This window comes from Paenibacillus sedimenti (genome assembly GCF_014534655.1).
Lineage (GTDB): Bacteria > Bacillota > Bacilli > Paenibacillales > NBRC-103111 > Paenibacillus_E > Paenibacillus_E sedimenti.
Genome location: NZ_JACVVD010000022.1, coordinates 1 through 55,992, shown reverse-complemented (window position 1 = coordinate 55,992; position 55,992 = coordinate 1). Strand labels below are relative to the sequence as shown.

Genomic DNA, 55,992 nt, shown 5'->3' with positions numbered 1-55,992 from the left:
ATCAGATTACACTCGGACAGTCTGAGGAAGAGATTATCGATAATCTCTATAGCGTTGCTCGACAAATCATTGAGCATGAGCGCGCTGCCAGACATAAGCTGATGCAAGAGTCTCGGATGAGAATCATCGATCGCGTGAATCGTTCTCTTGGCATTTTGTCGTATGCCGGCATTATGGATTCTAAGGAAGCCGCGCAGCGGTTGTCGGATGTCAGATTAGGCATCGACCTTGGTATCATTAACAATGTATCGGCTAATGTGCTTAATGAACTGCTCGTCATGACGCAGCCAGGATTTCTTCAACAATATGCAGGTGAGAAATTAACGGCCGAAGACCGTGACATTCGCAGGGCGGAGCTGATTCGTGAAAGGTTTGGCCGCTTTTAGCAAGTAAAATAGATTCATCCTTTAGGATTTCCATAGATATACTACTTTTGGAGGTGTTCTCTATGATGTTTGGAAGATTTACGGAACGTGCACAAAAAGTTCTCTCTCTTGCACAAGAGGAGGCCGTTCGTTTAGGGCACAATAATATCGGAACTGAGCATATTTTACTCGGACTCATCCGTGAGGGCGAAGGTATTGCCGCTAAAGCGCTTATCGCTCTGGGCTTGGGGCTTGAGAAGATTCAAGATGAAGTGGAATCCTTGATTGGCAGAGGCCAAGAACAGCCGACCAACATCGCCTACACGCCAAGAGCTAAGAAAGTCATTGAGCTTTCCATGGATGAAGCGAGAAAACTGGGCCATACGTATGTGGGCACTGAGCATATCCTGCTCGGACTGATCCGTGAAGGCGAAGGGGTTGCAGCACGCGTGCTCAACAACTTGGGTGTCAGCTTGAACAAGGCTCGTCAGCAAGTGCTTCAACTTCTAGGCAGCAGTGAGACGGTTTCTCCAAGCCATGGAACTAATCCGAATGTGAACACGCCTACACTGGATGGTTTGGCAAGAGATCTCACGGCGTTCGCCAAAGAGGGTCATCTTGATCCGGTGATTGGACGCAGTAAAGAAATCGAGCGTGTGATTCAGGTATTGAGCCGCCGCACGAAAAATAACCCTGTTCTCATTGGGGAACCGGGCGTTGGTAAAACGGCGATTGCTGAAGGTCTCGCTCAAAAAATCATTAATAATGAAATTCCTGAAACATTGAAGGATAAAAGAGTAATGACCCTCGATATGGGATCCGTCGTTGCGGGCACCAAATATCGCGGTGAGTTCGAAGATCGGCTCAAAAAAATCATGGACGAAATTCGCCAAGCTGGCAACATCGTGCTCTTTATCGATGAGTTGCATACTTTGATCGGTGCTGGCGGAGCAGAAGGTGCGATTGACGCATCGAACATCCTGAAGCCGGCACTCGCGAGGGGCGAGCTGCAATGCATCGGGGCTACAACGCTTGACGAATATCGTAAATATATCGAAAAAGATGCTGCGCTGGAGCGACGTTTCCAACCGATTACGGTAGACCAACCATCGCCGGAAGAAGCGATCCAAATCCTTCACGGACTTCGCGATCGATATGAAGCGCATCACCGTGTGAAAATCACCGATGCTGCGATCGAAGAGGCAGTAAAACTGTCCGACCGTTACATTACGGACCGGTTCTTACCGGACAAAGCGATCGACCTGATCGATGAGGCGAGCTCCAAAGTGAGACTTCGCTCTTACACAATCCCGCCTTCTTTGAAACAGCTCGAGAATAAACTCGAGGATATCCGCAAGGAGAAAGACGCGGCTGTTCAAAGCCAGGAATTTGAGAAAGCAGCCGGACTGCGTGATACGGAGCAAAAGTTGCGTGAAGAACTCGATACGACGAAAAACGACTGGAAAGAAAAGCAAGGTCGTTTGGATACGGAAGTAACGCCTGAGGATATCGCGCAAGTTGTGGCAAGCTGGACGGGTATTCCGGTAAGCAAGTTGGCAGAAGAAGAAACTGAGCGCTTACTCAAAATGGAGGACATTCTCCATGAACGCGTCATTGGTCAAGAAGAAGCGGTAAAAGCCGTTAGCCGCGCTATCCGTCGCGCTAGAGCGGGACTGAAAGATCCGAAGCGTCCAATGGGCTCCTTCATCTTCTTGGGACCAACAGGGGTAGGTAAAACCGAGCTGGCACGTGCACTGGCCGAATCATTGTTTGGTGACGATAACGCGGTAATCCGCATCGATATGTCGGAATATATGGAGAAACACTCCACGTCCAGACTCGTCGGAGCGCCTCCAGGGTATGTTGGGTATGAAGAAGGCGGCCAACTGACTGAGAAAGTTCGTCGTAAACCTTACTCCGTCGTGCTTCTTGATGAAATCGAGAAAGCACATCCGGAAGTGTTCAATATCCTGCTGCAAGTGCTGGAGGATGGCCGTCTGACCGACTCCAAAGGCCGCACTGTCGACTTCCGTAACACGTTGATCATTATGACATCGAATGTTGGCGCGGAAGCGATTAAGAAAAATTCTTCGCTCGGTTTCACGGCCGCACAGGATGCAGGCAGAGATTACTCCAACATGAAAGACAAGGTGATGGGCGAGCTTAAGAAAAGCTTCCGTCCGGAATTCTTGAACCGGATCGACGAAATCATCGTGTTCCACTCTTTGGATGAGCAGCATATCGCTCGCATCGTTAGCTTGATGGCCGATGATCTGCGCAAACGCCTGAAAGAGCAGGAAGTGGACTTCTCGCTTACCGATAAAGCGAAGATGTTCCTTGCCAAAGAAGGATTCGATCCGACATATGGTGCCAGACCGCTCCGCAGAGCGATTCAGAAGCATATTGAAGATCGCTTGTCTGAGGAATTGCTCAAAGGGAACATCGCAAAAGGCGACTCCTTAACGATCGACGAGAAAGAAGGCGAACTTGTCGTCCTTAAGGGCGAAGGCGTAGCCGTGCAATAAAAACTGTTAAAAGCATTTTGCTCCATCCGGCTAGGGTGGCGGCAAAATGCTTTTTATTTTGAACAGGGGGATGAAAGATTTCTTCACTTTTTAGGGATTTGTTTGACGCAGCCCTTTCACCGACATCTTAAAAATGGTAAACTTTATTTGGTAAGGATAGGCAAAAACGTCCGCAAATGTTTCTAAAGGGAGTTACTACGTCATGAGTAAACAGAAAACGAAGTTTTGCTGCCAAGAGTGCGGATACGAATCACCAAAGTGGATGGGAAAGTGCCCAGGGTGCCAGTCATGGAACACCATGGTGGAAGAAATAGAAACGGTCGTTCGTACACAAGGGATGAATTCTTCCATTGCCCGAACGAAAGAAAAACCGACACCCATCATACATATAGAAAGTAGTCCTGAACCACGGGTGTTGACGAACAATAAAGAATTGAATCGTGTACTGGGCGGCGGCATAGTCCCTGGATCATTGATCCTGGTCGGTGGCGATCCGGGTATCGGGAAATCAACCCTTCTGCTCCAAACATCTTTTGCGCTCACGCAAGCACAGCAAAAAGTGCTTTATATATCGGGTGAAGAATCAGTGAAACAAACGAAGCTTCGCGCGGATCGGTTGAACGCTTCATCATCGCTGCTTTATGTGCTCTGTGAAACGAATCTAGAGCTTATTGAGGAAGCCATACAAGAGATTAACCCGGATTTCTTGGTCATTGACTCGATTCAAACGGTGTATCACCCGGCCATCGCCTCGGCACCGGGTACGGTTGGTCAGGTTCGGGAATGCACCGGCCATTTTATGAGAATAGCTAAAGGTAAAGGGATTGCAACGGTTCTTGTCGGACACGTCACCAAGGAGGGCGCGATCGCAGGTCCCCGCATGCTGGAGCATATGGTGGACTGTGTGCTCTATTTCGAGGGCGAACGACATCATTCTTATCGCTTGCTTCGAGCCGTGAAGAACCGTTTTGGTTCGACGAATGAAATCGGAATTTTTGAAATGCAAGAGGGCGGTCTCGTTGAAGTCAACAACCCGTCAGAATTGTTTTTGTCCGAAAGACCTTTGGGTGTGGCGGGTTCCACGGTTGTGGCCAGTATGGAAGGAACACGCCCTGTTCTGGTGGAGATCCAAGCACTCGTCTCAACGACGAACTTTCCATCTCCGCGAAGAATGGCTACCGGCATCGATCATAATCGGTTATCGCTAATCATGGCAGTGCTTGAGAAACGCATGGGTCTGTTCTTACAAAATCAAGACGCTTATCTCAATGTGGCCGGCGGCGTTAAATTAGATGAACCGGCCGTTGATTTGGCTGTAGCGATAAGTATCGCATCGAGTTTCAAGGATCAACCTACACGACCTTATGATGTGGTGTTCGGTGAAATTGGTCTCACTGGAGAAGTACGGGGTGTCTCGCGGATCGATCAGCGAGTGAAGGAAGCGGAAAAGCTGGGTTTCCGCAGAGTGATCATGCCGGAAAAAAGTCTTAAAGGATGGACGCACCCGCCAGGCATGGAAATTATCGGAGTGAACACGGTGTCAGAAGCTCTCCAAGCTGCGCTGAGTTAACTCGTGAACCATTCAACCTGCAAGCACAGCACATGCTTATGAAGCAAGTTTTGCTATCGCAAAACTCTCAGGAGGGAAATGATGAGTAAAGAAGAGACAAAGCGTGACGTGATGAGTCAACTTCTGCAGATGGTTGCGCCAGGCACCGCGTTCCGCGACGGTTTGGAGAATGTCTTGCGTGCCAAGACGGGTGGGCTCATTGTGGTTGGTTATAGTCCGGAAGTGATGGAAATCGTCGACGGCGGGTTCTCCATTGACTGCGATTTCTCCCCTAATTATTTATATGAGCTGGCCAAAATGGACGGAGCTATTATTCTCAGTGAAGATATGAAGCGCATTCTGTATGCGAACACACAATTAATTCCGGATTCCTCTATATCGTCATCCGAGACGGGAATTAGACATCGGACGGCAGAGCGTGTAGCGAAACAAACGAATAAGCTTGTTGTCTCGATATCGCAGCGGCGGAATGTGATTACGCTGTATCAAGGCAATTTACGTTATGCGCTCAAAGATATCGGCGTGATCCTGACCAAAGCCAATCAAGCGATACAGACGCTGGAAAGGTATAAGGTCGTACTGGACCAATCCATGACCAACCTAAGTGCTTCCGAATTCGAGGAATTGGTTACGCTGCATGACGTTACGAATGTTATCGCTAGAGTGGAGATGGTTCTCAGAATCAAATCCGAAATCAATCGCTATATTAACGAGCTGGGCAATGAAGGCCGCCTTATCAGCATGCAGCTGGAAGAATTGGTTGGTAACTCCGAGCTGGAGGCACGCCTTCTTGTGAAAGATTATGTGCGCGAACTGTCTGAAGAGAAAGTGAAGGATGTGCTGGCCGGTTTGAAACGACTCTCTTCCGATGAGCTGCTTGAGCCGCATCAAATCATTCGTTTACTCGGCTATCCGCATACGAATGCCATCGCCGAAGAACCTGTTTCGCCGCGTGGTTTCCGAATGTTGGGCAAAATCCCCCGGCTCCCTTCGATTATTATCGCCAATCTTGTAGAGAAGTTCGGCTATCTGCCGCATATGATGATGGCGACAATTGAGGAGCTGGACGAAGTGGATGGAATTGGCGAGGTTAGAGCGCGCGCGATAAAAGAAGGACTCAAGCGGATTCAAGAACAAGTCTTCATTGACAGACATATTTAAAGTAGATACAATCATAAAGTATCATTGTTGAGGTTTTATTAAGGTAGGATTAGGGTATAGTAAATCCAGAGGTGGACAAAAACATATGTTAACGAAATCAATTCCCAGCCTTTTTACTGTAGGGAACTTATTCCTTGGTGTTCTGTCGATTATTCTTGTCTTTAATGGGGAACCCGGACGCGCTGCGGTGCTTGTCATCGTTGCCATGCTGCTCGATGGACTTGACGGACGTGTCGCGAGAGCTCTGAATGCTCAAAGTGAGTTTGGCAAAGAACTGGATTCGCTGTCCGATGTCATCTCTTTCGGTGTAGCTCCAGCCTTCATCATGTATGTGGTTGCATTTAATGATCCCAATGTGATTAGCCCTGCGTTTGCATGGATTGTAACGGCCATCTTCCCGATTTGCGGAGCGCTTCGTCTGGCTCGATTCAATGTTGTTGCCGGTATTCCGGGTTATTTTATCGGCCTGCCGATTCCGGCAGCAGGCGGCGTACTTTGTACGCTTGCATTATTTAAAAACGAAATAAACGTTTACGTGTTGTTGGTTAGCACAATTCTTTTATCGTACCTCATGGTAAGTACAGTGAAATATCCGAATTTCAAAAAGGCCGGCATTCCCAAAGCGGCGATCTGGATCACGCCAATTATCGTTGCCGTCGCGGTGGTAATAGCAATCAAGTGGCCGGAATCCATATCGAAAATGATCTTCGTACCGCTGCTGGTTTACGCGCTGTATGGCTTAAAAAAAAACGTTGATGGCATCTTTATAAGGCTGCGCAGAAAGAACAAAAGACGCGTTCACGACGAAAACCACTCCGTAAAATCTGACGTGTAGGCGCAGTGAACGAAAATAAAAAGCATTTATTTTCTTCTGATGATTCAGAGAAAATAAATGCTTCTTTTTTTCGTTTTTCATGACATGTTAAAAAGTCCTAATGTCGAGCATTTCTTCGATTCATTCTCAACGACTTTCTCCAAATCTACATCCAAAAGGTTGCTAAGCGCCGACATGTAGAAAAGATTTCTGCCGAGTTCTGCGCTTACAACTTCTGCGCAATGTTCGCACAGATGGCCGTTTACATGGGTGCCAAGAACTTCCTTCGCCTCATTCAGCGTCATCTCCGGATGATACTCTTGTTTGGCTGCATGGACTCCAATACATCCACATTCCGTAATGGATTTGATCACGGAACGATTAGCGGCTGCGTTCGTTTGTTGAAATTTGGACAAGACATCAAGCAAACTTCGGTGACGGAGTAACAATTCGGACACTTGATCTTGAAACTGCTTTAAAGTCAAGGAGCTCATTCCATCCACCTCGAGTGTGTTTGTAACTTCCAATTTCATTATAAAGGAAGCTTCCTAATATTTCAATTTTGTGTGAGGATTCGTGATTAGCGATGGATAAATTGGAACATAATTGTAATAAGGCATAAACATTGTTGATATGGAGGTGAATCTATGATGAGGAAATGGGTACAAATCATTTTTGCAATCATGGGTGGAAGTTTAGGTTATCAATGGAGTGATTCCATACTCCGTTTGGCAGGCGTATCGAGTGAGGCTGGACAAGTATTCTGGATTAAGAGCTTATGTGCGGTAACCATGTTTTTGATAGCGGCATGGGTGGCGAACGCCGGGATGAAACTGCTGCTGCGAGGTGAAAGGAATGTAGAGAATATTCCTGTATCCGATTTGCTGGCGGGAACCGTTGGACTGGTTATCGGTCTATTGATCTCAGTATTGGCATTTCCCGTGTTGGAGAAAGCGACGTGGGCCGGTCCTTTTTTACCTGTAGTCGTTGCCGGTGTACTTGCAGTTATGGGCTTTCGCATAGGTTATAGTAAGCGAGAAGAGCTTATACAGCTCACTAAGAACGTACGTTCCGGGTCGCAGGACAAGCAGACACATCGTCCATATGAAGAACACAAGATTCTGGATACAAGTGTTATTATCGACGGTCGCATTGCGGATATTTGTAAAACAGGGTTTATCGAAGGTACGTTAGTCATCCCGGAATTTGTGTTAGAGGAACTGCAGCATATTGCCGATTCTTCAGATTTGCTCAAACGAAATCGCGGTCGCCGCGGACTTGATATTTTAAACAAAATTCAGAAGGAATTAGAAGTTAAAGTCCTAATCTACGAAGGGGATTTCGAAGAAATTTCCGAAGTGGACAGCAAGTTGGTTCGCTTGGCGAAAGTGCTGCAGGGCAAAGTCATAACGAATGATTTTAATCTAAACAAGGTTTGCGAGCTGCAGGGTGTTTCGGTATTGAATATTAACGATCTTGCGAATGCGGTGAAGCCTGTTGTATTGCCGGGAGAAGAAATTATTGTTCAAGTCATTAAAGACGGCAAGGAGCATGGGCAAGGCGTCGCTTATCTGGATGACGGTACGATGATCGTGGTGGAAGGCGGTCGCGAATTTATCGGTTCGACACTGGAAGTCATGGTCACGAGCGTGCTGCAAACATCAGCGGGACGTATGATTTTCGCCAAACCAAAACTATTGGAAAAAGCGCAATAAAACCAGTATGATAGGGGGAGGTTATTTAACACTTGCGGAAAGCGCAAGTAGCGCTTAACGAAGAGGGGACAATATGGGGAAGCTAGGGGTTGTCATCGTAGCCGCGGGCAAAGGCTCGCGCATGCGAACGGCTGAAAGCAAGCAATATTTAAAGCTCGGTCAGAAGCCAATTCTGGTACATACCTTGCAATTATTTCAAAACATACATGAAGTGGATGAAATCATTTTGGTTGTTGGGGAAACTGACATGAAACGTTGTAGTTCTTACGTAAAGGATTACGCGCTAACGAAAGTCACGAGCGTACAAGCCGGAGGTGCCGAACGTCAAGAATCGGTGAAAAAGGGACTGGATGCACTCCAGCCAGGAACAGAGTGGGTGCTCGTGCACGACGGAGTGAGACCTTTTGCGGCAGTCGAACATGTGCTCTCATGCTTCCGCAAGGCGCAGGAAAGCGATGCTGCTGTTCTGGCCGTTCCGGTAAAGGATACGATCAAAATCGTGAATGAAGCAAAGCAAATTAAATCAACGCCAGATAGAAGAAGCTTGTGGGCAATCCAAACGCCGCAAGCTTTTCGGCTTTCCGTTCTGCTGGATGCGCATGAACAAGCTCTGAACGAAGGCTTCCTTGGTACGGATGATGCCATGCTGGTAGAAAGAATGGGGACAACCGTCCATGTGGTCGAAGGGGACTACTATAACATTAAAATTACGACCCCGGAGGACTTGCCTTGGGCTGAATGGATTTTACAACATGTAAGAGGAGAGGGACATCGATGATTCGAGTAGGACAAGGGTTTGACGTTCATCAGTTAGTGGAAGGGCGCAAGTGCATTATTGGCGGCGTAACGATACCTTATGAGAAAGGCTTGTTGGGGCACTCGGATGCTGATGTGCTGCTGCATGCGATTAGTGATGCGATTCTCGGCGCACTCAGTTTAGGCGACATTGGCAAGCATTTCCCGGACACCGCAGCGGAATTCAAGGATGCAGACAGCCTGGTGCTGCTTAAGCACGTCTGGCAGTTGGCTAAGGATAGAGGCTACCGCCTTAGCAATGCGGACTCGACCATCATCGCGCAGAAGCCGAAAATGGCGCCATACATTCCGCAAATGGTTGAGATTATTGCCGAAGCGCTGGAAGCCAAACCAGATCAAGTGAATGTGAAAGCAACAACAACAGAGCAGCTTGGGTTCACCGGAAGAGGCGAAGGCATCGCTGCGCAAACGGTTGTTTGTTTAATTCGAGATATGCTAGAATAGCAGATATTATAGCAGGAAATAAGGGGAAAAGAGGGCTTTAGACATGAATCAGCCATTACGTGTGCGTTACGCACCAAGTCCTACCGGACATTTACATATTGGCGGTGCTCGTACCGCTTTATTCGATTATTTATTAGCACGCCGTCATGGCGGAGCGTTCGTCGTTCGTTTTGAAGATACGGACCAGACCCGTCACAAGGAATCCGGTATTGCGGATCAATTGAACGGTTTAAGATGGCTCGGCTTAGAGTGGGATGAAAGTGTTGATATCGGAGGTCCTTACGGTCCTTATCGTCAAATGGAACGCCTGGATATTTATAAAACCTATGTAGATCAACTGATTCGTGACGGTCACGCGTACCATTGCTATTGCTCGGAAGAAGATCTGGAACAAGAGCGCGCGGAGCAGGAAGCACGCGGAGAGATGGGCGGATACTCGGGCAGATGCCGTAACTTAACGCCTGAACAGGCAGCTGCCTTTCAAGCAGAAGGACGTATTCCTTCCACACGTTTCCGTGTTCCGGAAAACCGTATCATTGCTTTTAAAGATAAAGTACGTGAACATGTCGAGTTCGATTCGAACGGGATCGGCGATTTCATTATTGCCCGTCCTGACGGCATTCCTACTTATAATTTCGCGGTTATCGTTGATGACCATCTGATGAAAATCAACCTTGTCATTCGCGGTGAGGAACATCTGTCCAACACCCCGAGACAAATTTTGATGTACGAAGCGCTGGGGCTTCCGATTCCAGAATTCGCTCATCTCGCGTTGATTCTGAATCAAGATCGCAAAAAAATGAGTAAACGCGATGAGTCCATCATCCAGTTTATCGAGCAGTACAAAGAATTAGGTTACCTGCCGGAAGCCGTTGTAAACTTTATCGCGCTGCTAGGCTGGTCACCTGGCGGGGAAGAAGAGATTTTCACCAAGGAAGAGCTCATCGCCCAGTTTGATTTGGATCGCGTATCCAAGAGTCCGGCCGTGTTTGACATGGATAAGTTGAACTGGATGAACAACCATTATTTGAAAAAGGCTCCGCTTTCCCGGATCGTCGAGCTATGTGTGTCTCATTTGCAAAAAGCGGGATACATCCAGGGCGAGCCGGATGCAGCGGCACAGGAATGGGTATCCGCTTTAGTCGGTCTCAATCAGGAGAGAATGCGCTACGCGGCCGAAATCGTCGAGCTATCCAGCCTCTTCTTCCAAGAAGAGCTTGTTATCGATGAAGAAGCGGCGGCCGTCTTGAAGGAAGAGCACGTGCCAGCGGTGCTGAGCAGCTTCCTTGGGCAAGTAGAGCAAGCGGAGGCTTTCACGGCGGAAGCCATTCCGGCACTGCTGAAGCAAGTACAGAAGGATACGGGCTTCAAAGGCAAGCAGCTCTTCATGTCGATTCGCTCCGCTTGTACGGGGCAGGTTCATGGTCCGGATCTGAACATGTCGCTTTATCTGCTTGGCAAAGAAAAAGTCGCTTCCCGTCTTCGGAACTTATTGTAAAACGAGGTTCTTTTCGCTATACTTAACACAATATCAAAAGCAACGATCAGGAGAGTACGTTTAGCTAGGGATTTTCAGAGAGGATAATCGGGGCGCCCTCGCTTCGGCTGTGAGTTATCCAATCCCTTTAACCGGAAATGCACCTGGGAGCTGCCGCGCCGAAATCTCGTGAGAGCATCGTAGGCGCAGCCGGAACACCCACGTTACGGGATTTGAGTTGGGAGACTTCCGAGTCACCAAGCAGAGTGGAACCGCGTTAGTACGCCTCTGCAGCCATACAGGCTGCGGAGGCTTTTTGTTTTTGTGACCTCCCAAACCCTCCTAGAAGGAGGGGCCCAGGGGTTTCGCCCCCTGGACCACGAACAATTGGAGAGGGAGCGGGGCTCGAACGTTTTGAGCGGGGGCTGGTGCGAGAAGCGCTTTCGTCCTTGTCCGTGCTGACCGCCCGACCGCGGACACGCTTGAACGTTTGTGCAGGGCCGCAAGGAAGTTTTCCTACGGAAAACATGATCGCCCGTTTCCTTTTGGAAACGAGGCATAAAACATTGCACACGATCAAACTTGCTTATCTCTTATTTCCTACTAAGAAGGTGAAAACATGTGGAAATCGATCAAATCCGATATTTCCGCCGTATTCGATAACGACCCGGCCGCTCGCAGCTGGTTTGAAGTGGTGTTTACGTATTCCGGCCTTCATGCCATTTGGGCGCATCGGATCGGCCACTGGTTTTACAAACGGGGTATGTACACCATTGCCCGAATTATTTCCCAGTTTAGTCGTTTTATGACGGGCATCGAGATCCATCCGGGCGCGGTAATCGGCAACCGATTGTTTATTGATCACGGTATGGGCGTTGTGATCGGGGAAACTTGCGAGATCGGCGACGATGTGATTTTATACCAGGGCGTGACTTTAGGGGGCACCGGCAAAGAGAAGGGTAAGAGACACCCGACAATTGGCAATAATGTGGTTATCGGCTCTGGTGCGAAAATTCTCGGCTCGTTCACCGTTGGTGAAAACTCACGCGTTGGTTCCAACGCTGTTGTCATCCAAGAAGTGCCGCCGAACAGCACGGTCGTGTGTATACCGGGTAAATTAGTGAAGCGGGACGGCGTTCGCGTGAATCGCTTGGATCATGCCAACTTGCCTGACCCGGTTATCGATATGTTTGAAGGACTGCAGCAGCAGATTAATGAGCTGAAAGCTCAGCTCGAACTTGAGAGGCAAAAGAATGGGGGAGCTAGAGAGCATGACGCTCAGAGTGTATAATACGCTAACGCGCAAAAAAGAAGAGTTCGTACCGATCGAACCGAATAAGGTCAAGTTATATGTCTGCGGACCAACCGTATATAACTATATTCATATCGGGAACGGCAGACCTGTTATTTTCTTTGATGTGGTTCGCCGCTATCTGGAGTCTCAGAAGTACGAAGTCACCTACATTACGAACTTTACGGATGTTGATGATAAAATGATTCGCAAAGCCGAGGAAATGGGTGAAACGGTTCCGCAACTGGCGGAAACGTTCATTAAGGCTTTCCTAGAGGATGCCAGGGCGCTTGGCGTTCATGATGCAACGCTACACCCGCGTGTAACGGAGAATATTCAAGAGATTATCGATTTCATTGCTGGTCTTGTGGACACGGAATATGCGTACGAAAGCCGCGGCGACGTATACTACAGAACGAGCAAGTTTGCGGATTACGGCAAGTTGTCTCATCAAAATCTGGAGGAACTGCAATACGGCATCCGTATTGAGGTTGACGACCGCAAAGAGAACCCGCAGGATTTTGTGCTATGGAAAGCCGCGAAACCAGGAGAGATCTACTGGGATAGCCCATGGGGCCAGGGACGCCCGGGCTGGCATATTGAATGCTCGGCAATGGTGCGCAAATATTTGGGCGATACGATCGACATTCACGGCGGCGGAATGGATCTGACGTTCCCGCACCATGAATGTGAGATTGCCCAGACGGAAGCCGCGACTGGTCACCCGATGGCCAATTACTGGATGCATAACGCATTTCTGAACATTGATAATGAAAAAATGTCCAAATCGTTAGGCAACGGTATCTTGATCCGTGATTTGATTAAACAAGTCAAGCCGCAAGTATTCCGCTTTTTCATGCTTTCCGCACATTATCGCAATCCGCTGAACTTTAGCGATGAGAGCTTGAAGCAAGCGGCTAACGGATTGGAGCGTATTCAGAACGCGTTCGATAACCTTAAACATCGATTAGCCACAGCCTCACAGGCAAGTGAAATCGAAGGGACGCTGCAAGATCGCGTGGCTGCGATCGCCCGCCAATTCGACGATAAGATGAACGATGACTTCAATACGCCGGATGCCATTACCGCCATATTCGATCTAGTCGCTGAAGCGAATTTGTATTTACAACAGGAGCGGGTGAATCCTGCCGCGCTGCAGCTTTTCCTAGACCAATTACTGGCATTCGATCAAGTTCTCGGCCTGCTATCGCATGAAACCGACGAGCTGCTCGACGAAGAAATCGAAAAGCTGATCGTAGAGCGCACGGAAGCGCGCAAGTCCAAAAACTGGACCCGCGCAGACGAAATTCGCGATTTGCTTACAGAGAAAGGGATATTCCTCGAGGACACGCCTCAAGGAATACGCTGGCGCCGCAAATGAGCAATCCCTTTTCCGAAGCTGCGAACTTGTTTCATTTTCCGCCATCCAAAAGCCCGAATCTGCTAAATCCGCTCGTACTGGCTTACATCGGTGACGCGGTCTACGAAGTATATATCCGGCAGTATGTGATTTCGGGAACGAATCATCGGCCGAATCACTTGCATAAAGCGGCGACGCAGTTCGTTTCCGCTAAAGCGCAGTCGAAGCTGCTGGAGAGGCTTATGCCGATCCTGACGGAAGAAGAGGTCGACATCGTCAAACGAGGCCGCAATGCCAAGTCCGGCACAACAGCCAAAAACGCGGACGTGCTGGAATACCGGCACAGTACCGCGTTCGAGTGCTTAATTGGATATTTGTACTATCAACAATCCTTCGAGAGACTGAAGGTAATATTGGATTTTGCCCTTAAGGAGAAATGATATGGAAGAAGAATATATCGGCGGGAAACACTCCGTTTTAGAAGCGCTTCGTTCAGGTCGAACCATCAATAAAATATGGGTGGCCGAAAATGCGCAAAAGCAATTTGCCGGTCCTATTGTTGCAGAAGCCAAAAATCACGGGATTATCGTGCAGTTTACGGATAAGCGCAAGCTTGATCAAATGGCGGAAGGTCTCGTCCATCAGGGTGTAGTCGCACAGGTCGCCGCGTATGAGTATGTCGAAATTGATGATATCTTGGCTAAAGCTAAAGCAAAAGGCGAAGAGCCATTCATTCTCATTCTCGATGAGATCGAAGATCCGCATAATCTAGGCTCCATCCTGCGGACAGCCGACTGCACCGGTGTGCACGGGGTCATTATCCCTAAACGTCGCTCGGTCGGACTCACAGCTACGGTATCCAAAACATCAGCCGGAGCTGTTGAGTATGTCCCGGTAGCTCGGGTGACAAACATTGCCCAGACGATCGAACAGTTGAAAGAAGAAGGCGTATGGGTAGCGGGTACGGATGTATCCGCGGCGCAAGATGTTTATAAAGCGAACTTCAAAATTCCCATTGCCCTAGTTATCGGAAACGAAGGCAAGGGTGTTGGCCGGCTCATTAAGGAAAAATGCGACTTTTTAGTCAAGCTTCCGATGGCAGGCCATATCAATTCACTTAACGCCTCCGTTGCCGCGGGAGTGCTGATGTATGAAGTGGTTAGACAGCGAATTTTGAGTTAAATGGTATGGAAGAGTTTTTAATCGTAGACGGTTACAATATCATCGGAGCTTGGCCCCAGCTAAGCAAGCTGAAGGATACCGATCTGGAAGAAGCCAGGGACAAGCTCATTCATATATTGGCCGAATATCAGTCCTACTCCGGTATGAAAGTGTATCTCGTATTCGACGCATACATGGTGCCTGGTCTTGGGAAGAAATATACGCAGAGCAAGCTCGCAGTCCTCTATACGAAAGAGAAAGAAACAGCCGATGAGCTCATTGAGAGGCTGGTCACGAATTTGATGGGCCGTCGCAAGCAAATCTACGTGGCCACCTCAGATATGATCGAGCAACACGTCATTTTCGGGAAAGGCGCCCTGCGGCTGCCCGCAGGTGAGCTGCTTGTCAAAATCAATCAAAGCCGTAAAGAAGTTCGAGAGCGGATCCATCCGGAGACGACTTCAAAACGGAATCCTTTTGACGATAAATTGAATGACGACGTTAAAAAGCTGTTTGAACGATGGCGAAGAGGCGAGTGAAAATCCTCCAAATGCTAGAAATGACGCGGTTCCCCGTTGACGGTGCCAGAATTCATCATGTATACTTAACCTAACCTTAAAGTGAAATTGGGTAGTCCTGCAGGCCGGAGGGATTGTTGGTGAGTGTCGACCTCAAAGAACTGAGAATGTACGATTATGATCTCAAGCCAGACGAAGACATAGTCGAAGCAGTCCGTGAAGGCAGTAGTGAAGCGCTGGAATACCTGATCAATAAATATAAGAATTTCGTGCGTGCGAAGGCGCGTTCTTATTTTTTGATTGGCGCAGATCGTGAAGACATTGTGCAGGAAGGCATGATAGGTTTATATAAATCGATTCGTGACTTTCGAGGGGACAAGCTGGCTTCATTCAAAGCCTTTGCTGAACTGTGCATTACCAGGCAGATCATCACGGCCATTAAGACAGCGACTCGCCAGAAGCACATACCTCTGAATTCCTACGTTTCATTGGACAAGCCTATTTATGATGAAGATTCTGATCGAACGTTGCTTGACGTTATTAGCGGTTCCCGGGTGACCGATCCGGAAGAACTGGTTATTAATCAAGAAGAGTTTACCGGTCTCGAAGATAAGATGGGTGAGATATTAAGCGATTTGGAACGCCGTGTGCTCATGCTCTACCTCGATGGCAGATCGTATCAGGAGATTGCGGTAGATCTTGATCGTCATGTGAAATCAATTGATAATGCGCTTCAACGTGTCAAACGTAAGCTTGAGCGATATTTAGAAGTACGAGACTTATAGTAATTATTAACAGCATCCGCGGAGCGGGTGTTTTTCTTTTGTGCACGTTTAACATTCGCAAGCGTAGTCTATAATGATGATACTCTTGCAATGCATGTCTGGACACATAGAATAGAGGCTAACTGAGATAGTTCTTCCTTGACACCCCATTGTGGATTGTGATAAAGTATTTCAGGTAGCCCTAAAAGTCGCTTTCTTTTTGATGCGCTTCGAAGGGCTTTAATTAGAAAGTGTCTGTAGGAGGTGTACATCATGCGGGTTATCATCACATTAGCGTGCACAAATTGCAAACAAAGAAACTATGCATCCACTAAAAATAAGCGCAACAATCCCGACCGTATTGAGTTGAAGAAATATTGCAGATTCTGCAATGAACATACTGCTCATCGCGAGACTAGGTAGTTCTTTGGAGGTGTAGTTTGTGGCGTTCTTGGCTAGAATGAAACAAAGCTTCGGAACCACGTTTTCCTTCTTCACCGACAGTTGGTCAGAACTTAAAAAGGTCAAGTGGCCAAGCCGCAAGGAAATGATCACCTATACGCTTGTCGTTATCGGTACAGTGACATTCGTTGCCGTTTACTTCTTTGTGCTGGATCTTGGAATCTCTGAGTTGCTGCGCCTTGTTTTTAAATAAACAGGACTATAGGTGAATTTATTCATGGAAAAAAGATGGTACGTCGTACATACCTATTCAGGGTATGAAAACAAAGTGAAAGCCAACCTTGAGAAACGCGTTGAATCTATGGAAATGCAGGACAAGATCTTCCGCGTGCTAGTGCCGATGGAAGAAGAACTGGTGAACAAAGACGGCAAAAAGAAAACCGTCATGCGTAAAGTTTACCCGGGTTACGTCCTCGTTGAGATGATTCAAACTGACGACTCTTGGTACGTTGTGCGCAATACGCCGGGAGTTACAGGGTTCGTAGGTTCTACGGGATCCGGCTCTAAACCGACTGCACTATTGCCTGAGGAAGTGGAAGCCATCCTGAAGCATATGGGTATGGAAGAGCCGAAGGCGAAAATCGACTTCGAACTCAAAGAGACCGTACGCGTCAAGGTGGGACCTTTTGCGAACTTTGTTGGCTCGGTTGAAGAAATCGTGGCGGATAAAGGTAAGCTCAAGGTACACGTCAATATGTTTGGTAGAGAAACCCCGCTTGAGTTGGATTTCAACCAAGTGGAAAAGCTATAAACAGGACAATTAAGGTTTTCTACCAGGTCTATTCCTCGGGATAGACCTTCGTTAGTGGGAGGGCTGGTCGTTGACTCCGTCAACTGCTCGCCTATGCGACCAAGGTTTCATGCCCGTCTAACCACACTAAGGCAAGGAGGTGTCCAACATGGCAAAAAAGGTTATTAAAATCGTGAAGCTGCAAGTTCCGGCTGCGAAAGCAAATCCAGCGCCGCCAATCGGTCCGGCATTGGGTCAAGCAGGTGTGAACATCATGGCTTTCTGTAAAGAGTTTAACGCTCGTACTGCAGATCAAGCGGGTCTTATCATTCCGGTTGAAATTACAGTATTCGAAGACCGTTCCTTTACATTCATCACAAAAACGCCTCCGGCTGCAGTTCTTCTTCGCGTCGTTGCTGGTATCGAAAAAGGATCCGGTGAACCTAACAAGAAGAAAGTTGCAACTGTGAAGCGCGCGAAAGTTCGCGAAATCGCTGAGCAAAAAATGCCTGACCTGAATGCAGCATCCGTTGAGGCTGCAATGCGTATGGTCGAAGGTACTGCTCGCAGCATGGGTATCGTCATCGAAGATTAATTCCGTAAGGAATGCGGTTAAGAGTTTTCGTAGAAAACTTTCTTCGTAAGCATCGGCTTACTGACCGCTCGGTGGGAGGATTATCCGCTAATACCACTAAGGAGGATATAAAATGCCTAAACACGGTAAAAAATACCGCGAAGTCGCTCAGCTCGTAAACGCTGAAACTTTGTATGATCCGTCAGAAGCAATCGAGCTTGTTAAAAAGACAGCTCCTGCTAAATTCGATGAGACTGTAGATGTTGCAGTTCGTCTGGGTGTAGACCCAAGAAAACAAGACCAGGCTGTTCGTGGCGTCGTTGTACTTCCACACGGTACTGGTAAAACTAAACGCGTACTCGTATTTGCCAAAGGTGAAAAAGCGAAAGAAGCTGAAGCAGCTGGCGCGGATTTTGTTGGCGATCAAGACATGATCAACAAAATTCAACAAGGCTGGTTCGAGTTTGACGTTTGCGTAGCCACTCCTGATATGATGAGCGAAGTTGGTAAACTGGGTCGTATTCTCGGGGGTAAAGGTTTAATGCCAAACCCTAAAGCCGGTACAGTTACATTCGACGTAGCGAAAGCTGTTCAAGAGATCAAAGCTGGTAAAATCGAATACCGTCTTGACAAAGCAGGTCAAATCCATGCTCCACTCGGTAAAGTATCTTTCGATGCTGACAAGTTGAACGAAAACTTCAAAGCATTGGTTGATGCCCTTCTCAGAGCGAAGCCTGCAGCTGCTAAAGGTGTATACCTGAAAAGCATCGCTGTATCTTCCACTATGGGACCAAGCGTTCGTGTAAACCTGCAATCCTTCAGATAAGAAAAACCATCCAGTTGACTTCGGTCGCTGGTCATGATAATCTATCTAAGGTCTTAAAAGTGAATATGCAAACCGTAGACAGTAGGTGCCGCCTTGGCTTAATTTCCTACCGAGGTGTTATGATATATATTGCGATTCTTTTGTACATCAAGGGAATAGTGAACACATCATGCCTTCGTAGCGTCTACGAAGGCATTTCTTATTTTCGGAATAAGGAATGCTGATGCTCCTACTGTTTGCGAAATCGAAGATACAATTGCAAAAGAAGTGAGGTGTACTATGGCAAACGCGAAAACTCTTGCAGTGAAAGAACAAGCTGTTGCTGAAGTGACAGAAAAGCTTAAATCCAGCTCCTGCACAATCGTAGCCGACTACCGCGGTTTGAACGTAGCTCAAGTAACTCAGTTGCGTAAATCCCTGCGCGAAGCTGGTATCGAATTTACAGTTCTTAAGAATACATTGGCAAGACGTGCAACAGCTAACGCTGAGCTTAGCGCGCTGGATGAGTTCCTTACTGGACCTACAGCGATTGCTTTCAGCAAAGACGATGTTGTATCTCCTGCTAAAATTCTGACTGAATTTGCGAAAAAGAACGATAAATTGAGCGTGAAAGCTGGCGTGGTCGAAGGCCGCGTAGTTGGATACGATCAAATCAAAGCACTTGCAGATCTGCCTTCCAAAGAGGGTCTTCTCTCCATGTTGCTTAGCGTTCTTCAAGCTCCTGTTCGTAACTTTGCACTTGCTGTTAAAGCAGTTGCTGAGAAAAAAGAAGCTGAAGGTCAAGCTTAATCTAGCTTTATAACAACAAACAAATCTATTAATGATAACGGAGGTTTAACCATGAGTAACGCACAAATCTTGGAAGCCATCAAAGGCATGACTATTTTGGAACTGAACGATCTGGTTAAAGCAATTGAAGAAGAATTCGGCGTAACTGCAGCAGCTCCAGTAGCTGTAGTAGCAGGCGGCGCAGCAGCAGTTGAAGAAGCTCAAACTGAGTTTGACGTAATCTTGATGAACGCTGGCGCATCCAAAATCAACGTAATTAAAGTTGTTCGCGAAATCACAGGTCTTGGCCTGAAAGAAGCGAAAGACCTCGTTGACGGCGCTCCTAAGCCAATCAAAGAAAAAGTTGGCCAAGAAGAAGCAGAAGCAGTTAAAGCTAAACTTACAGAAGCTGGCGCAACTGTAGAAGTGAAGTAATCTATCAAATTAGAGAACCTCTTGAAGCTAATCTTCAAGAGGTTCTTTTGACGAATTTTACATTTTGCCTCATAGGAAAGCCTACCGAGTTTACTGGCTGCCTTATTCGTTGGTTTTCCTAGTTGTGAAATTGAGGAGGAATTCATAACGTGTCAGAACACTATTACACTCAGCGGCCAACCGTTCAGCGCGATCTCCATACGATGAAAGAGAAGCTGCGTGGACGAGAGTTGACTTTTACAACGGATGCCGGCGTCTTTTCGAAGAAAGGTATAGATTATGGCAGCAAGCACTTGATTGAGACGATGGAGTTTCAAGAGGATGCCAAGGTTCTAGATGTGGGGTGCGGCTATGGTCCCATTGGTTTAAGTGCTGCGTTAATGTGTCCGAAGGGGCACGTAACGATGGTGGATATCAATGAGAGAGCTATTGAACTCTCGATTGATAATGCGAAGCGTAATGGGATATCGAATGTTAAGATTCTGCAAAGCGATCTTTTAGAGAAAGTAAAAGGGCAGAAGTTTGATGTTGTTTTGACGAACCCGCCAATCCGGGCAGGCAAGGAAGTTGTACATCGGATTTTTACGGATGCCTATGACTGTCTGGTTGAAGGCGGCTCCATTTGGGTCGTCATTCAAAAGAAGCAGGGAGCTCCATCTGCGATGGCGAAGCTTGAAGCTGTCTATGGGGAAGTCATTGAAGTGTCCAAAGATAAGGGATATCGGATCCTAAAAGCCACGAGAAGGTAATCAATGATTTTCGAGGAAATTTGTTTGACTTGACATTTCATATGTGGTATCATTGAAAAATGTCAGTATTAAGATGGGACACATGTCTTTAGTTAACAAAAATGTCAAGTCTTTTTTTCATCCGAGATGCATAAAATTTTAAACTGTAACGTATAATGTTTGAATTTTAGGCAACTCTAACAGGATGAGAAGAAATATATGGAAAAGTCTTGTCGATCAACAGAGAAAAACCTCCATCCATACAGTCGCTTGATTCGGACGGGCTCCAATAACGGAGGCGTCCTGAGTGTACGTCGGTAGAAGTTTTTCTTCTTTCTTTTTATTTATTGAGTAGACTTGAGGGGTGAATGAAAGTTGGCGGGACATCTTGTTCAATTTGGACGACGTAAACGCAGGACTTATGCACGTATTAATGAGGTGCTGGGCATTCCAAACCTGATTGAAATCCAGCAAAAATCGTATGAGTGGTTTTTGGAAGAGGGACTCAGAGAGATGTTCCAGGATATCTCCCCGATTCAGGATTTTACGGGTAACCTGGTACTGGAGTTTATCGATTATAGCTTGGGCGAACCTAAGTATTCGGTTGATGAATCCAAAGAACGCGACGTAACCTATGCGGCGCCGTTAAGAGTCAAAGTCCGTTTGATTAACAAGGAAACTGGTGAGGTCAAAGAACAAGAGGTGTTCATGGGGGATTTCCCTATTATGACCGACACTGGAACTTTCATTATCAACGGTGCGGAGCGTGTAATCGTCTCCCAGCTCGTTCGTTCACCCAGTGTTTATTATAGCACGAAAGTGGATAAAAACGGCAAAAAAACTTATACGGCTACTGTCATTCCGAACCGTGGCGCATGGTTGGAACTTGAGACAGATGCCAAAGATATTATTTATGTTCGTATCGATCGCACGCGCAAAATCCCGGTCACTGTGCTGCTTCGTTCTTTAGGTTTCGGTACGGATGCTGAGATTCTTGATCTGCTTGGCGACGATGAGTATATCCGCAACACGCTCGATAAAGACAACACGGATTCTACGGAAAAAGCGTTGATCGAAATCTATGAGCGCCTTCGTCCGGGCGAACCGCCTACGCTTGATAATGCTAGAAGCTTGCTTGTCGCTCGTTTCTTCGATCCAAAGCGTTATGACTTGGCGAATGTCGGTCGTTACAAAATTAATAAGAAACTTCATATCAAAAATAGATTATTCAATCATCGTCTGGCTGAAACGTTGGTGGATTCCGAGACAGGTGAAATCATTGCAGAAGCTGGCCAGTTGTTAGACCGTCGTACATTGGACGAAATCCTTCCATATATTGAGAAGGGTGCCGGCTTCAAAGAGTTCTCTATTCCTAATGGTGTTACTGATGCGGATAGCATCCCGGTTCAGTGCATTAATGTTTATTCGCCGACCGAGGATGGTAAAGTCGTGAAAGTCATTTCTAACGGAGTTATTGATAAGTCCGTGAAAAACATCACGCCTGCCGATATCATTTCATCCATTAACTATTTCATTAATTTGCTGCATGGCATCGGAAATACGGACGATATCGACCACTTGGGTAACCGTCGTCTACGTTCCGTTGGTGAATTGCTGCAAAACCAATTCCGTATCGGTTTATCCCGTATGGAGCGCGTTGTGCGTGAGCGGATGTCCATCCAAGATGCCAACGTAATTACACCGCAGGCTTTGATCAACATTCGTCCTGTCATTGCATCGATTAAAGAGTTTTTCGGCAGCTCACAGTTATCACAATTTATGGATCAAACGAACCCGCTGGCTGAGCTGACGCACAAACGTCGTCTGTCCGCACTCGGACCTGGTGGTTTGACGCGTGAGCGCGCAGGTATGGAAGTTCGTGACGTGCATCACTCTCACTATGGCCGTATGTGTCCGATTGAGACCCCGGAGGGTCCGAATATTGGTTTGATCAACTCCTTGTCTACATTTGCCCGCATCAACGAGTATGGTTTCATAGAAGCCCCTTATCGTTGGGTGGATCCGAAGACGGGTATCGTAACCAGCCAAATCGCTTACCTCACAGCAGACGAAGAGGATAATTACGTTATCGCTCAGGCGAATGCGGAGTTAACCGAAGAGGGTAAATTCGTTGAAGATTCGATCATCGTTCGTTACAAAGATGATAACTTAACGCTACCGGTTGAACGTGTCGACTACATGGACGTTTCACCGAAACAAGTTGTTTCCGTTGCGACGGCGCTCATTCCGTTCCTTGAGAACGATGACTCCAACCGCGCACTCATGGGATCCAACATGCAGCGTCAAGCGGTTCCTCTTCTTATCCCTAAAGCGCCTCTAGTAGGTACGGGTATGGAGCATAAGGTCGCTAAGGACTCGGGAGTATGTATTGTGTCCAAGTTTGACGGAATTATCGAGAAAGCAGCTGCGAATGAAATCTGGCTGCGCCGTCAAGAGATGGTTGATGGTAAGCTGGTTAGCGGAAATATCGTGAAATATAAATTGCATAAATTCATGCGTTCCAACCAAGGTACTTGCATTAACCAGCGTCCGATTGTGAAAAAAGGTCATCTGGTTAAAGTTGGCGATATCCTTGCAGACGGTCCTTCGACAGAACAAGGTGAATTGGCGCTGGGGCGTAACGTTGTCGTTGCCTTCATGACTTGGGAAGGTTACAACTACGAGGACGCGATCTTGCTGAGCCAGAAGCTTGTAAAAGAAGACGTTTATACTTCGATTCATATCGAAGAATACGAGTCCGAAGCTCGTGATACGAAGCTTGGACCTGAGGAAATCACGCGTGACATCCCGAACGTCGGGGAGGACGCTTTGAAAAACCTCGACGAGCGCGGAATTATCCGTGTCGGTGCCGAAATCGGCGCAGGTGATATTCTCGTTGGTAAAGTAACGCCAAAAGGTGTAACCGAGCTGACTGCAGAAGAAAGATTGCTCCACGCAATCTTCGGCGAAAAAGCTCGTGAAGTTCGTGATACATCCCTTCGCGTACCGCACGGTACCGACGGTATCGTTGTTGACGTGAAAGTATTTACCCGTGAGAACGGCGATGAGCTGCCTCCTGGCGTAAATCAACTCGTTCGTGTCTATATCGCTCAAAAACGGAAAATTTCCGAGGGTGACAAAATGGCCGGACGTCACGGAAACAAAGGGGTTGTGGCACGTATCCTTCCGGAGGAAGATATGCCGTTCATGCCTGATGGTACACCGGTTGAGGTTGTACTGAATCCGCTAGGGGTTCCATCCCGTATGAACATCGGTCAAGTGCTTGAAGTGCATTTGGGTATGGCTTCGAGATTCCTGGGTATCCACGCGGCAACTCCGGTATTTGACGGCGCACGTGAATATGACGTCTTCGATACGATGGAAGAAGCAGGCATGCAGCGTAACGGTAAAACGATTCTGTACGATGGTCGTACTGGGGAATCGTTTGAACGTGAAGTTACTGTCGGCGTCATGTATATGATCAAATTGGCGCACATGGTTGACGATAAAATCCATGCCCGTTCCACAGGTCCTTACTCACTCGTTACTCAGCAGCCGCTGGGTGGTAAAGCGCAGTTCGGCGGACAACGTTTCGGGGAGATGGAGGTTTGGGCGCTTGAAGCCTATGGAGCTGCCTATACCTTGCAAGAAATCCTTACCGTTAAGTCTGATGACGTTGTGGGCCGTGTGAAAACATACGAATCCATCGTCAAAGGCGAGAACGTTCCGGAACCTGGCGTGCCAGAGTCATTCAAAGTTTTGATCAAAGAGCTTCAAAGCTTAGGTATGGACGTCAAAATCCTATCCGGCAACGAAGAAGAGATCGAAATGAAAGAAATGGATGACGATGATGAAGTCACCAGCGATAAATTAAACCTGAATTTAGAAGGATCCGAATTAGGGGTCGAATAATCTTTTCTTATAGATCGAGCACGATTCGCTGCACACTTAATTCTTAAAGGAGGGTTGCTCCTTGATGGACGTTAACAACTTCGAGTTTATGAAAATCGGCTTGGCATCGCCCGATAAAATTCGCTCTTGGTCCCGTGGGGAAGTAAAGAAGCCGGAAACGATTAACTACAGAACTTTAAAGCCTGAGAAAGAAGGTCTTTTCTGTGAAAAGATCTTCGGGCCAACGAAAGATTGGGAATGTCATTGCGGTAAATACAAGCGCGTCCGTTATAAAGGCGTCGTTTGTGACCGATGCGGCGTAGAAGTGACCCGTCAAAAGGTTCGCCGCGAACGCATGGGTCACATTGAGCTTGCTGCTCCTGTATCCCACATTTGGTACTTCAAAGGTATTCCGAGCCGTATGGGTCTTGCACTCGATATGTCTCCAAGATCTTTGGAGGAAATTATCTACTTTGCTTCCTACGTTGTAACGGATCCAGGGGATACGCCTCTGGAGAAGAAACAACTGCTTTCAGAAAAAGAATACCGCAGCTACCGTGAGAAATATGGTTATGCGTTCCAAGCTGGCATGGGTGCCGAAGCAGTGAAAAAACTGCTGATGGATATCGACATCGATCGTGAAGTCGATACGCTCAAAGAAGAACTGAAGACAGCTCAAGGTCAACGCCGTAATCGTGCAATCAAGCGTCTTGAGGTTATGGAAGCATTCCGTAACTCCAAGAACTTACCTGGCTGGATGGTACTGGATGTACTTCCGGTTATCCCTCCAGAGCTTCGTCCAATGGTTCAACTCGATGGCGGTCGTTTTGCGACTTCCGACTTGAACGATCTGTATCGTCGTGTTATCAACCGGAACAATCGTCTCAAAAGATTGCTCGATCTGGGTGCGCCAGACATCATCGTGCAAAATGAGAAGCGTATGCTTCAAGAAGCGGTTGACGCATTGATCGATAACGGCCGCCGCGGCCGTCCGGTAACCGGACCAGGTAACCGTCCTTTGAAATCCCTCAGCCATATGCTGAAGGGTAAACAAGGCCGTTTCCGTCAAAATCTGCTTGGTAAACGTGTTGACTACTCCGGTCGTTCCGTTATCGTCGTAGGTCCTAACCTTAAGATGTACCAATGCGGTCTTCCTAAAGAAATGGCATTAGAATTATTCAAGCCTTTCGTCATGAAAGAGCTTGTGAATAAAGGGTTAGCCCACAACATCAAGAGTGCCAAACGTAAAGTTGAGCGCGTAAGTCCTGATGTATGGGATGTTCTTGAAGAAGTCATTAAGGAGCATCCGGTTCTTCTGAACCGTGCCCCCACATTGCACAGACTCGGGATTCAGGCGTTTGAGCCGATTCTCGTTGAAGGTCGAGCCATCAAACTGCATCCGCTCGTATGTACAGCTTATAACGCTGACTTCGACGGTGACCAAATGGCCGTTCACGTACCGCTTTCATCCGAAGCTCAAGCTGAAGCACGCGTGCTGATGCTCGCGTCCGGTAACATTTTGAACCCGAAAGACGGTAAGCCGGTTGTTACGCCTTCACAGGATATGGTCCTGGGAAGCTTCTACTTAACAACCGACAACAAGTTTGCTAAAGGCGCAGGCTCTATTATTAGAACTGTGAATGAAGCAGTTTCATCGTACCAATCGGGTAAAATGGCTCTACATGCAAGAGTTGCGATTCCTGCAAGAGCTTTGAACAAAACGAGCTTTACAGAAGCGCAGCAAAACGCGGTGTTAATTACGACAATCGGGAAAATCATTTTCAATGAAATTTTCCCCAGTGACTTCCCGTTCATCAATGAACCGACGAAGACGAACCTGTTGAATGGTATTCCGGACTCCCATTTTGTTTTCGAAAAAGGCGCTGATCTAAGAGCAATTATGTTGGATCGCAGCGAAAACAAAGCGGTAGGTAAAGAGTACTTGGGTTCCATTATTGCTGAGTGCTTCCGTAAGTACCACACGACGCAAACTTCGGTCATTCTTGATAAAATCAAAGAACTCGGGTTTACCTACTCGACCAAAGCGGGTATTACCGTAGCAGTCTCTGACGTTGTAGTGCCGACTGAAAAAGAAGCAATTCTTAAAGATTGCGAAGAAAAAGTACGCGTAGTTACAAACCAATACCGTCGTGGTTTAATTACCGACGAAGAGCGTTATGACCGCGTCATTGCAATCTGGAGTAAAGCGAAGGATGAAATCACCGAGATTCTGATGAAGTCCCTCGATAAATACAATTCCATCAATATGATGGTTGAGTCCAAAGCGCGGGGTAACAAATCGCAGATTACTCAGCTTGGCGGCATGCGGGGTCTGATGGCCAATCCATCCGGTAAAATCATGGAGTTGCCGATTAAATCGAACTTCCGTGAGGGTCTGACGATCTTGGAATACTTTATCTCTACGCACGGTGCCCGTAAAGGTCTTGCCGATACGGCATTGCGTACAGCGGATTCCGGTTACTTGACTCGTCGTCTCGTTGACGTTGCGCAAGATGTAATTGTCCGCGATGAAGATTGTGGTACAGATAAAGGCTTTACAGTTAGCAAAATTCAAGACGGTAAAGAGGTCATCGAAGATCTCTACGATCGTATTGAAGGTCGCTATGCATTTGAAACTCTCCGTCATCCGAAGACAGGTGAAGTGATTGTACAGCGCAATGAACTTATTGAAGCTGGTATTGCTGACGCGATCATCGATGCAGGCATTGAGAAACTGCAAATTCGTTCGGTCCTGAGCTGCCGTTCCCGCCATGGTGTTTGTAAAAAATGCTACGGCCGCAATTTGGCTACAGGGCAGTTCGTAGAAATCGGAGAAGCTGTAGGTATTATCGCGGCCCAATCCATTGGTGAGCCAGGAACACAGCTGACCATGCGTACGTTCCATACCGGTGGTGTTGCCGGAGATGATATCACGCAAGGTTTGCCGCGTATTCAAGAGCTTTTTGAAGCTCGTAATCCAAAAGGGCAGGCGATCATTTCTGAGATCGATGGTGTGATCAAAGAAATTCGCGAAGCTAAGGACCGTCGTGAGATCGAAGTCCAAGGTGAAGCGGAATCCAAAGTGTATGCAGTTCCTTACGGTTCCCGCGTACGTGTATCCGTGAACCAGCACATTGAAGCTGGTGACGAGTTAACAGACGGTTCGATCGACCCGAAAGATATGCTCCGCATCAAAGGTATCCGCGGCGTACAGAACTACATTCTGCAAGAAGTACAACGCGTTTACCGTAACCAAGGGGTAGAAATTAACGATAAACATATCGAAGTTATGGTTCGCCAAATGCTTCGTAAGATCCGTATCGTTGACGCTGGAGATACAACGCTGCTTCCAGGTTCTTTCGTAGACATTCATGAATACGAAGAAGCTAACAAAGTAGCTCTGTTCGCAGGTAACGAGCCTGCGGTCGCTAGACCGATCTTGCTCGGTATCACTAAAGCTTCTCTTGAAACGGATTCCTTCCTATCCGCGGCGTCCTTCCAAGAGACAACTCGTGTCTTGACCGATGCTGCTATTAAGGGCAAGGTTGACCAATTGCTTGGTCTTAAAGAGAACGTCATTATCGGTAAGTTGATTCCGGCTGGTACGGGAATGCCGCGTTATCGGAACATCCGTATTACGGATCCTAACGAGGAATTGGTAGCAGACGAAGATTTGGAAAAAGAGACTGTCGCTGTCGAATAGTGAATAAAGAAGTCATGCGGGAAAGCCACTTGGATCAAAGTGTGCTTTCCCGTTCACTTGTTATTCATGAAGTTTTGATGAAGAGCAAGTAATTTCTTGACACTCCATAATCAAAATGCTAATATATCGTAGTGTGCCTAAGTTACTATTCTTTCCTGCGCTTTGGAGGATGAGCTTTATGTCTTATGATAAAGTCAAACAGGCGAAGAATATATGCGTCGGTGCTAAGAAAGCAACGAAGACGGTTGAACAAGGTAAGGCTATCGAAGTTTTTGTTGCCAAAGATGCAGATCCGCGATTAACGATAAAGCTGGTAAGCCTCTGTAAGAAGATGGACATACCGGTCACCTATGTTGATTCTATGAAGATGCTAGGGAAAGCTTGTGGAATTGAAGTTGGAGCTGCGGTAGCAGCTGTTGTAAATGAATAAAGCTCAAAGACGTTTTTGTTACCGGACAATGAGGCATGAGTTCTTTGAAACTTGTATCACAGTGTCCATGGCAAGGACTTTTCATTTGCTCATTTACGACTCGCCTGGATCTGTGGGCTTGCAAGAAGCGATAAGGTTATACATGTAGGGAGGAGGTGGCGATATGCCAACAATTAACCAACTAGTACGTAAAGGTCGTCAAGCGAAGGTGGACAAATCCAAATCCCCAGCTTTGCAAAAAGGTTTTAACGCTTTGAAAAGAGAATCAACGGATTTGAGCGCTCCTCAAAAACGTGGTGTCTGCACGCGTGTAGGTACAATGACTCCTAAGAAGCCTAACTCCGCACTTCGTAAATATGCCCGTGTTCGTTTAACGAACCGCGTAGAGGTGACAGCTTACATTCCAGGTATCGGTCACAACCTGCAAGAACACAGCGTTGTATTGATTCGTGGAGGTAGGGTAAAAGACCTTCCAGGGGTACGTTATCACATCGTTCGTGGTGCTCTGGATACTTCCGGTGTTAACAACCGTAAGCAAGCTCGTTCGAAATACGGTACTAAACGTCCTAAAGTTAAAAAATAAGACATCGCCAATAGGGATGATCCTTTCAAGAAAGGGGGATAACTATGCCTCGTAAAGGTCCAGTTACTCGCAGAGACGTATTGCCAGATCCGATTTATAATAGCAAACTTGTTACTCGTCTTATCAATCGCATCATGATCGACGGAAAAAGAGGGGTAGCACAGTCCATTTTATACAATGCTTTCAACCTGGTGAAAGATCGTACAGGTAAAGAGCCAATGGAAGTGTTTGAACAAGCGATCAAGAACATCATGCCGGTATTGGAAGTTAAAGCTCGCCGTGTAGGTGGAGCGAACTATCAAGTTCCGATTGAAGTTAAACCTGAGCGCCGCACGACATTGGGACTGCGTTGGTTGGTTAACTATTCCCGTCTTCGCGGTGAGAAGACGATGGAAGAAAGACTGGCTTTCGAGATTATCGATGCTAGCAACAACACAGGTTCTTCCGTTAAGAAACGTGAAGATACGCACAAAATGGCTGAAGCGAACAAAGCTTTTGCTCACTATCGTTGGTAGAATTAAGATTCAAATACTGAAAGGAGACATAACGACCTATGGCTAGAGAGTTCTCCTTAAAAAACACACGTAATATCGGGATTATGGCTCATATTGATGCCGGTAAAACGACTACGACAGAGCGCATTTTGTACTACACGGGCCGAGTTCACAAAATCGGAGAGGTGCACGAAGGTGCGGCTACGATGGACTGGATGGAGCAAGAACAAGAGCGCGGAATTACGATTACTTCCGCCGCTACAACTGCGCAATGGGATGGTCACCGCATCAATATTATCGATACCCCGGGGCACGTTGACTTTACCGTTGAGGTAGAGCGTTCCCTTCGCGTGTTGGATGGAGCAGTTGGCGTATTTAGTGCGAAAGAAGGCGTTGAGCCGCAATCGGAGACAGTTTGGAGACAAGCTGACCGTTACGGCGTTCCGCGGATCGCATATGTAAACAAAATGGATATCATCGGCGCGGATTTCTTGGGCGTAGTTGACTCCATGCGTCAGAAGCTTGGTGCAAATGCTGTTGCTATTCAACTTCCGATCGGTGCTGAGAACGAGTTCAAAGGCATCATCGACCTGGTTGAAGAAGTAGCATATATGTACAAAGACGATCTTGGTAAGGACATCGAGAAAGTGGAAGTTCCTGCTGAGTTCAAAGACAAAGTCGCAGAACTGAGATTGGAACTGGTCGAGAAAGTTGCTGAGCTTGATGAAGAGCTTACAATGAAATATCTCGAAGGTGAAGAACTCACGATCGACGAAATCAAAGCAGCTCTGCGTAAAGGTGTCTGCGAAGTGAAGATCTTCCCGGTCATCGCAGGTTCTTCTTACAGAAACAAAGGTGTTCAATTGATGTTGGATGCAGTTATTGATTACCTGCCATCCCCAGTTGATGTACCAGACATTAAAGGTGTACTCGACGATGGTACTGAAGTGATTCGTAAGTCTGCTGACGATCAACCGTTCTCAGCGCTTGCTTTCAAAATCATGACGGATCCTTTCGTTGGTCGTCTTACATTCTTCCGCGTATACTCTGGTGTATTGAGCTCCGGTTCTTACGTACTCAATGCTACTAAAGGTAAGCGTGAGCGCGTTGGTCGTATTCTGCAAATGCATGCGAACAGCCGTCAAGAAATCAGCGATGTTTACGCAGGTGACATTGCAGCAGCAGTTGGCTTGAAAGATACAACTACTGGCGATACACTTTGTGATGAGAAGAACCCAGTTATCCTTGAGTCCATGAACTTCCCTGAACCGGTAATCCAGCTTGCTGTAGAACCGAAAACGAAGGCTGACCAAGATAAAATGGGTATCGCTCTTCAAAAGCTTGCTGAAGAAGATCCTACTTTCCGTGCTCACACAGACGAAGAAACAGGACAAACGATCATCGCGGGTATGGGTGAGCTTCACCTTGAGATCCTCGTTGACCGTATGCTTCGTGAGTTCAAAGTAGAAACCAACGTTGGTAAACCGCAAGTTGCTTACCGTGAAACGTTCCGTGCAGCAGCAAAAGTTGAAGGTAAATTCGTTCGCCAATCCGGTGGCCGTGGTCAATACGGGCATTGTTGGGTTGAGTTCGAACCTCAAGAAGCTGGGGTAGGTTTCGTATTCGAAAGCAAAATCGTGGGTGGATCGATTCCAAGAGAATACATCGCTCCGATTCAAGCGGGTATCGAAGAGTCCATGAAGAACGGGGTTCTTGCAGGATTCCCTCTCGTGGATATCAAAGCAACAGTTGTCGATGGATCTTACCATGATGTTGACTCCAATGAAATGGCGTTCAAAATCGCGGGCTCCATGGCGCTTAAAGCTGCTAAAGAAAAATGTAAGCCGGTTCTTCTAGAGCCAATCATGAAAGTGGAAGTTACTGTGCCTGAAGAGTACATGGGCGACGTTATGGGTGACCTTAACTCACGTCGTGGACGTATTGAAGGTATGGATAACCGTCATGGAGCACAAATCATCCGTGCCAAAGTACCTCTGTCCGAAATGTTTGGATACTCCACAACGCTTCGTTCCAGAACACAAGGCCGTGGTGTTTATTCCATGGAAATTTCCCACTATGAAGAAGTACCTAAGTCGATTGCGGAAGAAATTATCGCAAAAGGCAAAGGCGCTTAATATAAACTAATAGTCACTCTAAGGAGGAATCGTTTAAAATGGCAAAGGCTAAATTTGAACGTAACAAACCGCATGTTAACATCGGTACTATCGGTCACGTTGACCATGGTAAAACAACTTTGACTGCTGCTATTACTACTGTATTGTCCAAAAGATACGGTGGTGCTGCAGTAGCATTCGACCAAATCGATAAAGCTCCAGAAGAGCGCGAGCGCGGTATCACAATCTCCACAGCTCACGTTGAGTACGAAACACCTAACCGTCACTACGCACACGTAGACTGCCCAGGCCATGCTGACTATGTTAAAAACATGATCACTGGTGCTGCACAAATGGACGGAGCGATCCTGGTTGTATCCGCAGCTGACGGCCCTATGCCGCAAACTCGCGAGCACATCCTGCTCTCCCGCCAAGTAGGCGTTCCTTACATCGTAGTATTCCTTAACAAATGCGACATGGTTGAAGACGATGAGTTGCTTGAACTGGTTGAGATGGAAGTTCGCGACCTTCTTAACGAGTACGAGTTCCCAGGCGATGATACTCCAATCATCCGCGGCGCAGCTCGTGAAGCTCTTCAAAACCCAGATGGTCCTTGGGCTGACAAAATCATCGAGCTCTTCGAGCAAGTTGATACTTACATCCCAACGCCTGAGCGCGAAACAGACAAACCTTTCCTTATGCCGGTTGAGGATGTATTCTCCATCACAGGCCGCGGAACTGTTGCGACTGGTCGTGTAGAGCGTGGTACAGTTAAAGTACAAGACGAAGTTGAAATCGTTGGTATTGCTGAAGAAACTCGTAAATGCGTTGTAACAGGCGTAGAGATGTTCCGCAAATTGCTCGATTCCGCTCAAGCTGGTGACAACATCGGCGCCCTTCTTCGTGGTGTAGACCGCAAAGATATCGAGCGTGGTCAAGTTCTTGCGAAACCAGGTTCAGTTAAACCTCACACTAACTTTACAGCACAAATCTACGTACTGACTAAAGAAGAGGGTGGCCGTCACAAGCCTTTCTTCACTGGTTACCGTCCACAGTTCTACTTCCGTACAACTGACGTAACTGGTATCATCACTCTTCCAGAAGGTACTGAGATGGTAATGCCTGGTGATAACATCACCGTTACTGTAGAATTGATCAACCCAATCGCTATCGAAGAAGGAACTCGCTTCGCGATTCGCGAAGGCGGACGTACTGTTGGCGCGGGCGCGGTTGCTACAATCCAAAAGTAATTCATATATTATAGAAGAAACACTCATCGTCTAGGCGGTGGGTGTTTTTTTTAGGCATTCGCATAAAGTTTTGCTTGCTTTTCATTTTCATATTTTATATAATATTAAACGTTGGTCTGTGACGTTGCGATGATGTGAGAGGTTGCCGACACACCCGGACCCTTTGCCATGGTGAAGGAACGTCGGAGAATTTTCACGGAGTATGTCCGATACTAAATTGGGCGATAGAAGGAGGGACTTATATGGCAAAGCAAAAAATTCGTATCCGTTTGAAAGCTTATGATCACAGAGTTATTGATCAATCGGCTGAGAAAATCGTGGAAACTGCCAAGCGTTCCGGTGCAGGTGTATCCGGTCCGATTCCGCTTCCGACAGAGAAGCAAATCATCACGATTCTTCGTGCGGTGCACAAGTACAAGGATTCGCGCGAGCAATTCGAAATGCGTACGCATAAGCGTCTTATCGATATTGTGAATCCAACACCACAAACAGTTGATGCTTTGATGAGACTAGACTTACCGTCTGGCGTAGACATCGAGATCAAACTGTAAAACAACTATAGAATACACGTTTAGGAAGGAAATGAGGTGTCAACGATGAAAGGTATCTTAGGAAAAAAACTTGGGATGACACAAGTGTTTACCGCGGAAGGTAACGTAGTTCCGGTAACTGTCATTCAAGCGGGACCATGTGTGGTTCTCCAAAAGAAAGATGTGGATAACGACGGTTATGAGTCGATCCAAATCGGTTTTGATGATGTAAAAGCAAGCAGAATCATTAAGCCAGAGCTTGGCCATGCGAAAAAAGCAGGGGCAACGCCTAAGCGCTACGTAAAAGAAATTCGCGGCGTTCAGTTGGCTGATTACGAAGTTGGCCAGGAATTGAAGGCAGATCTGTTTACAGAGGGCGAATTCGTTGACGTAACAGGTACTTCCAAAGGTAAAGGTTTCCAAGGTAACATCAAGAGACATAACCAATCCAGAGGGCCGATGGCTCACGGTTCCCGTTATCACAGAGGACCAGGTTCCATGGGTTCCATTCAAGCAAACCGAGTTCCTAAAGGTAAAAACCTGCCAGGACATATGGGTAACGAAACGGTAACTTTGCAAAACCTGCAAATCATCAAAGTAGATGCTGAACGCAATGTATTGCTTGTAAAAGGTTCCATTCCGGGTCCTACTAATAGCTACGTAAGCGTGAAATCAGCTATTAAAAAGTAAGAAAGGAGGAAGACTGATGCCAAAAGTAGCTTTATATAACGTAACAGGTGCACAGGTAGGAGAAGTTGAACTGTCTGATGCCGTTTTCGGAATTGAGCCTCACGTACATGCGATTCATGAAGCAGTTCTGCTGCAACAAGCCGCTGTTCGTCAAGGTACTCATAAAACAAAAGGTCGTTCTGAAGTTCGCGGCGGCGGACGTAAACCTTGGAAACAAAAAGGTACAGGACGTGCCCGTCAAGGTAGTATCCGTGCTCCACAATGGAAAGGCGGCGGTACTGTATTTGGACCGACTCCTCGCAGCTATGGTTACAAACTGCCTAGAAAAGTTCGTCGTTTGGCGATTAAATCCGCTTTGTCTTCGAAAGTCATCGATAACGAATTGATCGTATTGGATCAACTTCAATTGAATGCTCCTAAGACTAAAGAATTTGCGGCTATCTTGAACAACCTGAAAGTTGAAAGAAAAGCATTAGTTGTTGGTCTTGATACCGATTCTAACGCAGCTCTTTCCGCTCGTAACATCCCAGGTGTGAAATTTATTGCTGCTGACGGAATCAATGTTCTGGATGTCATGTTATATGACAAACTGATCATTACGAAAGATGCTGTACAGAAAGTAGAGGAGGTGCTTGCACAATGAAAAATCCACGCGACATTATCAAGCGCCCGATCATCACTGAGCGTACAAGCGACCTGATGGCTAACAAAAAGTACGTTTTCGAAGTCGATCTTCGCGCTAACAAAACGGAAATCAAACAAGCTATCGAAGCTATCTTCAAAGTAAAAGTTACAAATGTAAACACACTCAGAATGCCTGCTAAGCCTAAACGTTACGGTCGTCACTTTGGTTACACTTCCGAATGGAAGAAAGCAATTGTGTCCCTGAGCGCTGAAAGCAAAGAGCTGGAGTTCTTTGAATCCGTATAACACATTTCTTGAAGTAAGGAGGGAATCGGAGTGCCAGTAAAAAAATATAAACCAACCTCCCCGGCTAGACGTGCAATGTCGGTTTCTACTTTTGAAGAAATCACAACATCTACACCGGAGAAGTCTTTGCTCGCTCCATTGAGCAAAACAGCTGGACGTAACAACCAAGGTAAAATTACAGTTCGTCATCACGGTGGCGGTCACAAGCGTAAATACCGGATTATCGATTTCAAACGTACCAAAGATGGAATACCAGGACGCGTTGCTACAATTGAGTACGATCCTAACCGTTCCGCGAACATCGCATTGATCAACTATGCAGATGGTGAGAAAAGATACATCATTGCTCCTAAAGGTTTGAAAGTAGGAGATCAAATCGTATCCGGACCACAATCCGACATTAAAATTGGTAACTCGTTACCTTTGGAAAACATTCCAGTTGGTACAGTTATCCACAACATCGAGTTGAAACCAGGTAAAGGCGGACAATTGGTTCGCGCAGCTGGAACAGAAGCTCAACTTCTTGGTAAAGAAGAAACTTACGTAACGATTCGTCTTTCTTCCGGCGAAGTTCGTAAAGTCCTTAAAGTTTGCCGCGCGACTATCGGATCTGTAGGTAACGAAGATCACGAGCTCGTGAAAATCGGTAAAGCTGGTCGTAACCGTTGGAAGGGTAATCGCCCTCAAGTCCGCGGGGTTGTCATGAACCCTAATGATCACCCACACGGTGGTGGTGAAGGACGCGCGCCAATCGGACGTAAATCACCTATGTCTCCATGGGGTAAACCGACGCTTGGTTACAAAACTCGTAAGAAAAACAAAGCATCCAACAAATACATTGTACGTCGTCGTACGAAGTAATTTAGGATATAAACATTTTCGTGAGGTTCAAGGAAGGGAGGAACACCCATGGGTCGCAGCTTAAAGAAAGGTCCATTTATTGATGGATACTTACTGAAAAAAGTAGAAGACTTGAACACTTCCGGGAAAAAAGTTGTTGTTAAAACTTGGTCCCGTCGTTCTACGATTTTCCCACAATTCGTTGGTCACACTTTCGGAGTATACGATGGAAGAAAACACGTGCCTGTGTATGTAACTGAAGATATGGTAGGACATAAGCTTGGTGAGTTCGCACCAACTCGTACTTACAAAGGTCACGACGACGATAAGAAAACCGGAAAACGCTAATCGCATTTTTAACCGAGAGGAGGTACTACTATGCAAGCTAAAGCAATTTTGAACCACGCTCGGATTGCTCCTCGTAAAGCACAATTAGTGATTGACTTGATTCGGGGAAAAGCGGTAGGTGAAGCGATCGCGATTCTGCGTCACACACCTAAAGCAGCTTCTCCAATTCTGGAGAAACTTCTGAACTCCGCAATTGCCAATGCAGAGCATAACTATTCGTTAGATCCTAATAAATTAGTGATCTCTGAAGCGTTTGTTAACCAAGGGCCTACAATGAAAAGGTTCCACCAACGCGCGATGGGTCGCGCAAGTGCAATTAGAAAACGTACCAGCCACATTACTTTAGTGGTATCTGAGAAATAAGGAGGGATAACGTGTGGGTCAGAAAGTAAACCCGGTAGGTCTTAGAATCGGTATTATTCGCGATTGGGAGTCCAAATGGTTCGCAGAAAAAGATTTCGGAACTCTGCTGCTTGAAGACGTCAAAATCCGTGAATACTTGAAAAATAAATTAAAAGATTCTGCAGTATCCCACATCGATATCGAGCGCGCGGCAAACCGTGTGAACGTAACGATTCATACTGCGAAACCTGGTATGGTTATCGGTAAAGGCGGAGCGGAAGTTGAAGTAATCCGCAACTACATTGCTGGTCTTTCCGGTAAAAAAGTACACATCAACATTTCTGAAATCAAAAACCCGGATCTGGATGCAATCCTCGTTGCTGAAGCAATTGCTCTTCAACTGGAGCGCCGCGTATCATTCCGTCGTGCAATGAAACAAGCGATCCAAAGAACAATGAGATCCGGAGCAAAAGGTATTAAAGTTGCAACTAGCGGACGTCTTGGCGGTGCTGAGATCGCTCGTACGGAAGGATATAGCGAAGGAACAGTTCCACTTCATACACTTCGCGCGGATATCGACTACGGTACTGCAGAAGCACACACTACTTACGGACGTATTGGTGTAAAAGTATGGATTTATCGTGGAGAGGTTCTTCCGACAGCTAAGAAAAAGGCTCAGCCGGAAGGAGGAAACTAAATCATGTTAGTACCTAAACGTGTAAAACACCGTAAAGAACACCGCGGTAACATGAAAGGTCGCGCTAAAGGCGGAACGGAAGTAGCTTTTGGCGAATACGGTCTGCAAGCGATGGAACCGGCTTGGGTAACCAACCGTCAAATCGAATCTGCTCGTATTGCCATGACACGTTACATTAAACGTGGCGGTAAAGTATGGATTAAAATATTCCCATCCAAGCCAATTACGCAAAAGCCGCTTGAAGTTCGTATGGGTAGCGGTAAAGGTAACGTGGAGAAATGGGTTTCCGTAGTAAAACCAGGTAAAATCTTGTTTGAACTTGCTGGCGTTAGCGAAGAGATTGCTCGTGAAGCAATGCGCCTTGCAGCTCACAAGCTTCCAATCAAAACGAAGTTCGTGAAGAGAGACGAAGTAGGTGGTGAAGCAAATGAAGGCTAGTGAATTCCGTAACTTAACCACTGCTGAGATCGAGCAAAAAGTCAATGGTTTTAAAGAAGAACTCTTTAACCTCCGTTTTCAACTAGCTACAGGTCAATTGGACAACCCGACTCAAATCCGCGATTTGCGTAAAGAGATCGCTCGTGCCAAAACTGTTTTGCGTGAAAGAGAATTGGGGATTGGGTAACCAAATCTAGAAGGGAGGGTTCCTAGATGGCTGAACGCAATGAGCGTAAAGTACAGATCGGTAAAGTAGTCAGCGATAAAATGGATAAAACCATCGTTGTTGCTGTTGAAACTTACAAAAAACATGATCTCTATCACAAGAGAATCAAATATACGAAAAAATTCAAGGCTCACGACGAAAACAACCAAGCTAAAATTGGTGACACCGTGAAAATCATGGAAACAAGACCAATTTCCAAAGACAAGCGTTGGAGACTGGTTGAAGTCGTGGAAGTAGCAGTAATCATCTAACAAATCCAGGCATGAACCCCGAAAGGAGGGAATACGATGATTCAACCATTTACTCGTTTGACGGTTGCTGACAACTCCGGTGCAAAGCAATTGATGTGTATCCGCGTTTTGGGTGGTACAGGTCGTCGCGTAGGTCACATTGGTGATTTGATCATCTGTTCGGTAAAAGAAGCAACACCAGGCGGCGTTGTCAAAAAAGGTGACGTTGTTAAAGCAGTTATCGTTCGTACGAAGAGCGGTGCTCGCCGTAAAGACGGTTCTTACATCTCTTTCGATGAGAACGCAGCTGTAATCGTGAAAGAAGATAAAAGTCCTCGCGGAACTCGTATCTTTGGACCAGTTGCACGTGAACTTCGTGACAGAGACTTCATGAAGATCGTATCCTTGGCTCCAGAAGTTATCTAATAGAGCGTTGAAGTATGTTTTCAGGAGGTGTAGAACACAATGCCAAGAACCAAAAAGAGACTCGAATCTCATAACAATAAACTGCACGTGAAAAAAGACGATACGGTTTTTGTAATCACTGGTAAAGACAAAGGTAAGAAAGGCCGCGTAATCGCTGCTTACCCTCGTGAAAACCGTGTACTGGTTGAAGGTGTGAACATGGTTAAGAAACATGCAAAACCTTCCCAACAAAACCCGCAAGGCGGCATCTTGAATCAAGAAGCTCCAATCCACGTTTCCAACGTGATGCTGATTGATCCTAAGAGCGGCAAGCCTACTCGCGTAGGTTACAAAGTATTAGATAACGGAACTAAAGTTCGCGTAGCGAAAAAATCCGGTGAAGTCATCGACTAATACAAGAAGCACGGAAAGGAGGCAACTGAAAGATGTCAGCAAGAATGAAAGATCGTTATTTGAATGAAATTACACCTGCTTTGATCCAAAAGTTCAACTACACAACAGTTATGCAAGTACCTAAAATCGAGAAAATCGTCATCAACATGGGTGTTGGTGAGGCAGTTTCGAACTCTAAAGTACTGGATACTGCGGTAGAAGATCTTCAAAAAATCGCAGGTCAAAAACCGGTTGTAACAAGAGCGAAAAAATCCATCGCGGGTTTCAAACTTCGTGAAAATATGCCAATCGGTGTGAAAGTGACACTTCGCGGCGAGCGTATGTATCACTTCTTGGATAAACTCTTCAACGTAGCACTTCCACGTGTACGTGACTTCCGTGGTATTTCCAACAAAGCCTTTGACGGCCGTGGTAACTATACACTGGGTCTGAAAGAGCAATTGATCTTCCCAGAGATCGAGTATGATAAAATTGATAAAGTTCGTGGTATGGACATCGTTATCGTTACAACGGCTAAGTCCGACGAAGAAGCTCGCGAGCTTTTAACACAACTCGGCGCTCCTTTCGTTAAATAGGTAACGAGCCGTACCTACCTCAGGAGGTGGAATATTAAGTGGCAAAAACTTCGATGAAAATCAAGCAACAACGTGCTCCGAAGTTTAAAGTGCAAGCATACACACGTTGCGAGCGCTGCGGTCGTCCGCATTCGGTTCTTCGCAAGTTTAAAATTTGCAGAATTTGTTTCCGCGAATTAGCATACAAAGGTCAGATTCCAGGTGTTAAAAAAGCAAGCTGGTAATCACCCTATTTTCGGGAAGGAGGTTTACACAAATGGTCATGTCAGATCCAATTGCAGATATGCTTACACGCATCCGTAATGCGAATATCGTACGTCATGAAACAGTTGAAATTCCTGCATCTAAAGTGAAAAGGGAAATCGCTGAAATCCTCAAAAAAGAAGGATTTATCCGTGACGCTGAATACGTTGAAGATAGCAAACAAGGTATCATCCGTTTGTTCCTGAAATACGGTTCAAACAATGAGCGTGTTATCTCCGGTTTGAAAAGAATTTCCAAACCAGGTCTGCGCGTATATACAAAATCACAAGAAATCCCTCGTGTACTGGGCGGATTAGGGATTGCCATCATCTCCACATCCAAAGGAGTAATGACGGATAAAGATGCTCGTCAATCCAAAGCTGGCGGAGAAGTTATCTGCTACGTTTGGTAATACAATTGTAATTGAATGGAGGTGCAAACATGTCTCGTATTGGTCGTAAGCCGATCACCATTCCAAGTGGTGTCAATGTAACACTGGACAATACCGTAATCACAGTTAAAGGCCCTAAAGGTACTTTATCTCGTGAACTTCATAAAGATATGAAAGTTAACGTTGTCGAGAACGAGATTTCCGTTGAGCGCCCTTCCGATAACAAACTTCACCGTTCCCTGCATGGTACAACACGTTCTGTTGTTGCCAACATGGTTAGCGGTGTAACGGAAGGTTTCTCGAAATCTTTGGATCTTGTAGGCGTAGGTTACCGTGCTAACAAAAGTGGTGACAAACTGGTTCTTAACGTTGGATACTCCCATCCCGTTGAAATCACTCCTGAGGGCGGCATCGAGTTCGAAGTTCCTTCGAACACGAAGATCATCGTTAAGGGTATTGATAAGGAATTAGTAGGTGCTACTGCTGCAAAAGTTCGCGCAGTTCGTGAACCAGAACCTTACAAAGGTAAAGGTATCAAGTATGAAGGCGAACGTATCCTTCGCAAAGAGGGTAAAGCCGGTAAGAAGAAGTAAGATCGATAGATCGCGGGTTAAGAGTTTTCGTAAGAAAACTTGCTTCGTAAGCTTAGGCTGTCTCGCATCATAAGATGATGAAAGGAGTGTAAGTATTCATGATTACTAAAGGCGATAAAAATAAAGCCCGTCTGAAAAGACACCTTCGCGTTCGTAAGAAAATCGAAGGCACAACAGCTCGTCCACGGTTGAACATTTTCCGTTCTTCCAAACACATGTACGCTCAATTGATCGATGATACGACTGGCGTCACTGTAGTATCCGCTTCGACTCAGGACAAAGAACTGAAAGCAGAAGTTGGTAACGGTGGTAACGTAGAAGCTGCTCGTAAAGTCGGCGAATTGATCGCGAAACGTGCGAAAGAAAAAGGTTTTAACCAAGTGGTTTTTGACCGCGGCGGATACCTTTATCATGGACGCGTTCAAGCTTTGGCTGACGCAGCTCGTGAAGCAGGCTTAGAATTCTAGGAAAAAACATATATAAGGAGGTAAAAGACTTGCGTGTAGATCCGAATACTTTAGAACTTACTGAAAAAGTTGTTAACATTAACCGCGTAGCTAAAGTAGTAAAAGGCGGACGTCGTTTCAGCTTCAGCGCACTTGTTGTCGTAGGCGACGGCAATGGTTGGGTTGGTGCAGGGATCGGTAAAGCATCCGAAGTTCCAGACGCGATTCGCAAAGGCATTGAAGATGCGAAAAAGAACTTGATCCATGTACCACTTGTAGGAACTTCCATTCCTCACCTTGTCACTGGCCGCTTTGGCGCAGGCCGCGTTCTGCTCAAGCCAGCTTCCCAAGGTACTGGAGTTATCGCAGGTGGACCGGTTCGTGCGGTTCTTGAACTTGCCGGTGTCGGCGACATTTTGACTAAATCCCTTGGCTCTTCCAACTCCATGAACATGGTTAACGCAACGCTTGAAGGCTTAAGCCGTTTGAAAAAAGCGGAAGAAGTTGCTAAGCTTCGCGGTAAAACAGTTGAAGAGTTATTAGGATAGGAGGGGTAAACATGGCGAAACAATTACAAATTACCCTGAAACGCAGTCTGATTGGACGCCCTGAGACTCAACGTGTTACAGTGAAAACATTAGGTCTGCGCAAGCTGCACCAAACTGTTGTTCACCAAGACAACGCTGCGATCAGAGGTATGGTTAATCAAGTCAGTCATTTGGTAGAAGTTAAAGAAATCGAAGCATAGAAACAAGATATTAAGATCTAGAGGAGGTGTGCAACGATGAAGTTACATGAACTAAGTTCTGCAACCGGTGCTCGTCACACTCGCAAGCGTGTTGGTCGTGGTACAGGTAGCGGTATGGGTAAAACATCGACTCGCGGACATAAAGGTCAAAATGCACGTTCCGGTGGAGGCGTTCGTCCTGGATTCGAGGGTGGACAAAATCCATTGTACCGTCGTTTGCCTAAGCGTGGTTTCAACAACCGCTTCCGCACTGAGTTCGCTATCGTGAACCTTGAAGACTTGAACAATTTCGCAGCTGGAACAGAAGTTACTCCAGAAGTATTGCTGGAAACTGGTATTGTAAAAGCTCCTAAAGACGGCATCAAGATTTTAGGAAACGGTGAAATCACAGTAAAATTAACCGTTAAAGCGAATAAGTTCTCTCAATCCGCAATTGAGAAAATCCAAGCTGCCGGCGGTCAAACCGAGGTGATTTAATGTTCAATACCATATCCAACATCTTCAAAGTAGAGGATCTGCGCAGAAGAATTATATTCACTCTGCTTTTGCTGATCGTTTACAGATTAGGCTCCTTTATTCCGGTGCCTAACATCAATACAGATGTTTTGAAACTTCAAGATCAGGCAAGTCAAAACGATGTTTTTGGTTTGCTTAATACGTTCTCCGGAGGGGCCCTGTTCCAATTCTCCATCTTCGCGATGGGGATTATGCCTTACATCACGGCTTCCATTATCGTTCAGCTTTTGTCCATGGATGTCATCCCGCGTTTTGCGCAGTGGGCTAAAGAAGGCGAAGTCGGAAGAAAAAAGATGACACAAGTTACTCGTTACGGTACGATCATCCTGGGTATTATTCAAGCTTTCGGTCTATCGATCGGCTTCAATCGTCTATATGGCGCTGAACTCGTAATCGATGCTGGATTCACAACCTATGCCCTGATCGCTATCGTACTGACAGCAGGTACTGCATTCTTGATGTGGCTTGGAGAGCAAATCACGGAGTATGGGATTGGAAACGGTATTTCCATTATCATCTTTGCAGGTATCGTCTCGGCGATTCCTACTAGTATCCAGCAAATTTACAAAACGCTTTTCGCGACAGAGGGAGCTTTGTTCCTTAACATCGTGAAACTCGTCATTATTGCCTTGGTTGTCGTACTGATTATTGCCGGAGTCATATTCGTTCAGCAGGGTGTTCGTAAGATCCCTGTACAATATGCCAAACGGGTAGTTGGACGTAAAATGTATGGTGGGCAAACCACTCACATTCCACTTAAAGTGAATGCGGCTGGTGTTATCCCTGTAATCTTTGCACTATCGCTTTTGATGTTCCCTCCTACGATAGCAAGCTATTGGAGAGGTAACGTGGTTGCGGAATGGATCATTACGAACCTAAGTTTGAATCAAACCGCGCCGCTGGCGATTGTACTTTATGTACTGCTGATTATTGGTTTCACTTACTTTTACACCTTCGTACAAATTAATCCAGTTCAAATGGCCGATCAGATGAAGAAGAACGGTGGCTACATACCGGGTATCCGACCTGGTAAAACAACATCTGTTTATCTGACTCGCGTAATGACTAGAATTACTCTGTCTGGAGCTTTGTTTTTGTCAGCTATCTCGATTCTTCCGATGTTATTCGGAGGACTTGCTGGTCTACCTACCTCGGTACAGATCGGTGGAACTTCCTTACTTATCGTAGTAGGCGTTGGTCTTGAGACGATGAAACAAATCGAGAGCCAATTGATCAAGCGTCATTACAAAGGTTTTATCAATAAATAGCAAATAGGTTCTGATGGGGCAATTGCTGCGACATCGGCACCTATTGTGCTGTTCGTATTGCCGAGTGCGATGGGAGTGAGTCAAAGTGAACGTAATTTTTATGGGTCCTCCTGGTGCAGGCAAAGGTACACAGGCGGAAAAAATCGTAAGTGAATTTCAAATTCCTCATATCTCTACAGGAGATGCATTTCGTTTGGCGATGAGCCAAGGAACTGCCCTCGGTATCGAGGCCAAAGGATACGTGGATAAGGGGCTTCTCGTCCCGGATGAAATCACGAACGGCATTGTGAGAGAGCGGCTTGCTCAACCGGATTGCGATAAAGGCTTCTTGCTTGACGGGTTCCCGAGAACCGTTGCTCAGGCGGATGCATTAAACGAAATCGTACAGTCCTTGGGTAAGAAGATTGAGCTTGTTATCAATCTTTCCGTAGATCGCAGTTTCCTGCTTGCTCGACTGACTGGCCGAAGAATCTGTAAATCCTGTGGCGCTACGTATCATGTGATCTTCAATCCACCTAAGCAAGAAGGCGTATGTGATAAATGTTCTGGTGAATTGTATCAGCGATCCGATGATACGGAAGAGAAAGTCGGAACCCGTTTGGATGAATATACCAACAAAACGGCTCCACTGCTGGATTACTACCAAAAGAGGGAATTATTGCGTGAGGTTAACGGGGAACAAGACATTCATGCGGTAACCGAACAAATTAGCTCACTGCTACGAGGTCTAGCGTAATGATCATTTGTAAGTCCGAGGTTGAACTGGACCTAATGCGAGAAGCAGGTCGAATCGTAGCAGAAACGCACCGCTTGCTGGCAAGGGCGATTCGTCCGAACATTACAACGAAAGAACTTGATCAGATCGCAGAGGAATTCATTCGCAGTCAGGGAGCGATTCCATCTTTTAAAGGCTACAACGGTTTTCCGGGCAGCATCTGTGCTTCAGTCAACGAAGAATTAGTTCATGGTATTCCTGGTCCAAGAAAGCTGGCTGAGGGGGATGTCATCAGTATTGATATCGGCGCTCAGTATAAAGGTTATCATGGGGACTCCGCATGGACCTATCCGGTAGGTGAGATTTCAGAGACAGCCAAGCGTTTGCTAGAGGTCACTGAAAGATCGCTGTACCAAGGACTTGCAGAGGCCAAACCGGATGCCAGGCTCTACACGTTGTCGCATGCAATCCAAACCTGTATTGAAGATGCAGGCTTCTCCGTGGTAAGAGAGTACGTCGGGCACGGGATCGGAACGGATCTTCACGAAGAACCGCAAATTCCGAACTACGGTGTTCCGAATAAAGGCCCTCGATTGAAACCGGGCATGGTCTTAGCCATTGAACCCATGGTGGTTGTTGGCGAAAGGTTTGTCAAAACACTCGAAGACGACTGGACCGTAGTAACGGCTGATGGAACGCTATGTGCTCACTTCGAACATACGATTGCAATAACGGCAACCGGTTATGAAATTCTAACTTTGCCTAAAGCGTAGGTGATGTGAGTGGATAGTCTAACACCCCAGCTGGGCCAGATCGTAAAGGTGCTTCGCGGTAAAGATCCCGGAGAATATGCGGTCATCATCGGAATTGTTGATACTCGTTTTGTCTTGCTTGCAGACGGTGATAAACGCAAATTCGATCAGCCGAAGAAGAAGAACCTGAACCATCTTCAATTACAAAGAACGATCAGCAGCGAAGTTGAGTCCAGCATCAGGGAAACAGGTCGTGTTACTAATGGGAAGTTGCGTCATGCAATTGCCAAATTCGTCGAACAACTGCAAGTTGAAGCACATGAGAAAGGAGAATGACTGTGGCCAAAGAAGATGTAATTGAAGTAGAAGGTACAGTGATTGAACCTCTTCCGAATGCAATGTTTAAGGTTGAATTGGAAAATGGTCATAAAATCCTAGCCCATGTATCCGGTAAAATCAGAATGCATTTTATCCGCATTTTGCCTGGAGACAAGGTTACCGTAGAATTATCGCCTTACGATTTAACGAGAGGCCGTATAACCTACCGATTTAAATAAATGTTCGGCTTACATGTAAGTTACTCTCTCAAGGCGTATGCTTACGAAGCAAGTTTTCTAACGAAAACGCAACATGGTGCTTACGAATCTTTAAGGAGGGGTTAAAATGAAGGTAAGACCATCGGTCAAACCAATCTGCGAGAAATGTAAAGTCATTCGCCGTAAAGGCAATGTCATGGTAATTTGCGAAAATCCGAAACACAAACAAAAACAAGGATAAAAGGAGGTGCAGCCTTAGATGGCACGTTTAGCTGGAGTTGACTTACCTCGTGATAAGCGAGTAGTTATCGCTTTGACTTACATTTTCGGTATCGGCACTACAACATCTCAAAAAATCATCGCAACGACTGGTATCAATCCTGATACTCGCGTTCGTGACCTGACTGAAGATGAAGTGAGCAAGATCCGTGATGTGATCGACAAAACGTTGAAAGTAGAAGGCGATCTGCGTCGTGAGATTTCCCTGAACATTAAACGTCTGATCGAAATCGGATCCTACCGTGGTCTTCGTCACCGCCGTGGTCTTCCTGTTCGCGGACAACGTACTAAAACTAACGCTCGTACACGTAAAGGTCCTCGTCGTACAGTAGCTAATAAGAAGAAATAATAAAGGGGGTTAGAGCTAATGGCAAAACCTAAAAAAGTAGTCCGTACGAAACGTCGTGACCGTAAAAATATTGAGTCCGGAGTGGCACACATTCGTTCAACATTCAACAACACGATTGTAACCATCACGGATCCGCACGGCAACGCAATTTCTTGGGCAAGTTCCGGAAACCTTGGTTTCAAAGGATCCCGTAAAAGCACGCCTTTTGCAGCGCAAATGGCAGCTGAGTCCGCAGCGAAAGCAGCTATGGAGCACGGTTTGAAAACTGTCGAAGTTATGGTTAAAGGTCCAGGCGCTGGCCGCGAGGCAGCAATTCGTTCTTTGCAAGCAGCAGGTCTTGAAGTAAACCTGATTAAAGACGTGACTCCGGTTCCTCACAATGGCTGCCGTCCTCCAAAACGTCGTCGCGTATAATTCAGGATCACTTTGTAGTATAAATATCTTAAAATCGTGAATAATGGTTTTGAAGGATAGGCATACTATGAAATTTTCACCGAAGTATCCAGAGGGAAACGACGTTTTGAATGGAGGGTACATTTCATGATCGAAATCGAAAAGCCAAAAATAGAAACTGTAGCTCTTAGTGAAGACGGCGCCTATGGCAAGTTTGTCGTAGAGCCGTTGGAACGTGGCTACGGTACAACCTTAGGTAACTCACTACGTCGTATCTTACTGTCCTCTTTACCGGGTGCTGCAGTAACCTCTGTCCAAATCGATGGCGTTTTGCATGAGTTTTCAACGATTCCTGGCGTGCTTGAGGATGTTACGGAAATTATCCTCAACCTGAAAGGTCTTTCTTTGAAAATTCACTCCGATGAGGAGAAAGTGCTTGAAATTGATGCTGAAGGAGAAGGCAATATTACCGCAGCTGATATTCGCGGTGATAGTGATGTGGAGATTCTTAATCCGGATCTGCATATCGCAACGTTATCTCCGGATGCGCGTCTTCATATGAGGATTCATGCGGGCAGAGGTCGCGGTTATGTCCAATCGGACAAAAATAAGCGCGAAGATCAACCGATTGGCGTCATTCCAATCGACTCGATTTACACGCCTATTACTCGAGTAAACTACAGTGTAGAAAATACTCGCGTCGGCCAAGTGACTAACTATGATAAATTGACCCTCGAAGTGTGGACCGATGGAAGTATTCGACCTGAAGAAGCGGTAAGCTTGGGCGCCAAAATCTTAACAGAGCACTTGCTGCTGTTCGTTGGTTTGACTGACGAAGCGAAAGATGCTGAGATTATGGTGGAGAAGGAAGAAGATAAGAAAGAAAAAGTTCTTGAGATGACTATCGAGGAACTCGATCTATCTGTTCGTTCTTACAACTGCCTCAAGCGTGCGGGCATTAATACCGTGCAAGAGCTGATTACCAAGACAGAAGAAGACATGATGAAAGTGCGTAACTTAGGACGCAAATCTCTTGAAGAAGTTCAAGAGAAGCTCGAAGAGCTGGGTCTGGGTTTACGTACCGAGGAATAATCCAGTCAGAAGGAGGTTAATTCAATGAACTACAGGAAATTGAACCGCGATTCCAGTAATCGTAAAGCTTTATTCCGTGATCTGGTTACAGATCTGTTCATACATGAACGCATTCAAACAACCGAAGCAAAAGCAAAAGAAATTCGTTCCATCGCTGAGAAGCTTATAACTTTAGCGAAACGCGGAGATCTTGCTGCGCGCCGTCAGGTGGCTGCTTTTGTTCGCAGAGAAGCTGCTAACGAGAATCAAGATGCTATCCAAAAGCTCTTCTCCGAATTGGCACCTCGTTACTCCGAGCGTCCAGGCGGATACACACGTATCCTTAAACTGGGACCACGCCGCGGTGACGCAGCGCCAATGGTATATTTAGAGCTTGTAGATCGAGCATAAGACGGATGGGAAAGGGTGGACGGAATCATTGATTCTGGTGAAGCCCTTTTTTTTGCAGTCTTAGATATACAGGGATGATGACTCACGGAGGAACACAGGTGTGAGAAATCTTCGTTTTACAATTAGTTATGATGGAACAGCATACTCTGGTTTTCAGATACAGCCCAATGCAGATACGATTCAAAATCGTTTGGAGCAAGCTGTGTATATGCTGACAGGCGAATCGGTGAAGGTCATCTCTTCCGGGCGCACGGATGCCGGCGTTCATGCGAAAGCCCAAGTGATTAATTTTATAACGACATCTAAGATCCCGGTCGAGCGTTGGTGCTTAGCTCTGAACACCAGACTTCCCAAGGATATCGTCGCACATACCGCTGAAGAAGTGTCTCTTTCCTTCCATTCTCGCAAAGCCGCGAAACGAAAGACATATTGTTTTACGATTCGCTCGGCGCGCTTCCCTGATGTCTTTCACCGGAATTATGAATACCATCATCCTACGCACTTGAATGTGGAAGCCATGAGAGAGGCGCTCCCTTGCTTGCTGGGTGAGCATGATTTCACTTCGTTTTGTACGGTGAGAACGGATAAGGAGATCAAGGTGAGAACACTCTATGAGGCTCGCCTGGAGACCGAAGCCGATGATTTATCCTCAGATGGGAAAATCGTCAGGATGCGGCTAATCGTGTCTGGGAATGGCTTTCTTTACAATATGGTGAGAATCATTGCCGGCACATTACTACAAATCGGTGAAGGCAAACGGCCTAGCAGTGATATGCAGCGCATCCTTGAAGCCAAGGATCGTAGTCAGGCGGGTCCGACCGCGGAAGCAAAGGGACTGACGCTTTGGAAAGTCGAGTATTAAGCAAAAACTTATCTTGATTCCGAAGTTGTTTTCGTGTAGAATATTACTTGGCGTTTCGTGATCGGCTATCCCACAGCCCCAGGTCACTGAACTAACCACAACAATCCATCGCTAATGTAATTTACTAATGACGAACATGTATTGAGATATATTTTAGGAGGATTAAGCATGCGCACCACATATATGGCTAAGCCTAATGAAGTTGAGCGTAAATGGTACATCGTTGACGCTGCAGGCCAAACACTTGGCCGTCTGGCAAGTGAAGTTGCTAGCATTATCCGCGGAAAGCACAAGCCGGAGTTTACTCCGCATGTAGATACTGGGGATTTTGTTATCGTCATCAATGCATCCCAAATCAAGTTAACAGGCAAGAAAATGCAAAATAAAATGTACTACCGTCACTCCTTATATCCAGGTGGATTGAAAGTGACTTCTGCACAGGACCTGCTGAACAGCAAGCCTGATCGCATGATTGAGTTTGCAGTACATGGTATGCTTCCTAAGAACCGTCTTGGCGACAGCATGAAGACAAAGCTGAAAGTCTACGGTGGAGCAGAGCATCCACATCAAGCACAACAACCAGAAGTTTGGAATCTTCGCGGATAATTATAAGGGAGGACTGTTTTCGTGGCACAAGTTCAATATTATGGAACGGGTCGTCGTAAACATTCGGTAGCGCGTGTGCGCCTTGTACCGGGTGAAGGACGCATCATTATCAATAAACGTAATCTGGACGAATATTTCGGTCTGGAAACATTGAAACTGATCGTTAAACAACCTTTGACTTTGACAGAAACACTCGGTAAATACGATGTTGTTGTCCTTGCAAATGGTGGTGGAATCAGCGGTCAAGCAGGAGCAATTCGTCACGGTATTTCCCGTGCATTGCTCAAAGCTGACCCAGAGTATCGTGGATCTTTGAAAAAAGCAGGCTTCCTGACTCGTGATCCTCGTATGAAAGAGCGTAAAAAGTACGGCTTGAAAGCTGCTCGTCGCGCTCCTCAATTCTCCAAACGTTAATATCATGCGCCTTGGGCGCTTAAGAGAAACCTTTTTGGCATTATGCTGGAAAGGTTTTTTCTTTATCACGCAAAGAAGCAGAAGTTCGTATACTGATAGTGGCCTATACTTGAAGTTAATGCCAAAATGGTAAAAAGTAATTGACATCATGCACAAGTCAGATATAATAGGAATTAATTCATATAAAAATAGTCGGAATTACAACCCGAAGCGATGCTTACGATGCCAATCAATTGGCGACAAATCTAAGGAGGAATTATAGAATGAACCTTTTCGAAAAAGAAGCTTTTGTTACGAAGGCAGCGGCGGAATTTGAAAATCAATCACCTGAAGCCTTGCTTAAGCTTGCAGTTGAAACATTTCCTAGTTTGACTCTTGCTTGCAGCTTTGGTGCAGAAGACGTTGTGCTCGTAGATATGCTGCAAAAAATTAACCCAAACGTTGATATTTTCTACTTGGATACGAACGTTCATTTTGCTGAAACCTATGAAACAAGAGATCGTCTTGAGAAACACTACAATACGAAATTCGTACAAGTGCTGCCTAAACTTACGCTTGAGGAGCAAGCTGCACAATTCGGTGATGAGCTCTGGAAGAGTGATGCAAATCAATGCTGTAATATTCGTAAAGTAGATCCTTTGACAGATATCCTCAAAAATTACGATGCTTGGATTACCGGTATCCGCCGCGATCAAGCTCCTACACGTGCGAATGCGAAGAAAGTTGAATATGATGTTAAGTTTGGTTTGATTAAGTTCAACCCTCTTGCGAGCTGGACTTCCGAGGATGTGTGGAATTATATCCGTGAGAATGACGTGATTTATAATCCGCTGCATGACCGTAATTATCCAAGTATCGGCTGTGAACACTGTACACGTCCAGTAGCTGCAGGGGAAGATCCTCGTGCCGGACGTTGGGCTAACATTGAAAAAACGGAGTGCGGATTGCATAAATAAGATAGACATTACGAACTAGGAGGTATTAAGGAATGACGACGATTCTACCTCACGGCGGACTATTAATAAACCGCTTAGTTCCAGATGCAGATAAGGCAATCACTCTTGATCAAGCTGCAAAATTGATACAAATTCGCGTCAACACATGGAACATCTCTGATCTGGATTTAATCGGAGTAGGCGCTTTTTCTCCATTAACAGGCTTTTTGGAAGAAAAGGACTATGCATCCGTCGTAGAACATATGAGACTAGCCGATGGGACCGTATGGAGTATCCCGATCACGTTGCCAGTAAAGCCGGAACTCGCCGCGACGCTTCGGATTGGTGAGCAAATTGCACTTGTTGGTGAAGAAGACAACGTTGTTTATGCCATTATGGATGTAACAAGCATTTACACGGTAAATCAGCAGAATGAAGCCGTTAAAGTGTTCAAAACGGACGACACAGCGCATCCTGGCGTAGATAAACTCTATTCACGTCCTTCCACGAACGTTGGCGGTCCAATTCAATTGTTAAATCGTCCTAAACCGAAAAAATTCGAAGAGTTTTACTTCGATCCATCTGAAACTCGCCGTATTTTCGCCGAAAACGGGTGGAAAACCGTTGTTGGCTTCCAAACCCGCAACCCGGTTCACCGTGCCCATGAGTACATTCAAAAATGTGCGATGGAAATCGTTGATGCATTATTCCTAAACCCTCTCGTAGGTGAAACAAAGTCTGATGACATTTCAGCCGATGTACGGATGAAAAGCTACCTCGTACTTCTTGAGAACTACTACCCGAAGGATCGTACTTTCCTAGGCGTTTATCCAGCCGCTATGAGATATGCAGGGCCTCGTGAGGCGATTCTGCATGCTATCGTGCGTAGAAACTATGGTTGTACACATTTCATCGTCGGACGCGACCACGCAGGCGTTGGCGATTATTATGGCACGTATGAAGCGCAAGAAATTTTCAGCAACTTTACGTCAGAAGAAATCGGGATTACACCGTTGTTCTTCGAGCATAGTTTCTTTTGTACCAAATGCGGCAACATGGCTTCCAGCAAAACTTGCCCGCACGATAAATCTGCACACATGCATTTATCCGGTACGAAGGTTCGCGGCTTACTTAGAAACGGTCAATGTCCGCCTCCGGAGTTTACTCGTCCTGAGGTAGCTCAAGTATTGATTGAAGGTCTTAGAGACCCTGAATATCAAGTCTAAGCAAGGTATATTTGTCCACCCTGTCCCATATAGATGTTACAGAGTCTATGGGGAACAGAGGTGGATTTTTTATGCGCAAAAGAAAGAAGAGGCTGATCGTCTGGCTGACCTTTCAAAGCAGTCTTAAGCTTGTACTTTCGGCCTTATTAGTAGCTTTAGTTGTATTTATCTATACCTATGAGCTGCCGGCTTCAAAGACATGGTCCGACTGGACGCTGCCGTTGTCGGGGAAAACCATTGCTCTAGATGCGGGACATGGAGGACCAGACGGTGGTGCCTCAAGTAAAGAGGGAGTCATAGAGAAAGACATTAATCTGGCTATCACGCTGCAACTGCGGGATTATTTGCAGCAAGCAGGGGCGATTGTGGTCATGACTAGGGAAACCGATACAGACTTAGCCGGATCAGGTACAAAAGGTTATAGCAAAAGGAAAACCGAAGATCTGCATAATCGTGCTGAAATAACGAATAACAAGAAAGCCGATATGTTTCTTAGTGTTCATCTAAACAGTATTCCTTCACAAAAGTGGAGAGGCGCACAAACGTTCTACTATCCGAACAATCCGAACAATCCGACGTTAGCAGCCCTCATCCAGAATGAATTGAAAAAGAACCTGGAGAATACCGATCGAGCAGCAAAAGAGGCTGATAAATCCGTGTATCTATTGAAAACATTGACCATCCCAAGTGCGCTGGTGGAAGTAGGTTTTCTTTCCAATCCCGACGAAGCCAGATTACTCGCAAGTGAAAAGTATCAGAAAAAAGTGGCTGCATCGATCTATCAAGGCGTATTACGATATTACTCTGGCGAAAAAGTTGGTTCTTAACCGTTTTATGGTATAATTAAGCCGCATAATTACTTTGTCCTAATAAAGGTGTGGTGTGGCTATGATAAACAAGGACCAATTATTAGAAGCATTGAAACCCCTTATCGATCCTCAGTACAACAAAAGTATTACTGATCTTAATTTAGTAAGAGACATCATGATCAAGGAAGATAGTGTCTCTCTTAGTTTGATAATAACTATTGAAGATGAGGCATATAAAAATCAAGCCAAGGCAGCCATACAACTAAGTTTAAAGCCCCTTGGCGTAGATCAAGTACATATTCGGTTTCGGACGATTACGGAATATGAACGAAACCAATTGAATGAAGTGCTGCAGCCCTCGGCGGATTCTCAACAGCAATCGAATGCCCCAACACCAAAGACAATTCTAGGCGAAGACTCTAAGGTGAAATTCATAGCTGTAGCAAGCGGAAAAGGTGGAGTCGGAAAATCAACAGTTACTGTGAATTTAGCTGTAGCCCTTGCGCGTCAAGGTAAAAAAGTCGGCATCGTGGACGCGGATATATATGGCTTCAGCATCCCTGATATGATGGGAATTGAGGAGCAACCGCAGCTTGCTGATAATTCAATCATTCCTGTCGAAAGATATGGGGTCAAAGTCATCTCGATGGGATTCTTCGTTCAAGATAATGCTCCAGTCATTTGGCGCGGCCCTATGCTTGGCAAAATGCTTCGAAATTTCTTCCATGAAGTGAATTGGGGAGATGTTGAATACATTTTGCTAGACTTGCCGCCAGGAACAGGGGATGTTGCTCTTGATGTGCATCAAATGATTCCTCAAAGTAAAGAAATTATTGTGACAACTCCACATGCTACTGCGGCTTTTGTAGCTGCTAGAGCAGGCGCGATGGCTGTTTCGACCAACCATGAGATACTCGGGATCGTAGAGAACATGTCATATTACGAATGCAAGACCTGCGGCAGTAAAGATTTTATTTTCGGAAAAGGCGGAGGAGCTAAACTCGCTGAAGACCTTCACAGTGAACTGTTAGCCCAAATTCCATTAGGTGCGCCGGAAAATCATATTTCCGAAATTGATTATTCTCCTTCTGTATATAAACGCGATACAACTGCAGGACAAATCTATCTGGATGTAGCAGCCAATATAATTGCTAAACTGGAAAGGTAAAAAGTAGGACTAGCGGTTAACGGCCGTTAGTCCTTTTTCGTGTTAACTCTTTGAATCGCATTACCTTGATTCCTTTTTACTGGCCGCCGCCGCCGCCTTCACCGCCGCCTTCACCGCCGCCTTGCTCTTTTTTCTTATCCTTCTTAGCTGTCGGCATTTCTTCAGGCTTACTTTGTTGTTCAATCGCTGATTTTAACAATTCTACCATTTGAGCTTTAAATAAAGGACTTTGAAGTGAATCCTGCATAACAGTCATCATTTGTTGACGGTATGGTGCGGTTTTCATCACATCAAGTGTCATTTTTTCGTAATCTGGATTCTTCATCACGTCGACGAGCGCCTTTTGATATTCAGGATCCTTTAATAATTCTTTAAACATTTGCTTCGTGTCTTTTTGGATAGCTTTGGCAAAATCGCCTGCAAATTTCGGATCTTTCATCATATCCGTGAGAAACTTATTGTTCTCTTGAGCCGTTAAGACGTCTTTAACAGCCATCTGTAATTGTAAAGATTCATTGGCGGAGAGGAGTTTAATTTGTGATTGGCCCGCAACGCCCTTTGCGCCTACTTCGCCCATCATAATACTGCGATTCGCTGTGCTAATCGCCTTTTTTCCATCTTCGGACTTTAAAATATCAAGGACCATCGATTTTGTGTCTTTATACATATTACCTTGGGTTTGACCTTGCGGTTGGTTATCTGTTCCGCATGAAGAGAGAAGTACAGCGAACAGGATAAACGGTAGGACTTGCAGCTTTCTCAGCCTTTTCATCAACATGAAAGCATACTCCCTTCCCTGGCTTAATACCGTTAGTATGCGTGGTTACGGGCAGATTATAACGACCATTCATTGGCTTTTTATCGAAAACGTTGGTACAATTAGCAATTAGAGCTCAAGTATGGAGGTTTTGATTTTGACATTGCGCAAATGGTTTCATTTATTTTGGACTACCTTAGTTTTAGGGATGGTCGTGTCTCTTGTAATCGGTCTAATCTTGCAATACTCTGATCAAGAGTTTTCTGTAATGGGTCTTTCTGCTGTAGGATTTAACGTGATGAATATGCTCTTGGGCGGCGCGACGATCAGTGTGCTGAGCCAGATGGGCTTTTTTGCTTATCTGATTGTTAGATTTATCGCTGCCGGGATTATTCGTTCGAAGAAAGTGTGGGATCTTCTACAGCTAACTGTTGTTATTGTCGCCTTATTTGATCTTGCCTATTTGAGATCGACAAATTTTGAAGGATCCGGCACTTTCATAAGTTACTCGATCTTACCGCTGATTATCTTGATCATTTCATTAGGCGTTGCTTATTGGAAAATGAAGTTGACTAATCGGAACGCATTCATCCCTACATTGTTTTTCATGTCTGCCGTTACTATACTTGAGGCCGTACCGGCGCTCAAACTCGATAATGCTGCTTCCAGCTTTTTTATGTTAGCTCCGCTGCTCGTATGTAATGCATGGCAAATTCTGATATTACATAAAATCCTGGAAAACAAAAAGAGCTAATCGACTGAACTGCACCCCAATTGTTGGACACAGTCTAACATCTGGAGGTGCAGTTTTTTATGTCTAAGTATTCGACTGAGGAGAAATTAGAAGCCGTCCTAGCTTATCTAGAAGGT

Annotated in this window: 71 protein-coding genes and 1 other annotated feature (1 of these 72 only partly in view); of the genes, 69 read left to right on the top strand and 2 right to left on the bottom strand. The window is 46.0% G+C overall.

The features are described from left to right. The 5 genes from mcsB to pssA form a co-directional block, all read left to right on the top strand. Window positions 1–386 carry the final stretch of a protein-arginine kinase McsB gene (gene mcsB / locus ICC18_RS31725; protein ID WP_188178410.1) on the top strand. The gene continues 676 nt to the left of window position 1, outside the view, so the window shows 386 of its 1,062 coding nt (coding positions 677–1,062); the start codon falls outside the window, past its left edge; its stop codon occupies window positions 384–386. A 62-nt stretch (window positions 387–448) separates the two neighbouring features. Further along, window positions 449–2,890, top strand: coding sequence for an ATP-dependent protease ATP-binding subunit ClpC (clpC, locus tag ICC18_RS31720; protein WP_188178409.1), 2,442 nt, complete (start codon window positions 449–451; stop codon window positions 2,888–2,890). A gap of 202 nt (window positions 2,891–3,092) precedes the next feature. Then, window positions 3,093–4,460 carry a DNA repair protein RadA gene (gene radA / locus ICC18_RS31715; RefSeq protein WP_188178408.1) on the top strand — a complete coding sequence of 456 codons (1,368 nt, stop codon included), beginning with the start codon at window positions 3,093–3,095 and terminating at the stop codon, window positions 4,458–4,460. An 81-nt stretch (window positions 4,461–4,541) separates the two neighbouring features. Further along, entirely contained in the window at window positions 4,542–5,621 is a 1,080-nt protein-coding gene (gene disA / locus ICC18_RS31710) for a DNA integrity scanning diadenylate cyclase DisA (protein WP_188178417.1), read from the top strand. 85 nt (window positions 5,622–5,706) lie between these two features. Further along, window positions 5,707–6,456, top strand: a complete 750-nt coding sequence (gene pssA / locus ICC18_RS31705) for a CDP-diacylglycerol--serine O-phosphatidyltransferase (RefSeq protein WP_188178407.1) — start codon at window positions 5,707–5,709, stop codon at window positions 6,454–6,456. A 77-nt stretch (window positions 6,457–6,533) separates the two neighbouring features. Here the strand turns inward: pssA and ICC18_RS31700 are convergent, their stop codons facing one another. Continuing rightward, window positions 6,534–6,929: a DUF1573 domain-containing protein gene (locus ICC18_RS31700; RefSeq protein ID WP_188178416.1), complete on the bottom strand. Its 396-nt coding sequence runs from the start codon at window positions 6,927–6,929 to the stop codon at window positions 6,534–6,536. 153 nt (window positions 6,930–7,082) lie between these two features. Here ICC18_RS31700 and ICC18_RS31695 point away from each other — a divergent pair, with 153 nt between their 5' ends. From ICC18_RS31695 to salA, 63 genes are all read left to right on the top strand, one after another. Beyond that, the gene (locus tag ICC18_RS31695; RefSeq protein ID WP_188178406.1) at window positions 7,083–8,150 is read left to right on the top strand and encodes a PIN/TRAM domain-containing protein; all 1,068 of its coding nucleotides are present in this window, start codon (window positions 7,083–7,085) and stop codon (window positions 8,148–8,150) included. A 73-nt stretch (window positions 8,151–8,223) separates the two neighbouring features. Next, the gene (gene ispD, locus ICC18_RS31690) at window positions 8,224–8,928 is read left to right on the top strand and encodes a 2-C-methyl-D-erythritol 4-phosphate cytidylyltransferase (RefSeq protein WP_188178405.1); all 705 of its coding nucleotides are present in this window, start codon (window positions 8,224–8,226) and stop codon (window positions 8,926–8,928) included. Then, window positions 8,925–9,410, top strand: coding sequence for a 2-C-methyl-D-erythritol 2,4-cyclodiphosphate synthase (gene ispF / locus ICC18_RS31685; protein ID WP_188178404.1), 486 nt, complete (start codon window positions 8,925–8,927; stop codon window positions 9,408–9,410). The genes ispD and ispF overlap by 4 nt, the downstream gene beginning before the upstream one ends. Window positions 9,411–9,453: 43 nt before the next feature. After that, on the top strand, window positions 9,454–10,908 hold the full coding sequence (gltX, locus tag ICC18_RS31680; protein WP_188178403.1) for a glutamate--tRNA ligase: 1,455 nt from the start codon (window positions 9,454–9,456) through the stop codon (window positions 10,906–10,908). A gap of 598 nt (window positions 10,909–11,506) precedes the next feature. After that, window positions 11,507–12,178: a serine O-acetyltransferase gene (cysE, locus tag ICC18_RS31675; protein WP_188178402.1), complete on the top strand. Its 672-nt coding sequence runs from the start codon at window positions 11,507–11,509 to the stop codon at window positions 12,176–12,178. Then, window positions 12,159–13,559 (top strand): cysteine--tRNA ligase, encoded by a 1,401-nt coding sequence (gene cysS / locus ICC18_RS31670; RefSeq protein WP_188178401.1) that lies wholly within the window; start codon window positions 12,159–12,161, stop codon window positions 13,557–13,559. The genes cysE and cysS overlap by 20 nt, the downstream gene beginning before the upstream one ends. After that, complete coding sequence (locus tag ICC18_RS31665) at window positions 13,556–13,978, top strand: Mini-ribonuclease 3 (protein WP_188178400.1); 423 nt, start codon at window positions 13,556–13,558, stop codon at window positions 13,976–13,978. The genes cysS and ICC18_RS31665 overlap by 4 nt, the downstream gene beginning before the upstream one ends. Before the next feature lies 1 nt (window position 13,979). Then, complete coding sequence (gene rlmB / locus ICC18_RS31660; RefSeq protein ID WP_188178399.1) at window positions 13,980–14,720, top strand: 23S rRNA (guanosine(2251)-2'-O)-methyltransferase RlmB; 741 nt, start codon at window positions 13,980–13,982, stop codon at window positions 14,718–14,720. Window positions 14,721–14,725: 5 nt separating this feature from the next. Next, a complete protein-coding gene (locus ICC18_RS31655; RefSeq protein ID WP_188178398.1) occupies window positions 14,726–15,238 on the top strand; it encodes an NYN domain-containing protein in 513 nt (170 codons plus the stop codon). Between the two features lie 119 nt (window positions 15,239–15,357). Beyond that, complete coding sequence (sigH, locus tag ICC18_RS31650) at window positions 15,358–16,002, top strand: RNA polymerase sporulation sigma factor SigH (protein WP_028557511.1); 645 nt, start codon at window positions 15,358–15,360, stop codon at window positions 16,000–16,002. Window positions 16,003–16,254: 252 nt separating this feature from the next. Continuing rightward, entirely contained in the window at window positions 16,255–16,404 is a 150-nt protein-coding gene (gene rpmG, locus ICC18_RS31645) for a 50S ribosomal protein L33 (RefSeq protein WP_134756045.1), read from the top strand. Between the two features lie 19 nt (window positions 16,405–16,423). Next, a complete protein-coding gene (gene secE, locus ICC18_RS31640; RefSeq protein WP_188178397.1) occupies window positions 16,424–16,636 on the top strand; it encodes a preprotein translocase subunit SecE in 213 nt (70 codons plus the stop codon). A 24-nt stretch (window positions 16,637–16,660) separates the two neighbouring features. Further along, a complete protein-coding gene (nusG, locus tag ICC18_RS31635) occupies window positions 16,661–17,194 on the top strand; it encodes a transcription termination/antitermination protein NusG (protein ID WP_188178396.1) in 534 nt (177 codons plus the stop codon). Window positions 17,195–17,342: 148 nt separating this feature from the next. Further along, window positions 17,343–17,768: a 50S ribosomal protein L11 gene (gene rplK / locus ICC18_RS31630; RefSeq protein WP_188178395.1), complete on the top strand. Its 426-nt coding sequence runs from the start codon at window positions 17,343–17,345 to the stop codon at window positions 17,766–17,768. Between the two features lie 112 nt (window positions 17,769–17,880). Then, window positions 17,881–18,573, top strand: coding sequence for a 50S ribosomal protein L1 (gene rplA / locus ICC18_RS31625; RefSeq protein ID WP_188178394.1), 693 nt, complete (start codon window positions 17,881–17,883; stop codon window positions 18,571–18,573). Window positions 18,574–18,627: 54 nt separating this feature from the next. After that, window positions 18,628–18,783 (top strand) — a sequence feature (ribosomal protein L10 leader region). 69 nt (window positions 18,784–18,852) lie between these two features. Next, on the top strand, window positions 18,853–19,362 hold the full coding sequence (gene rplJ / locus ICC18_RS31620) for a 50S ribosomal protein L10 (protein ID WP_188178393.1): 510 nt from the start codon (window positions 18,853–18,855) through the stop codon (window positions 19,360–19,362). Between the two features lie 51 nt (window positions 19,363–19,413). Further along, window positions 19,414–19,776 carry a 50S ribosomal protein L7/L12 gene (gene rplL / locus ICC18_RS31615; RefSeq protein WP_188178392.1) on the top strand — a complete coding sequence of 121 codons (363 nt, stop codon included), beginning with the start codon at window positions 19,414–19,416 and terminating at the stop codon, window positions 19,774–19,776. Window positions 19,777–19,925: 149 nt separating this feature from the next. Then, window positions 19,926–20,525 (top strand): class I SAM-dependent methyltransferase, encoded by a 600-nt coding sequence (locus ICC18_RS31610; RefSeq protein ID WP_188178391.1) that lies wholly within the window; start codon window positions 19,926–19,928, stop codon window positions 20,523–20,525. A 354-nt stretch (window positions 20,526–20,879) separates the two neighbouring features. Next, a complete protein-coding gene (rpoB, locus tag ICC18_RS31605) occupies window positions 20,880–24,416 on the top strand; it encodes a DNA-directed RNA polymerase subunit beta (protein ID WP_188178390.1) in 3,537 nt (1,178 codons plus the stop codon). Between the two features lie 61 nt (window positions 24,417–24,477). After that, entirely contained in the window at window positions 24,478–28,098 is a 3,621-nt protein-coding gene (rpoC, locus tag ICC18_RS31600; protein WP_282559216.1) for a DNA-directed RNA polymerase subunit beta', read from the top strand. Window positions 28,099–28,276: 178 nt separating this feature from the next. After that, window positions 28,277–28,528 carry a ribosomal L7Ae/L30e/S12e/Gadd45 family protein gene (locus tag ICC18_RS31595; RefSeq protein WP_188178389.1) on the top strand — a complete coding sequence of 84 codons (252 nt, stop codon included), beginning with the start codon at window positions 28,277–28,279 and terminating at the stop codon, window positions 28,526–28,528. A 163-nt stretch (window positions 28,529–28,691) separates the two neighbouring features. After that, a complete protein-coding gene (gene rpsL, locus ICC18_RS31590) occupies window positions 28,692–29,111 on the top strand; it encodes a 30S ribosomal protein S12 (RefSeq protein ID WP_188178388.1) in 420 nt (139 codons plus the stop codon). A 44-nt stretch (window positions 29,112–29,155) separates the two neighbouring features. Next, window positions 29,156–29,626, top strand: a complete 471-nt coding sequence (rpsG, locus tag ICC18_RS31585; protein ID WP_134756067.1) for a 30S ribosomal protein S7 — start codon at window positions 29,156–29,158, stop codon at window positions 29,624–29,626. A gap of 38 nt (window positions 29,627–29,664) precedes the next feature. Continuing rightward, the gene (gene fusA, locus ICC18_RS31580) at window positions 29,665–31,740 is read left to right on the top strand and encodes an elongation factor G (protein WP_188178387.1); all 2,076 of its coding nucleotides are present in this window, start codon (window positions 29,665–29,667) and stop codon (window positions 31,738–31,740) included. Window positions 31,741–31,778: 38 nt separating this feature from the next. Next, the gene (gene tuf / locus ICC18_RS31575; protein WP_188178386.1) at window positions 31,779–32,969 is read left to right on the top strand and encodes an elongation factor Tu; all 1,191 of its coding nucleotides are present in this window, start codon (window positions 31,779–31,781) and stop codon (window positions 32,967–32,969) included. Window positions 32,970–33,211: 242 nt separating this feature from the next. Then, complete coding sequence (gene rpsJ, locus ICC18_RS31570; RefSeq protein ID WP_023482171.1) at window positions 33,212–33,520, top strand: 30S ribosomal protein S10; 309 nt, start codon at window positions 33,212–33,214, stop codon at window positions 33,518–33,520. A 45-nt stretch (window positions 33,521–33,565) separates the two neighbouring features. Continuing rightward, window positions 33,566–34,189 (top strand): 50S ribosomal protein L3, encoded by a 624-nt coding sequence (gene rplC / locus ICC18_RS31565; protein WP_188178385.1) that lies wholly within the window; start codon window positions 33,566–33,568, stop codon window positions 34,187–34,189. Window positions 34,190–34,205: 16 nt separating this feature from the next. Then, window positions 34,206–34,832 (top strand): 50S ribosomal protein L4, encoded by a 627-nt coding sequence (gene rplD / locus ICC18_RS31560; protein ID WP_188178384.1) that lies wholly within the window; start codon window positions 34,206–34,208, stop codon window positions 34,830–34,832. Continuing rightward, the gene (gene rplW / locus ICC18_RS31555) at window positions 34,829–35,119 is read left to right on the top strand and encodes a 50S ribosomal protein L23 (RefSeq protein WP_188178383.1); all 291 of its coding nucleotides are present in this window, start codon (window positions 34,829–34,831) and stop codon (window positions 35,117–35,119) included. Before rplD ends, rplW begins: the two co-directional genes overlap by 4 nt. Window positions 35,120–35,149: 30 nt before the next feature. Next, window positions 35,150–35,980: a 50S ribosomal protein L2 gene (rplB, locus tag ICC18_RS31550; protein WP_188178382.1), complete on the top strand. Its 831-nt coding sequence runs from the start codon at window positions 35,150–35,152 to the stop codon at window positions 35,978–35,980. A gap of 48 nt (window positions 35,981–36,028) precedes the next feature. Further along, entirely contained in the window at window positions 36,029–36,307 is a 279-nt protein-coding gene (gene rpsS / locus ICC18_RS31545) for a 30S ribosomal protein S19 (RefSeq protein ID WP_188178381.1), read from the top strand. Between the two features lie 30 nt (window positions 36,308–36,337). After that, window positions 36,338–36,670: a 50S ribosomal protein L22 gene (gene rplV, locus ICC18_RS31540; protein ID WP_188178380.1), complete on the top strand. Its 333-nt coding sequence runs from the start codon at window positions 36,338–36,340 to the stop codon at window positions 36,668–36,670. Window positions 36,671–36,683: 13 nt separating this feature from the next. Then, window positions 36,684–37,346 (top strand): 30S ribosomal protein S3, encoded by a 663-nt coding sequence (gene rpsC / locus ICC18_RS31535; RefSeq protein WP_188178379.1) that lies wholly within the window; start codon window positions 36,684–36,686, stop codon window positions 37,344–37,346. Between the two features lie 3 nt (window positions 37,347–37,349). Further along, the gene (gene rplP / locus ICC18_RS31530; RefSeq protein WP_188178378.1) at window positions 37,350–37,784 is read left to right on the top strand and encodes a 50S ribosomal protein L16; all 435 of its coding nucleotides are present in this window, start codon (window positions 37,350–37,352) and stop codon (window positions 37,782–37,784) included. After that, entirely contained in the window at window positions 37,774–37,971 is a 198-nt protein-coding gene (rpmC, locus tag ICC18_RS31525) for a 50S ribosomal protein L29 (protein WP_134756089.1), read from the top strand. The genes rplP and rpmC overlap by 11 nt, the downstream gene beginning before the upstream one ends. A 26-nt stretch (window positions 37,972–37,997) precedes the next feature. Further along, window positions 37,998–38,261, top strand: coding sequence for a 30S ribosomal protein S17 (gene rpsQ / locus ICC18_RS31520; protein ID WP_188178377.1), 264 nt, complete (start codon window positions 37,998–38,000; stop codon window positions 38,259–38,261). A 36-nt stretch (window positions 38,262–38,297) separates the two neighbouring features. Further along, the gene (gene rplN, locus ICC18_RS31515) at window positions 38,298–38,666 is read left to right on the top strand and encodes a 50S ribosomal protein L14 (RefSeq protein WP_188178376.1); all 369 of its coding nucleotides are present in this window, start codon (window positions 38,298–38,300) and stop codon (window positions 38,664–38,666) included. A 39-nt stretch (window positions 38,667–38,705) separates the two neighbouring features. Then, window positions 38,706–39,059 carry a 50S ribosomal protein L24 gene (rplX, locus tag ICC18_RS31510; protein WP_223193041.1) on the top strand — a complete coding sequence of 118 codons (354 nt, stop codon included), beginning with the start codon at window positions 38,706–38,708 and terminating at the stop codon, window positions 39,057–39,059. A gap of 32 nt (window positions 39,060–39,091) precedes the next feature. Then, a complete protein-coding gene (gene rplE / locus ICC18_RS31505) occupies window positions 39,092–39,634 on the top strand; it encodes a 50S ribosomal protein L5 (RefSeq protein WP_188178375.1) in 543 nt (180 codons plus the stop codon). 38 nt (window positions 39,635–39,672) lie between these two features. Further along, window positions 39,673–39,858 carry a type Z 30S ribosomal protein S14 gene (locus ICC18_RS31500; RefSeq protein ID WP_113022649.1) on the top strand — a complete coding sequence of 62 codons (186 nt, stop codon included), beginning with the start codon at window positions 39,673–39,675 and terminating at the stop codon, window positions 39,856–39,858. A 32-nt stretch (window positions 39,859–39,890) separates the two neighbouring features. Then, window positions 39,891–40,289, top strand: coding sequence for a 30S ribosomal protein S8 (gene rpsH / locus ICC18_RS31495; protein WP_029196454.1), 399 nt, complete (start codon window positions 39,891–39,893; stop codon window positions 40,287–40,289). A 29-nt stretch (window positions 40,290–40,318) separates the two neighbouring features. Then, the gene (gene rplF, locus ICC18_RS31490; RefSeq protein WP_188178374.1) at window positions 40,319–40,861 is read left to right on the top strand and encodes a 50S ribosomal protein L6; all 543 of its coding nucleotides are present in this window, start codon (window positions 40,319–40,321) and stop codon (window positions 40,859–40,861) included. A 98-nt stretch (window positions 40,862–40,959) separates the two neighbouring features. Then, window positions 40,960–41,328, top strand: coding sequence for a 50S ribosomal protein L18 (gene rplR, locus ICC18_RS31485; RefSeq protein ID WP_188178373.1), 369 nt, complete (start codon window positions 40,960–40,962; stop codon window positions 41,326–41,328). A 29-nt stretch (window positions 41,329–41,357) separates the two neighbouring features. Continuing rightward, window positions 41,358–41,855, top strand: coding sequence for a 30S ribosomal protein S5 (gene rpsE / locus ICC18_RS31480; RefSeq protein ID WP_188178372.1), 498 nt, complete (start codon window positions 41,358–41,360; stop codon window positions 41,853–41,855). Between the two features lie 11 nt (window positions 41,856–41,866). Next, window positions 41,867–42,055 carry a 50S ribosomal protein L30 gene (gene rpmD, locus ICC18_RS31475; protein ID WP_163953700.1) on the top strand — a complete coding sequence of 63 codons (189 nt, stop codon included), beginning with the start codon at window positions 41,867–41,869 and terminating at the stop codon, window positions 42,053–42,055. Window positions 42,056–42,091: 36 nt separating this feature from the next. Continuing rightward, window positions 42,092–42,532, top strand: a complete 441-nt coding sequence (gene rplO / locus ICC18_RS31470; protein WP_188178371.1) for a 50S ribosomal protein L15 — start codon at window positions 42,092–42,094, stop codon at window positions 42,530–42,532. After that, window positions 42,532–43,839 (top strand): preprotein translocase subunit SecY, encoded by a 1,308-nt coding sequence (secY, locus tag ICC18_RS31465; protein ID WP_188178370.1) that lies wholly within the window; start codon window positions 42,532–42,534, stop codon window positions 43,837–43,839. Before rplO ends, secY begins: the two co-directional genes overlap by 1 nt. Before the next feature lie 85 nt (window positions 43,840–43,924). Further along, entirely contained in the window at window positions 43,925–44,575 is a 651-nt protein-coding gene (locus ICC18_RS31460) for an adenylate kinase (protein ID WP_188178369.1), read from the top strand. Continuing rightward, a complete protein-coding gene (map, locus tag ICC18_RS31455) occupies window positions 44,575–45,327 on the top strand; it encodes a type I methionyl aminopeptidase (RefSeq protein ID WP_188178368.1) in 753 nt (250 codons plus the stop codon). Before ICC18_RS31460 ends, map begins: the two co-directional genes overlap by 1 nt. A 9-nt stretch (window positions 45,328–45,336) precedes the next feature. After that, on the top strand, window positions 45,337–45,642 hold the full coding sequence (locus ICC18_RS31450) for a KOW domain-containing RNA-binding protein (RefSeq protein ID WP_188178367.1): 306 nt from the start codon (window positions 45,337–45,339) through the stop codon (window positions 45,640–45,642). 2 nt (window positions 45,643–45,644) lie between these two features. Continuing rightward, on the top strand, window positions 45,645–45,863 hold the full coding sequence (gene infA, locus ICC18_RS31445) for a translation initiation factor IF-1 (protein ID WP_009676800.1): 219 nt from the start codon (window positions 45,645–45,647) through the stop codon (window positions 45,861–45,863). Between the two features lie 106 nt (window positions 45,864–45,969). Next, window positions 45,970–46,083, top strand: a complete 114-nt coding sequence (rpmJ, locus tag ICC18_RS31440) for a 50S ribosomal protein L36 (protein ID WP_003333770.1) — start codon at window positions 45,970–45,972, stop codon at window positions 46,081–46,083. 18 nt (window positions 46,084–46,101) lie between these two features. Further along, on the top strand, window positions 46,102–46,470 hold the full coding sequence (rpsM, locus tag ICC18_RS31435) for a 30S ribosomal protein S13 (protein WP_188178366.1): 369 nt from the start codon (window positions 46,102–46,104) through the stop codon (window positions 46,468–46,470). Window positions 46,471–46,488: 18 nt separating this feature from the next. Beyond that, a complete protein-coding gene (rpsK, locus tag ICC18_RS31430; protein ID WP_188178365.1) occupies window positions 46,489–46,884 on the top strand; it encodes a 30S ribosomal protein S11 in 396 nt (131 codons plus the stop codon). Window positions 46,885–47,010: 126 nt separating this feature from the next. Beyond that, the gene (locus ICC18_RS31425; protein WP_188178364.1) at window positions 47,011–47,955 is read left to right on the top strand and encodes a DNA-directed RNA polymerase subunit alpha; all 945 of its coding nucleotides are present in this window, start codon (window positions 47,011–47,013) and stop codon (window positions 47,953–47,955) included. Between the two features lie 24 nt (window positions 47,956–47,979). Next, a complete protein-coding gene (rplQ, locus tag ICC18_RS31420; RefSeq protein WP_188178363.1) occupies window positions 47,980–48,345 on the top strand; it encodes a 50S ribosomal protein L17 in 366 nt (121 codons plus the stop codon). 100 nt (window positions 48,346–48,445) lie between these two features. Further along, window positions 48,446–49,207, top strand: coding sequence for a tRNA pseudouridine(38-40) synthase TruA (truA, locus tag ICC18_RS31415; protein WP_188178362.1), 762 nt, complete (start codon window positions 48,446–48,448; stop codon window positions 49,205–49,207). 168 nt (window positions 49,208–49,375) lie between these two features. Beyond that, a complete protein-coding gene (rplM, locus tag ICC18_RS31410) occupies window positions 49,376–49,813 on the top strand; it encodes a 50S ribosomal protein L13 (RefSeq protein ID WP_126144072.1) in 438 nt (145 codons plus the stop codon). 21 nt (window positions 49,814–49,834) lie between these two features. Next, window positions 49,835–50,227, top strand: a complete 393-nt coding sequence (gene rpsI / locus ICC18_RS31405) for a 30S ribosomal protein S9 (protein WP_188178361.1) — start codon at window positions 49,835–49,837, stop codon at window positions 50,225–50,227. A gap of 263 nt (window positions 50,228–50,490) precedes the next feature. Then, window positions 50,491–51,183, top strand: a complete 693-nt coding sequence (locus ICC18_RS31400; protein WP_188178360.1) for a phosphoadenylyl-sulfate reductase — start codon at window positions 50,491–50,493, stop codon at window positions 51,181–51,183. A gap of 32 nt (window positions 51,184–51,215) precedes the next feature. Beyond that, window positions 51,216–52,388 carry a sulfate adenylyltransferase gene (gene sat, locus ICC18_RS31395; RefSeq protein ID WP_188178359.1) on the top strand — a complete coding sequence of 391 codons (1,173 nt, stop codon included), beginning with the start codon at window positions 51,216–51,218 and terminating at the stop codon, window positions 52,386–52,388. A gap of 71 nt (window positions 52,389–52,459) precedes the next feature. Beyond that, entirely contained in the window at window positions 52,460–53,215 is a 756-nt protein-coding gene (cwlD, locus tag ICC18_RS31390) for an N-acetylmuramoyl-L-alanine amidase CwlD (protein WP_188178358.1), read from the top strand. Window positions 53,216–53,276: 61 nt separating this feature from the next. Beyond that, window positions 53,277–54,365 carry an iron-sulfur carrier protein/transcriptional regulator SalA gene (gene salA, locus ICC18_RS31385; RefSeq protein WP_188178357.1) on the top strand — a complete coding sequence of 363 codons (1,089 nt, stop codon included), beginning with the start codon at window positions 53,277–53,279 and terminating at the stop codon, window positions 54,363–54,365. Between the two features lie 76 nt (window positions 54,366–54,441). Here the strand turns inward: salA and gerD are convergent, their stop codons facing one another. Continuing rightward, window positions 54,442–55,143 (bottom strand): spore germination lipoprotein GerD, encoded by a 702-nt coding sequence (gene gerD, locus ICC18_RS31380; RefSeq protein ID WP_223193040.1) that lies wholly within the window; start codon window positions 55,141–55,143, stop codon window positions 54,442–54,444. A 136-nt stretch (window positions 55,144–55,279) separates the two neighbouring features. Here gerD and ICC18_RS31375 point away from each other — a divergent pair, with 136 nt between their 5' ends. Further along, window positions 55,280–55,876, top strand: coding sequence for a KinB-signaling pathway activation protein (locus tag ICC18_RS31375; protein WP_188178356.1), 597 nt, complete (start codon window positions 55,280–55,282; stop codon window positions 55,874–55,876). The last annotated feature ends 116 nt before the right edge of the window (window positions 55,877–55,992 follow it).

Coding starts and splice junctions, on each gene's coding strand:
- clpC (WP_188178409.1), top strand. CDS start 449: ATGATGTTTGGAAGATTTACGGAACGTGCACAAAAAGTTCTCTCTCTT.
- radA (WP_188178408.1), top strand. CDS start 3,093: ATGAGTAAACAGAAAACGAAGTTTTGCTGCCAAGAGTGCGGATACGAA.
- disA (WP_188178417.1), top strand. CDS start 4,542: ATGAGTAAAGAAGAGACAAAGCGTGACGTGATGAGTCAACTTCTGCAG.
- pssA (WP_188178407.1), top strand. CDS start 5,707: ATGTTAACGAAATCAATTCCCAGCCTTTTTACTGTAGGGAACTTATTC.
- ICC18_RS31700 (WP_188178416.1), bottom strand. CDS start 6,929: ATGAGCTCCTTGACTTTAAAGCAGTTTCAAGATCAAGTGTCCGAATTG.
- ICC18_RS31695 (WP_188178406.1), top strand. CDS start 7,083: ATGATGAGGAAATGGGTACAAATCATTTTTGCAATCATGGGTGGAAGT.
- ispD (WP_188178405.1), top strand. CDS start 8,224: ATGGGGAAGCTAGGGGTTGTCATCGTAGCCGCGGGCAAAGGCTCGCGC.
- ispF (WP_188178404.1), top strand. CDS start 8,925: ATGATTCGAGTAGGACAAGGGTTTGACGTTCATCAGTTAGTGGAAGGG.
- gltX (WP_188178403.1), top strand. CDS start 9,454: ATGAATCAGCCATTACGTGTGCGTTACGCACCAAGTCCTACCGGACAT.
- cysE (WP_188178402.1), top strand. CDS start 11,507: ATGTGGAAATCGATCAAATCCGATATTTCCGCCGTATTCGATAACGAC.
- cysS (WP_188178401.1), top strand. CDS start 12,159: ATGACGCTCAGAGTGTATAATACGCTAACGCGCAAAAAAGAAGAGTTC.
- ICC18_RS31665 (WP_188178400.1), top strand. CDS start 13,556: ATGAGCAATCCCTTTTCCGAAGCTGCGAACTTGTTTCATTTTCCGCCA.
- rlmB (WP_188178399.1), top strand. CDS start 13,980: ATGGAAGAAGAATATATCGGCGGGAAACACTCCGTTTTAGAAGCGCTT.
- ICC18_RS31655 (WP_188178398.1), top strand. CDS start 14,726: ATGGAAGAGTTTTTAATCGTAGACGGTTACAATATCATCGGAGCTTGG.
- rpmG (WP_134756045.1), top strand. CDS start 16,255: ATGCGGGTTATCATCACATTAGCGTGCACAAATTGCAAACAAAGAAAC.
- nusG (WP_188178396.1), top strand. CDS start 16,661: ATGGAAAAAAGATGGTACGTCGTACATACCTATTCAGGGTATGAAAAC.
- rplK (WP_188178395.1), top strand. CDS start 17,343: ATGGCAAAAAAGGTTATTAAAATCGTGAAGCTGCAAGTTCCGGCTGCG.
- rplA (WP_188178394.1), top strand. CDS start 17,881: ATGCCTAAACACGGTAAAAAATACCGCGAAGTCGCTCAGCTCGTAAAC.
- rplJ (WP_188178393.1), top strand. CDS start 18,853: ATGGCAAACGCGAAAACTCTTGCAGTGAAAGAACAAGCTGTTGCTGAA.
- rplL (WP_188178392.1), top strand. CDS start 19,414: ATGAGTAACGCACAAATCTTGGAAGCCATCAAAGGCATGACTATTTTG.
- ICC18_RS31595 (WP_188178389.1), top strand. CDS start 28,277: ATGTCTTATGATAAAGTCAAACAGGCGAAGAATATATGCGTCGGTGCT.
- rpsL (WP_188178388.1), top strand. CDS start 28,692: ATGCCAACAATTAACCAACTAGTACGTAAAGGTCGTCAAGCGAAGGTG.
- rpsG (WP_134756067.1), top strand. CDS start 29,156: ATGCCTCGTAAAGGTCCAGTTACTCGCAGAGACGTATTGCCAGATCCG.
- fusA (WP_188178387.1), top strand. CDS start 29,665: ATGGCTAGAGAGTTCTCCTTAAAAAACACACGTAATATCGGGATTATG.
- tuf (WP_188178386.1), top strand. CDS start 31,779: ATGGCAAAGGCTAAATTTGAACGTAACAAACCGCATGTTAACATCGGT.
- rpsJ (WP_023482171.1), top strand. CDS start 33,212: ATGGCAAAGCAAAAAATTCGTATCCGTTTGAAAGCTTATGATCACAGA.
- rplC (WP_188178385.1), top strand. CDS start 33,566: ATGAAAGGTATCTTAGGAAAAAAACTTGGGATGACACAAGTGTTTACC.
- rplD (WP_188178384.1), top strand. CDS start 34,206: ATGCCAAAAGTAGCTTTATATAACGTAACAGGTGCACAGGTAGGAGAA.
- rplW (WP_188178383.1), top strand. CDS start 34,829: ATGAAAAATCCACGCGACATTATCAAGCGCCCGATCATCACTGAGCGT.
- rpsS (WP_188178381.1), top strand. CDS start 36,029: ATGGGTCGCAGCTTAAAGAAAGGTCCATTTATTGATGGATACTTACTG.
- rplV (WP_188178380.1), top strand. CDS start 36,338: ATGCAAGCTAAAGCAATTTTGAACCACGCTCGGATTGCTCCTCGTAAA.
- rplP (WP_188178378.1), top strand. CDS start 37,350: ATGTTAGTACCTAAACGTGTAAAACACCGTAAAGAACACCGCGGTAAC.
- rpmC (WP_134756089.1), top strand. CDS start 37,774: ATGAAGGCTAGTGAATTCCGTAACTTAACCACTGCTGAGATCGAGCAA.
- rpsQ (WP_188178377.1), top strand. CDS start 37,998: ATGGCTGAACGCAATGAGCGTAAAGTACAGATCGGTAAAGTAGTCAGC.
- rplN (WP_188178376.1), top strand. CDS start 38,298: ATGATTCAACCATTTACTCGTTTGACGGTTGCTGACAACTCCGGTGCA.
- rplX (WP_223193041.1), top strand. CDS start 38,706: ATGCCAAGAACCAAAAAGAGACTCGAATCTCATAACAATAAACTGCAC.
- rplE (WP_188178375.1), top strand. CDS start 39,092: ATGTCAGCAAGAATGAAAGATCGTTATTTGAATGAAATTACACCTGCT.
- rpsH (WP_029196454.1), top strand. CDS start 39,891: ATGGTCATGTCAGATCCAATTGCAGATATGCTTACACGCATCCGTAAT.
- rplF (WP_188178374.1), top strand. CDS start 40,319: ATGTCTCGTATTGGTCGTAAGCCGATCACCATTCCAAGTGGTGTCAAT.
- rplR (WP_188178373.1), top strand. CDS start 40,960: ATGATTACTAAAGGCGATAAAAATAAAGCCCGTCTGAAAAGACACCTT.
- rpmD (WP_163953700.1), top strand. CDS start 41,867: ATGGCGAAACAATTACAAATTACCCTGAAACGCAGTCTGATTGGACGC.
- rplO (WP_188178371.1), top strand. CDS start 42,092: ATGAAGTTACATGAACTAAGTTCTGCAACCGGTGCTCGTCACACTCGC.
- secY (WP_188178370.1), top strand. CDS start 42,532: ATGTTCAATACCATATCCAACATCTTCAAAGTAGAGGATCTGCGCAGA.
- map (WP_188178368.1), top strand. CDS start 44,575: ATGATCATTTGTAAGTCCGAGGTTGAACTGGACCTAATGCGAGAAGCA.
- rpmJ (WP_003333770.1), top strand. CDS start 45,970: ATGAAGGTAAGACCATCGGTCAAACCAATCTGCGAGAAATGTAAAGTC.
- rpsM (WP_188178366.1), top strand. CDS start 46,102: ATGGCACGTTTAGCTGGAGTTGACTTACCTCGTGATAAGCGAGTAGTT.
- rpsK (WP_188178365.1), top strand. CDS start 46,489: ATGGCAAAACCTAAAAAAGTAGTCCGTACGAAACGTCGTGACCGTAAA.
- ICC18_RS31425 (WP_188178364.1), top strand. CDS start 47,011: ATGATCGAAATCGAAAAGCCAAAAATAGAAACTGTAGCTCTTAGTGAA.
- rplQ (WP_188178363.1), top strand. CDS start 47,980: ATGAACTACAGGAAATTGAACCGCGATTCCAGTAATCGTAAAGCTTTA.
- rplM (WP_126144072.1), top strand. CDS start 49,376: ATGCGCACCACATATATGGCTAAGCCTAATGAAGTTGAGCGTAAATGG.
- ICC18_RS31400 (WP_188178360.1), top strand. CDS start 50,491: ATGAACCTTTTCGAAAAAGAAGCTTTTGTTACGAAGGCAGCGGCGGAA.
- sat (WP_188178359.1), top strand. CDS start 51,216: ATGACGACGATTCTACCTCACGGCGGACTATTAATAAACCGCTTAGTT.
- cwlD (WP_188178358.1), top strand. CDS start 52,460: ATGCGCAAAAGAAAGAAGAGGCTGATCGTCTGGCTGACCTTTCAAAGC.
- salA (WP_188178357.1), top strand. CDS start 53,277: ATGATAAACAAGGACCAATTATTAGAAGCATTGAAACCCCTTATCGAT.
- gerD (WP_223193040.1), bottom strand. CDS start 55,143: ATGTTGATGAAAAGGCTGAGAAAGCTGCAAGTCCTACCGTTTATCCTG.